At 69.4% G+C, this 57671-nt stretch carries 46 protein-coding genes and 4 pseudogenes (2 of these 50 only partly in view); 29 read left to right on the top strand and 21 right to left on the bottom strand.

Translation table 11 applies throughout. The features are described from left to right. From ACYUED_RS24540 to ACYUED_RS24530, 3 genes and pseudogenes are all read left to right on the top strand, one after another. Window positions 1-392, top strand: the end of a protein-coding gene (locus ACYUED_RS24540) for a GmrSD restriction endonuclease domain-containing protein (protein ID WP_491285041.1). The gene continues 1447 nt to the left of window position 1, outside the view; only the last 392 of its 1839 coding nucleotides appear in the window; its start codon lies off the left edge, out of view; its stop codon occupies window positions 390-392. A gap of 476 nt (window positions 393-868) precedes the next feature. Then, window positions 869-1549, top strand: coding sequence for a DUF488 family protein, N3 subclade (locus tag ACYUED_RS24535; RefSeq protein ID WP_491285039.1), 681 nt, complete (start codon window positions 869-871; stop codon window positions 1547-1549). Window positions 1550-1667: 118 nt separating this feature from the next. Continuing rightward, window positions 1668-1823 (top strand): annotated as a pseudogene (locus ACYUED_RS24530) (DUF8758 domain-containing protein); the annotation flags it as partial. 157 nt (window positions 1824-1980) lie between these two features. Here the strand turns inward: ACYUED_RS24530 and ACYUED_RS24525 are convergent. Continuing rightward, window positions 1981-5151 carry a DUF1349 domain-containing protein gene (locus ACYUED_RS24525; RefSeq protein ID WP_491285037.1) on the bottom strand — a complete coding sequence of 1057 codons (3171 nt, stop codon included), beginning with the start codon at window positions 5149-5151 and terminating at the stop codon, window positions 1981-1983. A gap of 169 nt (window positions 5152-5320) precedes the next feature. Between ACYUED_RS24525 and ACYUED_RS24520 the strand changes: the two genes are divergently transcribed. Beyond that, window positions 5321-6094: a FadR/GntR family transcriptional regulator gene (locus ACYUED_RS24520; protein ID WP_491285035.1), complete on the top strand. Its 774-nt coding sequence runs from the start codon at window positions 5321-5323 to the stop codon at window positions 6092-6094. A gap of 528 nt (window positions 6095-6622) precedes the next feature. Here the strand turns inward: ACYUED_RS24520 and ACYUED_RS24515 are convergent. Continuing rightward, window positions 6623-7381 (bottom strand): FadR/GntR family transcriptional regulator, encoded by a 759-nt coding sequence (locus tag ACYUED_RS24515; RefSeq protein ID WP_491285033.1) that lies wholly within the window; start codon window positions 7379-7381, stop codon window positions 6623-6625. Between the two features lie 308 nt (window positions 7382-7689). On the opposite strand from ACYUED_RS24515, the gene ACYUED_RS24510 reads away from it, so the two are divergent. The 10 genes and pseudogenes from ACYUED_RS24510 to ACYUED_RS24465 all read left to right on the top strand — a co-directional run bounded on the left by ACYUED_RS24510 (window position 7690) and on the right by ACYUED_RS24465 (window position 17464). Further along, window positions 7690-9057, top strand: a complete 1368-nt coding sequence (locus ACYUED_RS24510; RefSeq protein ID WP_491285031.1) for an ABC transporter substrate-binding protein — start codon at window positions 7690-7692, stop codon at window positions 9055-9057. Continuing rightward, on the top strand, window positions 9054-9968 hold the full coding sequence (locus tag ACYUED_RS24505; protein WP_491285029.1) for a carbohydrate ABC transporter permease: 915 nt from the start codon (window positions 9054-9056) through the stop codon (window positions 9966-9968). Before ACYUED_RS24510 ends, ACYUED_RS24505 begins: the two co-directional genes overlap by 4 nt. A 55-nt stretch (window positions 9969-10023) precedes the next feature. Further along, window positions 10024-10932 (top strand): carbohydrate ABC transporter permease, encoded by a 909-nt coding sequence (locus ACYUED_RS24500; protein WP_491285027.1) that lies wholly within the window; start codon window positions 10024-10026, stop codon window positions 10930-10932. An 8-nt stretch (window positions 10933-10940) separates the two neighbouring features. Further along, window positions 10941-12968, top strand: a complete 2028-nt coding sequence (locus ACYUED_RS24495) for a DUF8034 domain-containing protein (protein ID WP_491285025.1) — start codon at window positions 10941-10943, stop codon at window positions 12966-12968. Further along, entirely contained in the window at window positions 12965-13312 is a 348-nt protein-coding gene (locus ACYUED_RS24490; protein ID WP_491285023.1) for an L-rhamnose mutarotase, read from the top strand. The genes ACYUED_RS24495 and ACYUED_RS24490 overlap by 4 nt, the downstream gene beginning before the upstream one ends. A gap of 33 nt (window positions 13313-13345) precedes the next feature. Further along, a pseudogene (locus ACYUED_RS24485) lies at window positions 13346-13971 on the top strand (amidohydrolase family protein); the annotation flags it as partial. A gap of 26 nt (window positions 13972-13997) precedes the next feature. Then, a complete protein-coding gene (locus tag ACYUED_RS24480; RefSeq protein ID WP_491285021.1) occupies window positions 13998-14276 on the top strand; it encodes a beta/alpha barrel domain-containing protein in 279 nt (92 codons plus the stop codon). Then, a pseudogene (locus ACYUED_RS24475) lies at window positions 14273-15311 on the top strand (sugar kinase). The gene ACYUED_RS24480 and the pseudogene ACYUED_RS24475 overlap by 4 nt, the downstream one beginning before the upstream one ends. 48 nt (window positions 15312-15359) lie before the next feature. After that, window positions 15360-15710, top strand: a pseudogene (locus tag ACYUED_RS24470) (aldo/keto reductase); the annotation flags it as partial. Between the two features lie 332 nt (window positions 15711-16042). Beyond that, window positions 16043-17464, top strand: coding sequence for a non-reducing end alpha-L-arabinofuranosidase family hydrolase (locus ACYUED_RS24465; RefSeq protein ID WP_491285019.1), 1422 nt, complete (start codon window positions 16043-16045; stop codon window positions 17462-17464). A 387-nt stretch (window positions 17465-17851) separates the two neighbouring features. Here ACYUED_RS24465 and ACYUED_RS24460 read toward each other — a convergent pair whose 3' ends face one another. Further along, the gene (locus ACYUED_RS24460) at window positions 17852-19276 is read right to left on the bottom strand and encodes a family 43 glycosylhydrolase (protein ID WP_491294410.1); all 1425 of its coding nucleotides are present in this window, start codon (window positions 19274-19276) and stop codon (window positions 17852-17854) included. An 803-nt stretch (window positions 19277-20079) separates the two neighbouring features. Between ACYUED_RS24460 and ACYUED_RS24455 the strand changes: the two genes are divergently transcribed. The 5 genes from ACYUED_RS24455 (at window position 20080) to ACYUED_RS24435 (ending at window position 26744) form a co-directional block, all read left to right on the top strand. After that, window positions 20080-21510 carry a glycoside hydrolase family 43 protein gene (locus tag ACYUED_RS24455; protein ID WP_491285017.1) on the top strand — a complete coding sequence of 477 codons (1431 nt, stop codon included), beginning with the start codon at window positions 20080-20082 and terminating at the stop codon, window positions 21508-21510. A gap of 397 nt (window positions 21511-21907) precedes the next feature. After that, entirely contained in the window at window positions 21908-23284 is a 1377-nt protein-coding gene (locus ACYUED_RS24450; protein ID WP_491285016.1) for a glycoside hydrolase family 43 protein, read from the top strand. A 326-nt stretch (window positions 23285-23610) separates the two neighbouring features. After that, window positions 23611-25179: an alpha-L-arabinofuranosidase B gene (locus ACYUED_RS24445; protein WP_491285014.1), complete on the top strand. Its 1569-nt coding sequence runs from the start codon at window positions 23611-23613 to the stop codon at window positions 25177-25179. 281 nt (window positions 25180-25460) lie between these two features. Further along, window positions 25461-25631 (top strand): hypothetical protein, encoded by a 171-nt coding sequence (locus ACYUED_RS24440; protein WP_491285012.1) that lies wholly within the window; start codon window positions 25461-25463, stop codon window positions 25629-25631. A gap of 306 nt (window positions 25632-25937) precedes the next feature. Continuing rightward, a complete protein-coding gene (locus ACYUED_RS24435; protein WP_491285010.1) occupies window positions 25938-26744 on the top strand; it encodes a DUF2637 domain-containing protein in 807 nt (268 codons plus the stop codon). A gap of 167 nt (window positions 26745-26911) precedes the next feature. Here the strand turns inward: ACYUED_RS24435 and ACYUED_RS24430 are convergent, their stop codons facing one another. Then, on the bottom strand, window positions 26912-27457 hold the full coding sequence (locus tag ACYUED_RS24430) for a hypothetical protein (protein ID WP_491285009.1): 546 nt from the start codon (window positions 27455-27457) through the stop codon (window positions 26912-26914). 29 nt (window positions 27458-27486) lie between these two features. Then, a complete protein-coding gene (locus tag ACYUED_RS24425) occupies window positions 27487-29388 on the bottom strand; it encodes a trypsin-like serine peptidase (RefSeq protein ID WP_491285008.1) in 1902 nt (633 codons plus the stop codon). Between the two features lie 1029 nt (window positions 29389-30417). Between ACYUED_RS24425 and ACYUED_RS24420 the strand changes: the two genes are divergently transcribed. Continuing rightward, entirely contained in the window at window positions 30418-34482 is a 4065-nt protein-coding gene (locus tag ACYUED_RS24420) for an nSTAND1 domain-containing NTPase (protein WP_491285006.1), read from the top strand. Between the two features lie 229 nt (window positions 34483-34711). Here the strand turns inward: ACYUED_RS24420 and ACYUED_RS24415 are convergent, their stop codons facing one another. Beyond that, window positions 34712-35536 (bottom strand): glycosyltransferase family 2 protein, encoded by an 825-nt coding sequence (locus ACYUED_RS24415; RefSeq protein ID WP_491285004.1) that lies wholly within the window; start codon window positions 35534-35536, stop codon window positions 34712-34714. Between the two features lie 64 nt (window positions 35537-35600). Further along, entirely contained in the window at window positions 35601-36080 is a 480-nt protein-coding gene (locus ACYUED_RS24410; RefSeq protein WP_491285002.1) for a hypothetical protein, read from the bottom strand. Window positions 36081-36158: 78 nt separating this feature from the next. Here ACYUED_RS24410 and ACYUED_RS24405 point away from each other — a divergent pair, with 78 nt between their 5' ends. Then, window positions 36159-36680 (top strand): hypothetical protein, encoded by a 522-nt coding sequence (locus ACYUED_RS24405; RefSeq protein ID WP_491285000.1) that lies wholly within the window; start codon window positions 36159-36161, stop codon window positions 36678-36680. On the opposite strand, the gene ACYUED_RS24400 is transcribed toward ACYUED_RS24405, so the two are convergent. Continuing rightward, window positions 36619-37353: a TIGR03943 family putative permease subunit gene (locus tag ACYUED_RS24400; RefSeq protein WP_491284998.1), complete on the bottom strand. Its 735-nt coding sequence runs from the start codon at window positions 37351-37353 to the stop codon at window positions 36619-36621. The genes ACYUED_RS24405 and ACYUED_RS24400 overlap by 62 nt on opposite strands. Next, entirely contained in the window at window positions 37350-38273 is a 924-nt protein-coding gene (locus ACYUED_RS24395) for a permease (RefSeq protein WP_491294408.1), read from the bottom strand. Before ACYUED_RS24395 ends, ACYUED_RS24400 begins: the two co-directional genes overlap by 4 nt. Before the next feature lie 411 nt (window positions 38274-38684). Between ACYUED_RS24395 and ACYUED_RS24390 the strand changes: the two genes are divergently transcribed. Further along, window positions 38685-40562, top strand: coding sequence for an NAD-binding protein (locus ACYUED_RS24390; RefSeq protein WP_491294407.1), 1878 nt, complete (start codon window positions 38685-38687; stop codon window positions 40560-40562). Between the two features lie 888 nt (window positions 40563-41450). Here ACYUED_RS24390 and ACYUED_RS24385 read toward each other — a convergent pair. After that, window positions 41451-43283, bottom strand: a complete 1833-nt coding sequence (locus tag ACYUED_RS24385; RefSeq protein ID WP_491284996.1) for a S9 family peptidase — start codon at window positions 43281-43283, stop codon at window positions 41451-41453. A gap of 128 nt (window positions 43284-43411) precedes the next feature. On the opposite strand from ACYUED_RS24385, the gene ACYUED_RS24380 reads away from it, so the two are divergent. Together ACYUED_RS24380 and ACYUED_RS24375 are read left to right on the top strand one after the other, a co-directional pair. Continuing rightward, the gene (locus tag ACYUED_RS24380) at window positions 43412-43780 is read left to right on the top strand and encodes a nuclear transport factor 2 family protein (RefSeq protein ID WP_491284994.1); all 369 of its coding nucleotides are present in this window, start codon (window positions 43412-43414) and stop codon (window positions 43778-43780) included. A gap of 44 nt (window positions 43781-43824) precedes the next feature. Then, entirely contained in the window at window positions 43825-44604 is a 780-nt protein-coding gene (locus ACYUED_RS24375; RefSeq protein WP_491284992.1) for an SURF1 family protein, read from the top strand. Window positions 44605-44690: 86 nt separating this feature from the next. Here ACYUED_RS24375 and ACYUED_RS24370 read toward each other — a convergent pair whose 3' ends face one another. The 4 genes from ACYUED_RS24370 to ACYUED_RS24355 all read right to left on the bottom strand — a co-directional run bounded on the left by ACYUED_RS24370 (window position 44691) and on the right by ACYUED_RS24355 (window position 49319). Beyond that, the gene (locus ACYUED_RS24370) at window positions 44691-45731 is read right to left on the bottom strand and encodes a hypothetical protein (RefSeq protein ID WP_491284990.1); all 1041 of its coding nucleotides are present in this window, start codon (window positions 45729-45731) and stop codon (window positions 44691-44693) included. A 113-nt stretch (window positions 45732-45844) separates the two neighbouring features. Next, window positions 45845-46531 carry a SigE family RNA polymerase sigma factor gene (locus tag ACYUED_RS24365; protein WP_491284988.1) on the bottom strand — a complete coding sequence of 229 codons (687 nt, stop codon included), beginning with the start codon at window positions 46529-46531 and terminating at the stop codon, window positions 45845-45847. Between the two features lie 437 nt (window positions 46532-46968). Next, window positions 46969-48042 (bottom strand): aspartate-semialdehyde dehydrogenase, encoded by a 1074-nt coding sequence (locus ACYUED_RS24360; RefSeq protein ID WP_491284986.1) that lies wholly within the window; start codon window positions 48040-48042, stop codon window positions 46969-46971. Next, window positions 48042-49319 carry an aspartate kinase gene (locus ACYUED_RS24355; protein WP_266682726.1) on the bottom strand — a complete coding sequence of 426 codons (1278 nt, stop codon included), beginning with the start codon at window positions 49317-49319 and terminating at the stop codon, window positions 48042-48044. The genes ACYUED_RS24360 and ACYUED_RS24355 overlap by 1 nt, the downstream gene beginning before the upstream one ends. A 280-nt stretch (window positions 49320-49599) precedes the next feature. Here ACYUED_RS24355 and ACYUED_RS24350 point away from each other — a divergent pair, with 280 nt between their 5' ends. From ACYUED_RS24350 to ACYUED_RS24340, 3 genes are read left to right on the top strand one after another with little or no spacing between them, the layout of a single operon-like run. Beyond that, on the top strand, window positions 49600-50058 hold the full coding sequence (locus tag ACYUED_RS24350; protein WP_491294404.1) for a cytochrome P450: 459 nt from the start codon (window positions 49600-49602) through the stop codon (window positions 50056-50058). Window positions 50059-50116: 58 nt separating this feature from the next. Continuing rightward, a complete protein-coding gene (locus tag ACYUED_RS24345; RefSeq protein ID WP_491284983.1) occupies window positions 50117-50806 on the top strand; it encodes a response regulator transcription factor in 690 nt (229 codons plus the stop codon). Further along, window positions 50803-52173, top strand: a complete 1371-nt coding sequence (locus ACYUED_RS24340; protein ID WP_491284981.1) for a sensor histidine kinase — start codon at window positions 50803-50805, stop codon at window positions 52171-52173. The genes ACYUED_RS24345 and ACYUED_RS24340 overlap by 4 nt, the downstream gene beginning before the upstream one ends. A 2-nt stretch (window positions 52174-52175) precedes the next feature. Here ACYUED_RS24340 and ACYUED_RS24335 read toward each other — a convergent pair whose 3' ends face one another. Next, window positions 52176-52688, bottom strand: coding sequence for an SgcJ/EcaC family oxidoreductase (locus tag ACYUED_RS24335; protein ID WP_491284979.1), 513 nt, complete (start codon window positions 52686-52688; stop codon window positions 52176-52178). Window positions 52689-52836: 148 nt separating this feature from the next. On the opposite strand from ACYUED_RS24335, the gene ACYUED_RS24330 reads away from it, so the two are divergent. Then, window positions 52837-53556: a TSUP family transporter gene (locus tag ACYUED_RS24330; protein ID WP_491294403.1), complete on the top strand. Its 720-nt coding sequence runs from the start codon at window positions 52837-52839 to the stop codon at window positions 53554-53556. A gap of 26 nt (window positions 53557-53582) precedes the next feature. Here ACYUED_RS24330 and ACYUED_RS24325 read toward each other — a convergent pair whose 3' ends face one another. The 6 genes from ACYUED_RS24325 to ACYUED_RS24300 all read right to left on the bottom strand — a co-directional run bounded on the left by ACYUED_RS24325 (window position 53583) and on the right by ACYUED_RS24300 (window position 57351). Continuing rightward, a complete protein-coding gene (locus ACYUED_RS24325; RefSeq protein WP_491284977.1) occupies window positions 53583-54131 on the bottom strand; it encodes a Uma2 family endonuclease in 549 nt (182 codons plus the stop codon). A gap of 62 nt (window positions 54132-54193) precedes the next feature. Next, on the bottom strand, window positions 54194-54583 hold the full coding sequence (locus ACYUED_RS24320) for a PIN domain-containing protein (protein ID WP_491284975.1): 390 nt from the start codon (window positions 54581-54583) through the stop codon (window positions 54194-54196). Continuing rightward, window positions 54580-54855, bottom strand: coding sequence for a hypothetical protein (locus tag ACYUED_RS24315; protein ID WP_491284973.1), 276 nt, complete (start codon window positions 54853-54855; stop codon window positions 54580-54582). Before ACYUED_RS24315 ends, ACYUED_RS24320 begins: the two co-directional genes overlap by 4 nt. 78 nt (window positions 54856-54933) lie before the next feature. Next, window positions 54934-56001: a hypothetical protein gene (locus ACYUED_RS24310; protein ID WP_491284971.1), complete on the bottom strand. Its 1068-nt coding sequence runs from the start codon at window positions 55999-56001 to the stop codon at window positions 54934-54936. 292 nt (window positions 56002-56293) lie between these two features. Beyond that, window positions 56294-56536, bottom strand: coding sequence for a DUF397 domain-containing protein (locus ACYUED_RS24305; RefSeq protein WP_491284969.1), 243 nt, complete (start codon window positions 56534-56536; stop codon window positions 56294-56296). Then, window positions 56533-57351 (bottom strand): helix-turn-helix domain-containing protein, encoded by an 819-nt coding sequence (locus ACYUED_RS24300; RefSeq protein WP_491284967.1) that lies wholly within the window; start codon window positions 57349-57351, stop codon window positions 56533-56535. Before ACYUED_RS24300 ends, ACYUED_RS24305 begins: the two co-directional genes overlap by 4 nt. Window positions 57352-57638: 287 nt before the next feature. On the opposite strand from ACYUED_RS24300, the gene ACYUED_RS24295 reads away from it, so the two are divergent. After that, a protein-coding gene (locus tag ACYUED_RS24295; protein WP_491284965.1) for an RNA-guided endonuclease InsQ/TnpB family protein crosses the window boundary here: on the top strand, window positions 57639-57671 show its 5' portion. It continues 1035 nt past the right edge of the window; 33 of the gene's 1068 nt are visible here — the first part of the coding sequence; it begins with the start codon at window positions 57639-57641; its stop codon lies beyond the right edge, outside the window.

Here is a 57671-nt window from a genome sequence, read left to right as displayed (position 1 = left end):
ATGAGTCCATCGACATCCACCACATCTTCCCCAAGATCTGGTGCGACAAGGCCGGATACGACCCCACGATCTACAACTCGATCATCAACAAGACCCCGTTGACGGCCCGGACCAACCGAATCATCGGAGGTGCGGCCCCCTCCGAATACCTGGGGCGACTGGTAAGGACCGCGGAGACCGCTCACGAGGGCGTCGCCGAGCGCATCCGTTCCCACCTCGCCAACCCGGAACTCATGTCCGTCGACGACTTCGATGGGTTCTTCGCCGCCCGCAAGGCCGCGCTACTCGGAAGTATCTCGGTCGCGATGGGCAAGGTCATTCTGGACGACGAATCGGCCGCAGATGATCCAGGGATCAGCCTCGACGTATCGGATGACACCGACGATCTGTGATCACTACAGCTGAGTCATTCCCTAGGTCCGTGATGAGCGATCAACGGCCGTGGTTTCGATGATGCCGTGACTGTCTGGGAGCCGTCTGGGAGCCGATCCGCTCCCCAAGCCCCCTCGACACCGCCCCAGACTCGCCCATGCCAAGGCTCTGACCAGCGTAAACGCCAACCATCCAGCTAGCAACCTTGATCGAACCTCATTCGGGACGAAGAGGTCGTGGGTTCAAATCCCGCCACCCCGACAGTGAAACACCAGGTCAGGGGCCTGATCCACCAAGTGGATCAGGCCCCTGACGGGTTTCTGGAGATCGTTTGGGAGAAATCTGGGAGAAGACCTTGGTCGGGTTCTCCCAGGGGGTGGCCGCGGGGGCTGGCGTGGCGGCCGAGGGCACTCGACCTGCGCGTTCGCGAATCGGGCGACGTAGCGACCAGGAACACCCTGCTCGACCACCTCAACGACCATTAGGATCACGGCACATGGCAGGCCAACACTCAGCGCGTCCCCACGACCACGCCCGAGAACTCGCCCGGCGTGTGCGGGCGCTGCGGGAAGGTCGCGAGTGGACGCGTGAACGGCTCGCCAAGGAAGCCGGCATCGGCGTAGGCACGCTGGCCCGCTTGGAGAGCGAGGGAGCGACCCAGCCAGGTTTCTTCACCGTTGGAGCAGTTGCCGAGGCTCTTGAGGTCTCCCTCGACGAGCTCTTCCGGGAGACCAAGGCCACTCCCGGGTTGTGGTCAGCCGGGTACGAAGGCCGGGGCATCGACTCCTTCGTCGCCTCGCTCCTCGACAGCCGTATCGATGTCGTGGCGGACGTGCGACTCACACCGATCAGCCGCAAGAAGGGCTTCAGCAAGACCCGCCTCGGGGAGGCACTTGCGGAAGCGGGCATCGAGTACACCCACCTGCGTGGCCTGGGCAATCCCAAGGACAACCGGGAACCGTCCTGGGACGGCCGCCTCGACGTGGGCAGGGCACGCTTCCGTGGGGTGCTGCGCTCCGAGGAGGCGCAGTCCGACCTCGATCGTCTCGCCGAGCACGCTCGGCGGTCCCGGGTCGCGGTGCTGTGCTTCGAGAAGGACGAGAGCCGCTGCCATCGGCAGGTCGTCCTGGAGACGGTCCGTAAGCGAGCTGCTGTCCCCGTAATTCCCCTGGCCTGACTTCGCCCTTCGCCCCTGCATGCGCTCTTGCCGGAGGCGCATACCTCTCCTCCCATCGGATCGGGAGATCAGTGGAGGGGCAACCATGGGATCGAGGAATCGGCAGCGCGCCACGATCATGATCACGGTCAAGACGTATCCGGAGCTGTCCAACAAATACCGCGAGACGAGCTGCGTGGCAGACATACGTCTCGATGAAGGCGCACCGCGACACGTGCGCTTGTTCCCTGTCCCCTTCCGGCTCCTCAAGGAAGAGGACCAGTTCCCCAAGTACATAGACCAGTTCGGAGTCGGTCAGCACGGGTGGTCTGCCCATCGCGGCCCTCCCACAGCTCGTCGTCGATCTTCACGTACAGCACGGTCGAGAGGGTGTTCAGATCGTGCGTCACCGCATGATCTGAACACCCTCTGCTCATCTGATGGGGAACTGGCTACGGGGTGATGCTCAGGCCGCTGAAGCTGGCCGTGCCCGCGAGTTTGTTGTCATGGGAGGTGTGGAAGACGCCCGCGTCCTCGGTCGCGTTGGCCCCGGACAGGTTCACGGCCGAGCCGACCTGGGTGAAGGTGGTCCCGTTGGTGGAGTAGTACCCGCTGACCTGGCTGCCCGTACGGGTGAGCCGCAGCCAGACCGGTGCCTTGATGCCCGTGGTCTTCGCCTCGGAGTCGAGGTATCCGTCGCCGTTGGAGTCGTATTCGAGCAGGACTCCGTTGCTCGGCGTCACAGCCAGGACCGCGTACCCCGCTGAACTGCCCGGGGCCGTCATGTCGTTGCGGACCATGATCCCGGTCTTCGCCCAGGGGTTGGTGTTGTCCAATTGGTCCACCTTGACGGTCGCGGTGGTGCCGCTGCTGAACGACTGGCTCTGGTAGACGGCCCCGTACTCGTCGTCGTGCTGCGGCGTACCACCCCAGACGTCGGCCCCGGTGCCGGTGATCGCGATCTGGCTCTGGTGCTGGTCGAGGATGGCCGGGATGTTCGCGTATCCGGCGAACGGGGGCGTGGTGATGCTCAGGCTGCCGAAGGTGGCCGTGCCCGGGACGTTGACGTTGTGGGAGGTGTGGAAGACGCCCGCGTCCTCGGTCGCGTTGGCCCCGGTCAGGTTCACGGCCGAGCCGACCTGGGTGAAGGTGGTCCCGTTGGTGGAGTAGTACCCGCTGACCTGGGTGCCCGTGCGGGTGAGCCGCAGCCAGACGGGGGCCTTGATGCCCGTGGTCTTCTTCTCGGAGTCGAGGTATCCGTCGCCGTTGGAGTCGTATTCGAGAACGACTCCGTTGCTGGGCGTCACGGCCATGACCGCGTACCCCGCTGAGGTGCCGGCACCGTCGATGCTGTTGCGCACCATGATGCCCGCTTTTGCCCAGGGGTTGGTGTTGTCCAACTGGCTCACCTTGGTGGTCACGGTGGTGCCGTTGGTGAACGCTTGGCTCTGGTAGACGGCCCCGTACTGGTCGTCGTGCTGTCCGCCGGCACCCCAGACGTCGGTCCCGGCTTCGGTGATCACGAACTGGCCGTTCGCCTGGCTGAAGGAGGCCGGCGAGTTCACCGCGAAGGTGGAGTAGGGAGCGGTCACCGGGGACTTGAGGTACTGGTACGCGGGTTCCAGACCGGCCGCGTTCATGACCGTCTGCGCACCCGACGGCCAGACACCGTTGGTGACGACCACCGTGCCGCTGACCACGCTGCCACGGTTGCCGTCAGTGACGTCACCGTCCCGCGTGGTCCAGTTGTTGGTCAGGGTGAAATTGCCGGTGTTGTTATTACTGGCGGCGTTCTGGTGGGCGTACGTTCCGACGTTGAAGACATTGCTGGTGGCGGAGATGTACCGCGATCCCTCGTCGAAGTACATGCCGAGGCGGCCGGGGGCGTTGGTGCAGTAGTTCTGGTCGATCACACTGGAGGGGTTCGCCGACAGCGTGTAGAAGCAACCGCCGTCGTTCATCGACTGCATGAAGTCGTGAACGTAGTTGCCCACGACCGAGTTCCCCGTGGCTGTCGTCGGGGTGCTGTAGACCGGCTGGTAGTTGTACAGACCCCGGTTGAGGTAGTCCTGGCTGCCGCCCGGGTCGTTGACTCCCCATCCGTAGCCGAGGCTGATGCCGGAGTAGGGGAGGTTGTACGTCTCGTTGTGGCTGATCACGGAGTTGGTGGTGTACGTGGCGAGAATCGCGACGTTGTCACGGTAGTCGAGCGCGACGTCGTGGATGAGGTTGTCCTTGATGGTGATGTTCTTGTTCGTCATCCGGGCGTCACTGGGGTGGTGCGCGTCTGCTCGGAGGCCGCCGACGACGATGCCGCCCGCTGCGATCTGGTTGAAGTGCGAGCCGATGACGGTGATGTCGCTGGCTCCCAGGCCGACGCCTGAGTCGTTCGCGTTGGCGTCCTCGCCGATGCCGAGGCCGTTCTGGCCGAGGCCGATGAACTTGTCGGCGCTGAACGTCACGTGGTTCGCGGCGGACACCTGTACCGCCCCGGGCATCTGCAGCCAGCTCGGCCGGGTCGACTCGAACAGGCTGCAGCCGTGAGAGCAGGAGGTGAAGGCATTTGTCGGCCTGGTGGTCCAGTTGCCCTGGATGTACCCGCCGGTCTGCTGGTCGGCCCAGCCCTCGTTGGTGCTCGGGTGCAGCCAGCTCGTGTGGGAGAACTGCACACCGGTGAAGGACAGGTCGTGGGCCGGCGCATCGTAGGTGCCGCCGACGCTGATGAGCGTCTCCAGCCGCGGCAGTTCGACGTCAGCGGTGCTGAGGTCCTGTCCCGTCAGCGGCTTGTAGTAGAGGAAGCCGGTGGCGGTGTTCAGGTACCACTCCCCTGCGGTATCGAGGAATTCGTAGGCGTTCTCCAGGTACAACGGTCCGTTGCGGTCTGGTCTCTGGACGGTGTCCCAGCCCCAGGTGTTGTTGTCCCAGGCGGGCTGCTGCATGGTGAGCGTGTTGTTGCTGATGCTCTGCACCGGGTTGTAGCGGTCGGTCCAGCTGTTGAGCGTCTCGACCTCCACCCGGCTCTGGTTGGCCAGCGTGTTCAGGTAGCTCAGTGCGGAATTGGTGAAGGTGAACCCCGTCGGGGTGGCGGTCAGGTCGGACCGGGGGGTGACCTGGGTGCGCGCCCGGGTGGCGAGGAGGCCGTCGACGTAGAGCTGGCGGGTGTCGAAGCCGGTACCGACGTTGGCGCGCCAGATGTTCTTGGTCGCGTCGAACTGCGACCAGCCGGTTATCTTCTGTGCGCCCGAGATGATCGGGTTCGCGCCCGGGGCGGCCTTCCACACCACCGTGTGGCCGTTGTTGCCCGAGTCGGCGGAGGTGAAGGAGAGCGGGGCGGAGAGGCGGTAGGTACCGTCCGCCAACTGCACGGCGATGTCGCCGGTCATTCCGGCGTTGACCGCACGCACCGAGGTCTTCGCCTGGGTGATCGAACACGGCTGGGTGGAGGAGCAAGCGGTGCCGGTACCCGAGGGCGCCGCGTAGAGCGTCGTCATGGTCGCCGCCTGCGCCGTTCCGGCGGACGTGACTGCGGAGAGCAGGGCGCCGACGAGCGCCGTCGCCGCGGCCGCGGCGCGTATCCGCGGCCGGGGGCCGCGTGATGGGATCGTTCTTCGGAGTGAAAGCACGAGGGCTCCTTCGGTGATGCGCACCGTGCCTGGTCCCATCTCGGTCGCGATCCGGTGGACTTCGGCCGTGTTTCACCGGCGTTTCGCCGGGGCGGACGAACTTCATCATATGAATGACATAATCCGCAAGATGTATGCTGTGGCATTTACTGACCACAAGGAGCCGCACGTGCCCCGTACCCCGGCCAGTCGTCAACGACTGGCGCCTGAGCCCTCGGAGGGGTCGCTGGGAGCCGTTCCCCGACGGCAGACCGGCCGGCTCAGCGACACCGTGGTGACCTATCTCGTCGACCGGATCGTGGGCGGGGCCTATCCGCCGGAGTCCGCGCTGCCCATCGAGGCGGTGCTGTGCGAGGAGTTCGGCGTCAGTCGGACCGTCGTGCGCGAGTCGGTGAAGGTACTCGAAGAAAAAGGGCTGGTCAGGGCCGCGCCCGGGCGCGGCACACGGGTGCGCGAGCCGCAGGAGTGGAATCTTCTGGACCCTGTCGTCCTGGAGGCCCAGGTCCGTCACGACCGGACGCTGACGATCCTCGACCAGCTGGTCTCCGTGCGGATCGCCCTGGAGGCCGAGATGGCCGCCGACGCGGCCGGCCGCATCACCGACCTCGAACTCGCCGGACTCGAGGAGCAGGTCACCGCGCTGCGGGAGGCACTGGACGACCCGGTGCGCTACGCCGAGGAAGACGCCGCCTTCCACGAGATCATCATGAGGGCTTCCGGGAACCTCCTGGGTCAGGCGATCATCCGCAGCGTCCACGGCAAGGCCCGCCTGTCACGCCTCTACAACGGTCACTCGACCCGCGACGGCCTGACCATGTCACTGGGCGAGCACGTGGCCATACTCGAACTGCTCCGCCATCGTGACGCCGACGGAGCCGCCCGCGCGATGCGCGAGCACATCGCCCGGGCATGGGCGAGCCGCCGACCGACCCCGCAGCCCTGACGGCACCGACGGGCCCCACGCCCGCCCGCACCGACACGTTGGATACATCCGGTCATGCCGCCGACCGACCCCTACACGGCGGCGTCAGCCCGCGCGAGTACCGCAAAGACCACTGCACTCCTCCACAGGCCCGCCTCGTAGACCTCACGGTGGCTGGTGCAGACGGGAGGACGGCGTGCCGATTTCTCGTCGTCCTCAAGGTTTCGTCCCCGCAGGGCCCGAATCGTCGCAGGTGGGCCGCCGAAGCCCCCTCTTCGAGAGGATGCGTCGCGGCCCGCAGGCCCTCCAGTGTCCTGAGCCGGGATCGCGCCGTACCACCCCCCACTCTCACTTTGTACGACGGCAGCAGCGGGCACTGACTCAAGGTCGCCCCTCGGCTCGACCCGCTCGCTGACCACTGCTGGATGCCGGCAACGCCTCGACCGCCGAAGCGCCATGCTCATCGAGTGGCCGGTCGCCGGTGGCGCAGATCAGGACCGGCAACTCGTCACCCTGTGACAGCCTCTCCGGCAAGTGCCGGCACAACGGTCAGCCGAACAGGCGTCGCTGGATCTCCCGTCGGTAGTCTTCCAGCGTCCGGTCGAGGTGTACGGCCGTGGCCGCGGCGGCCTCGTCGGGTCGGCCGTCGCGAATGGCGCGGTAGATCGTCTCGTGCTCCTCGACCGCGGCCGCGGTGCCCTCGCCGATGGTGTCGTGGACGATCGCGCTGGACTGGCGCTGCAACTGGCGGGCCTCACGCACCGCGCTGCCGAGGAACGGGTTGTGCGAAGCCGCGGCCACGGCGGCGTGGAAGTCGTCGTCCGCCTGGTTGAAGACGTCGACCTCACCATGGACGTACCCGTGCCGGCACTGCTGCATGGCGACCTCGATGGTGCGCAGTTCGGCGGGCGTGGCCCGGGTGGCCGCGAGCTTGGCGGCAACCGTTTCCTGGACCCTGCGGAACTCGAACAGCATGAGCACGTGATCGAGGTCCACGGGCCGGAAGAAGCCGGCCCAGCGGCTGGTGATCAGCATGCCGTCCTCGTCCGCGACGAACAGTCCGCGCCCCTTGTGCACCCGGACTCGGCCGAGCGCCGAGAGGATCTTCACGGCATCTCGGACAACCCCCCGGCTGGTGCCCAGCTGCTGGGCCAGGTCCTTCTCCGTGGGGATCCGGTCGCCGGGAAGCAGGCGCGACTCGGCGATGAACTCGAGGATCCGCTCCGCCACGACCTCGTAACCGGGCCGGTAGTCGCGCCGCTCGTCCGCGCCGTTCACCTCTGCCGCCACGACGGGCGTGTCCTTCATGTGTCCTGCCTCCAGGTGACTGCGACAACGGTGACTGATCAACCTTAAACCGCGTTCATCATACCCCAAGCATTCTAATAAGTCGGACTCATCTGGCGCTCTTGAGCACCAAACTGCATGCAAATTGTGGTCTTTAGTGCCGTTTTAGCTGCGTATATGACTCGCAGTAGTCACCTTGACATACACGTCGAATCTCAAGAAAAGACCTACTCACCCCTTGACTCGCCCGTCGATATCGCGGCTAATTTCTTTCCTCGGCGGTACGACAGAGCCGTCAGCAGCCTCATGCAAACCCAGTGGAGTCGCTCATGTCCGTCTACAAGCCTTCGGCCGCCCAGGAGACAGGGACCAGCAGGAGACGTATCCCGCTGCTGGCCGGCTGTGCCGCCACCGTGCTGCTCACCGTGGCCGCCTGCGGCAGCGGTGGCGGCGCTGCCGGCACGACCGCCAAGGACGGATTCGCCCAAGCCGCGCAGAACGACGGGACGTTGACCGTCTGGGTGGACGCGACCCGCATGGACGCCGCGAAGCAGTACCAGGCGTCGCACCCGGGCGTGAAGATGAACATCGTCAGCTACGACGGCGACGCCAACGGCTCGAACTACCTCCAGACGAAGGTTCAGCTGTTCAACCGCACCGGCAAGGGCTGGCCGGACGTCGTCTTCAGCTCCCAGAACAACGAGGTGACCTGGGCGGTCGACGCCGGCTTCGCCGCGCCGCTGAACAAGGGCCTGATCCCCACCGCGACCCTCGGCGGGTTCGCCAAGGGTGCCAACGACGTCTGCACGGTGGGCGGCACCCTCTACTGCCTGCGCAACGACCTCTCCCAGGCCGTGCTCTGGTACAACGCGCCGCTGCTGAAGAAGTTCGGCTACTCGGTGCCGACGACCTGGGAGGAGTACCAGAAGCTCGGCGAGAAGGCGGCCAAGGAGCACCCCGGCTACCTCGTGGGCGACGCCGGCGACTCCTTCACCCCCGAGATCTACCTGTGGGCGAGCAAGTGCGGCGCCAACCACATCACCGGCCCCAAGGCGGTGTCGGTCAACACCACCAGCGAGGCCTGCACCAAGATGGCCAAGCTGCTGGACGTGCTGATCAAGAACAAGTCCATGTCCATCAGCGGGGTCTTCAGCACCGACTTCGCCAAGAACGAGGCCGACAAGGTCCTGCTCATGCCCGGCCCGGCGTGGTACGGCGGCGCGTTGTTCGAGGGCACCTTCAAGACGCCGGCCAAGCACATCGCGGTGGCGCCCATGCCGCAGTGGCAGGGGGAGACCTCGCCGTCCACCGGCAACGTCGGCGGCGGCACCTGGCTGCTGTCCAAGCACTCCGCCCACCTCAAGGCCGCCACCGACTTCCTGAAGTGGGTCACCACCGACAACGCCTACCAGGGCGAGAAGGCCCCGGGCTTCCCGGCGTACGCGCCCGCCGCCGAGAACTGGCTGAAGGCGCAGGCCGCCTCCGGGTACTACGCCGGCGACCTCACCGCCCTCAAGGCCGCCTCCTCGCAGGTGTGGTCCGGCTGGGGCTCGGGCCAGTTCAGCCAGGAGGCGATCTGGGCCGCCACCGTCAAGCCCGCCCTGACGCAGGGCAAGACCATCGAATCGCTGCTGCCCGCCTGGCAGGACTCGATCGTCAAGTACGCCAAGGCCGACGGATACAAGGTCTCCCAGTGACCGACACGCACTCCTCGGCCGGCTCTGTCCGGGGGCGCCCTCGCGGCACCTCCCGGCAGAGCCGGGCCGGCGTGGCCTTCGTCGCCGGCTACGTACTGCTGCTGGTCGCCTTCGGCGTCCTTCCCACCGCGTACGCGGTCTACTTCGCGTTCACCGACGCCGGAGGCGCCTTCACCGGCATATCCAACTTCGTCACCACGGCACAGGACTTCCGCTTCGTCGACTCCCTGAGCCACGTGGCCCTTTACCTGGTCTTCTGGCTGGTCTCACTCGTGGTGTTCGTGGTGGTCCTGGCGCTGCTCCTGCACAAGCTGTCCTTGGGGCCGGTCAGTCAGGCACTGCGCTTCCTCTACTACATCCCCGGCGCCCTCGCCGGCGCCGCGAGCGTCCTGGTGTGGCTGTTCATGCTCGACCCGACGGTCAGCCCGGTCAGCTCCCTGCTGGAGACGCTGGGTTTCCACACCTTCGGCGAGGTCATCGCCCCGGGAAACCTGGCGCTGCTGTTCACCATCATCGCGTTCTGGACCGGCGCGGGCGGCTGGATCGTCGTCATGTACGGCGCGCTCAACAACATCCCCAAGGACGTCATGGAGGCCGCGCGCATCGACGGCGCGAACGGCTGGCAGACCGCCTGGCGGGTGCAGATCCCCATGCTCCGCAAGTGGATCGTCTACATGGTGATCCTGGCCTTCGCGGGCGGCGCGCAGCTCTTCGTGGAACCGCAGCTGCTCTCCCTGGCCAGCACGGGCGTGGCCGGCCGCGACTACTCGCTCAACCAGCTCACCTACGACTTCGCCTTCCAGATGAACAACATCAACGGCGCCGCCGCGGTCTCGGTGGAGCTCCTGGTCGTCAGCGTGTCGGTCGCCGGCGTCTTCGTCGCACGATCGGGGTTCTTCGATGCCGACTGAGACCCGGCCCACTCCCCTTGCCACCGTCCCACGCACGGAACGGGACACGAACGCCATGAGCCGAACCCGGCACGGGGAACCGCGGCGGCGCCGCCGGTCCCCACAGCACGTGGCCTCCCGGCTGCTGGCGGGCTCGGTGCTCACCGTCTTCGTGGTGTTCTTCGTCCTGCCGGTGCTGTGGCTGCTGCTCGCGTCGACCAAGACCGACCAGCAACTCGTCCACGACAACCCCCTGGCCTTCGGTTCCTGGCACGCCTTCAAGGCCAACTGGCACGCACTCACCGCCTTCCAGGACGACGCCATCCTGGTGTGGCTGCGCAATTCCGCCGTCTACGCCGTGATCTCACTGGTCATCACGCTCTGCCTGGCCATTCCTGCCGGGTACGCGCTGGCGATGACCGAGTTCCGCGGCCGTCGCACGCTGCTGATCGCGACCCTGGTCGTGATGCTCATGCCGAACGCCACCCTGGTGGTGCCGCTGTTCCTGGAGCTCAACGCGGTGCACCTGATCGGCACGATGTGGTCGATCATCCTGCCGTACTCGTTCTATCCGTTCGGCGTGTACCTGACGTACATCTACTTCACCACCGCCGTGCCCAAGGACCTCCTGGCCGCGGCGCGGATGGACGGCTGTTCCGAGTTCGGGGTCTTCCGTCATGTGGCCCTGCCGCTGGCCACGCCCGTCATCGCGCTGGTCGGGTTCTTCAGCTTCGTCGCCAACTGGACCAACTACTTCCTGCCGTACGTCATGCTCCCCGACAGCGACCAGATGCCCATCCAGGTGGGCGTCGGAAGTCTTCTCAGCAATGTGCCGTCGTTCAACCCGACCGTCGGCAGCCTCGCAATCCAACGCCCGCAACTGGCACTGGCCACGCTGGTCGCCATCACACCGGTGCTCGTCGTGTTCCTGTTCGCCCAGCGCTTCCTGGTCAGCGGAATGCTCGCCGGCGCCACCAAGGAGTGACAGCTCTCATGCCCTACAGCCCCGACCCCCACATCTCCGGCGACCCCGGCGACGACATCCCGGCCGCCGACCGGTCCACCCCCGCTTTCGACGTCCAGGCTGCGGTGCCGCTGCTCGAACCCCCCGGCTGGGCCGTCGCCCAGCGCGCGCTGTTCGACCTGCTCGACCACGCCTGGCGCCGCTTCGCCCGCGACTTCACCGGCTCGGACGGACGCCTGAACTACACCGGGCCGCTGACCACCCGCGACGGCGTGGACGACTTCTACGAGGTGTTCTTCAACTGGCCCCAGCTCTACCTCCTCGGCGGCGCCGACGACATCCTGCCCGCCAGCGAGAAGCACTGGGAGGGCGTCACCAAGCAGCTGACCGAACTGAACATGCTGCGCGACGAGTTCGAGCGCGGCTACGACTGGTTCCACCAGGGCGAGAGCCTGCTCCTGCTCTACTTCCTGTGCATGGCCGCACCCGACCGCTGGCGTGAGCGCGCCCTGCGCTTCGCCGAGCTGTACGTCGCCCCCGCCAAGGGCAACTACGACCCCGAACACCGCATCATCACCCGCCCCCACAACGGCAGCGACCCCGACCGCACCGGCCTGTTCGACGGCGACGTCTACCCCTGGCTGCTCAAGGAAGCCGAGACATACGGCTTCCCCCTCGACTGGCTCCCCGAGGCCGCGCACGGCCCCTTCCCCCTGTCGGCGGACCCACGGCTGGGCGACCAGATGCGCGACCGGATGGGCGTCGGCGACACCGCGGTCAACCTCGCCGCGGCCGGACTGGTCCTCAACGCCTTCATCGTGTCCGGCGAGGACCGCTACCGCGACTGGATCGTCGAGTACGTGGGCGCCTGGCGCGAGCGCACCCGCGAACAGGGCGGCCTGATCCCGGACAACGTCGGCCCGGACGGCGTCGTCGGCAGCCTGCTGGAGGGCCGCTGGTACGGCGGCCACTACGGCTGGTCCTGGCCGCACGGCTGGCACAGCCTCGGTCACGCGGCCTGCGTGGCGGCGCTCGCGGCGGCCACGGTCACCGGCGACGACGACTACCTCTCCATGGTCGCGACCTCGCTGGACACCCTCATAGGCCACGCCAAGGTCATGCCCCACACGGAGGCCGACTCCAGCCTGCCCTCCAAATGGGCGGTGGAACTCGGTCCGGACCGTCACACGCCCACACCGCACCTGCCGTTCCGCCACAACGACTCCGGCTGGTTCGACTACAACCCGGCCACGCCCCCCGTTCCGGTGGCGCTGTGGCACCACACCTCCTCCCAGGCCGACCGGGCCCGCCTCGAGCGGCTGCGCGAGGCCGACGGCATCGACTGGCGCACCGTCCGGCCGTTCCGGTCCAAGGAGGACTCCGGGCACGAGAAGGCGTGGTTCGCCTTCCTCGCCGGCGACGACCCCGGCTACCCGGAGCGGATCCTCGCGGCCGCCCAGGCCCAGATCCGGCACCGGCTGCGGCGCATCGACCGCTACCGCGACCTGGACGTGCCCGAGGCCGACATCCATGTGTGGCAGCTGTCAAACCCGGTGGTCACCGAGGCCCTCGTACAGTTGACCTGGGGCGGCCCGCAGGTGCTGTATCAGGGCGGTCTGCAGCAGGCGAGGCTGCGCTACCACGACGGCGACGCCCGCCGCGCCGGCCTGCCTGCCGACGTCGCCGCCCTGGTCACCTCCATCGCCCCCGAGGCGACCACCGTCGAGCTGGTCAACCTGGCCCCCGAAACCGACCGCACGGTGATCGTCCAGGCGGGCGCCTTCGCCGAGCACACCATCACCGCCGTCCGCTACACGACCTGCCAGGACGACGGCTGGATCGGCGACATGTACGACTACGGGCACACCGAGCCGGTGGTCTCCGAGGCCGAGGTCCCGTGCGACGGCCCGTACCTGACGGTCCGTCTGCCCGCCTCCACGCGCATCCGGCTCACCCTGCGGCTGGGGCTGCGCACCCGTACTCCCAGTTACCGCACGCCGTTCGACACCGCGGCCGAGCAGGCCAACTCCACCGAGACGACAGGGGAATCGGCGTGAAGCGCATCGCCCAGACCATCAGGCTCCGTCCCGAGCACCGCGGAGAGTACCTGCGGCTCCACTCCGCTGTGTGGCCCGGCGTAGAAGCCGCCCTGCTCCGGGCGAACATCCGCAACTACAGCATCTACCTCCACGGTGACGTGCTTTTCGCCTACATGGAGTACCACGGCGAGGACTTCGAGGCGGACATGGCATCCATCGAGGCCGACCCCGAGACCCAGCGCTGGTGGAAGCTCACCGACCCGTGCCAGGAACCCTTCCCCGACCGGGGCGAGGGCCGCCAGTGGACCGAGCTCCCCGAGATCTGGCACCTGAGCCCGCCCGGCGACGACGCCACCGCCTGACCCGGCCCGCACCGACCCGACTTGGATCAGCCCGTGAATGCACCCGTGCTCGTCGACGCCCACCACCACCTGTGGGACCTCTCCCACCGTCCGCAACCCTGGCTCGACGACCCCGACGTGGATCCATCCGCCGCACCTTCACACCCGACGACCTGCGCTCCACCGCCACCCACCCCATCGCGGGCCGGCGGCTGCACAGCACAGTGGTCGTCCAGTGCATCGCGGAGGTCGCCGAGACCGAGGACCTGCTCGCGCTCGCCGAACGGGAACCGCTGATCCAGGCCGTGGTCGGCTGGGCCGACCTCACGTCACCGGCCATCGGTGACGTACTCGACCAGCTGCAAGCCGGACCGGGTGGTGGGTACCTGCGCTCGCTGCGGCACCTGGTCCAGGGCGAGACCGACCCCAACTGGCTGCAACGCCCGGACGTGGAACGCGGGTTGGGGGCGGCCAGGGATCGCGGACTGCGCTACGACGTGCTGGTGCGCGACCACCAGCTCGATCAGGCGATTCGCCTCGCGGAACGCTTCCCCGAGCTGCCGCAGGTGCTCAACCACGCGGGCAAACCGGACCTCGCCCGACAGGACATCGAGGGCTGGGAACGCGGGATCCGACGGCTGGCCGCACACCCGCACGTGGTCTGCAAGGTCTCCGGGCTCCGGGCATCGCCACCGCCACCGAGCTGATGCGCGCCCTGAAGTCGGGCCTGACCACCGTCAAGCTCTTCCCCGCCGAGCCGCTCGGCGGCCTGCGCACGCTGCGAGCGCTGGCGGCCCCCTTCCCGGGGACACGGTTCGTGCCGACCGGCGGCATCGACGCCTCCCGCATGACCGCCTACCTCGCCGAACCGGCGGTCCTCGCCGTCGGCGGCAGCTGGATGGCCACCGCCGACCACCTGGAGCGCGGCGACTACGAGGAGATCCGCCGGCTGACCGCCGACGCCGTGGAAAGGCGCAGGAGGTGACCGACGTGCTGGCCCTCGGCGAGGTCATGCTGCGCTTCGACCCGGGCGAGGGACGCATCCGCACCGCCCGCACCTTCCAGGTGTGGGAGGGCGGCGGCGAGTACAACGTCGTCCGCGGACTGCGCCGCTGCTTCGGCCTGCGCACCGCGGTGGTGACCGCGCTCGCCGACAACGCGGTGGGCCGGCTCGTGGAGGACCTGATCCTCCAGGGCGGTGTCGACACCTCGATGATCCGCTGGGTGCCGGACGACGGCATCGGCCGCACCGCCCGCAACGGCCTCAACTTCGTCGAGCGCGGCTACGGCATCCGCGGCGCGCTGGGTGTCAGCGACCGCGCGCACACCGCCGTCTCGCAGCTGCGCAGGGGGGACGTCGACTGGGATTCGGTGTTCTCGGCCGGGGTGCGCTGGTTCCACACCGGCGGCATCTTCGCGGGCTTGTCCGACACCACGGTGGACGTCGCGGACGAGGCCATGGCGGCGGCCCGCCGCCACGGGGTCACCGTCTCCTACGACCCCAACCACCGCCCCAGCCTCTGGGCCGGCCGGGGTGGCGCCGAACGGGCACGCGAGGTCGACCTGCGGCTCGCCCGGCAGGCCGACGTCGTGGTGGGCGCCCTCGGCCTGGCCGGCACCCACCCGGGACACAAGCGCCTCGGGGCCGACGAGGTGGCCGACGCCCTCGCGGAGGTGGCCGGCCTGCTGCCCGCGGCGAGCGTGCTGGCGACGACGCTGCGCGAGGTTCCCTCGGCCGGCGTCAACGACTGGTCCTCGGCCGCCTGGCCCCCCGAAACGGGCTTCGTCACCGGCCCGCGGATGCCCGGCCTGCACGTCCTGGACCGCATCGGCTCCGGCGACGCCTTCGCCGCCGGCCTGATCCACGGACTGCTCACCGGCACCGGCCTGGAACGGGCCCTGGCCTACGGCACCGCCCACGGTGCGCTCACCATGACCACCCCCGGCGATGTCTCCATGGCCTCTTTTCGCCGAGGTCGAGGCGCTCGTCGCGGGCGGCTCGGCCCACGTCAGACGCTGACCCGCACCCCGCCACCCGTCACTCCAGGAGCACGTCTTGCACCAGCGGATGATCCAGAACACGTCCGTCGCCCTCACCGATCTCGGCTTCGGGGCCTCCGTGATCGGCAACCTGTACCGCGTCACCCCGGTTGAGGAGGCGACAGCCGCCGTCGACGCGGCCTGGGAGGCAGGCATACGGTACTTCGACACCGCACCGCACTACGGCCTCGGCCTCTCCGAGCGCCGCCTGGGCGCAGCCCTGCGAGGCCGCCCGCGCGACGAGTACGTCATCTCCTCCAAGGTGGGCCGACTGCTCGTGCCCAACGAGGAACCGGGCGGCGTCGACACCGAGGGCTTCGTCGTACGGGACGACCTGCGCCGGCAGTGGGACTTCAGCCGCGACGGCGTCCTGCCCTCAGCAGCCGGCCAACCATGGATCGGGGAACGCAGAGTCTGCGGTCCCGGCTTCAAAGGCACGGCAGGACCAGGGACGATGCACTGCTACCTGCCTCTCACGCCAACACCCGTCACCTCCACGGGACTTAGCCGCCTGGTTCGTGTCTGCGAATGTTTCGGCTCGCGAATTACGCAAGAAGCATTGACGCCGTTCATCGGTTCTTTCATCATCCATTTTGCTCGACACTTCGACCTTGGTTCGATATAGCGAACGCGCCACTGCACCTCACGCCACTCCGCAAAGCCCCCGACGGTTCCAACCGGAACCGCTTGCTCAAGGATGACGAGGTCCCCATGCGCAGAAGAAGATTCAGCCGCAGGCGTCTGTCTGTGGTGCTCGCCGCCGCGGTTGCGGCCCTGGTCTCGTTGGCGGCGCTGCTCGTCGCCAGTCCGGCTCAGGCGGCCACCAGCGGCGCCTTACGCGGTACCGGCTCCGGTCGGTGTCTCGATGTGCCGAACGCCGGCCAGGCCGACGGCACGCTCCTGCAGATCTGGGACTGCACGGGCGGGAACAACCAGCAGTGGACACTGACGGACAGCAACCAGCTGACGGTGTACGGCAACAAGTGCCTGGACGTGCCGGGCCATGCCACCACGGCCGGTACCCGGGTGGAGATCTGGTCCTGTCACGGCGGTACCAACCAGCAGTGGCGGGTGAACGCCGACGGCACGGTCGTCGGTGTGGAGTCCGGGCTGTGCCTGGATGTCTCGGGCGGCGCCACGGCCAACGGCACGGCGGTGCAGCTCTGGAACTGCAACGGCGCCAACAACCAGAAGTGGACCGGCCTGTCCGGGACGTCCAACTCGTGTGCTCTTCCGTCGACGTACCGGTGGAGCTCGACGGGTGCGCTGGCGCAGCCGTCGAACGGGTGGAACTCGCTGAAGGACTTCACCAACGTGGTGTACAACGGCAAGCACCTGGTCTACGGCTCGAACGTGTCGGGTGGGACGTCGTACGGCTCGATGGCGTTCAGTCCCTTCACGAACTGGTCGGACATGGCGTCGGCCGGCCAGACCGGGATGAGCCAGTCCGCGGTGGCGCCCACGCTGTTCTACTTCGCGCCCAAGAACATCTGGGTGCTGGCCTCCCAGTGGGGCGCCTCGCCCTTCGTCTACCGCACGTCCAGCGACCCCACCAACCCCAACGGCTGGTCCGCGCAGCAGGCGCTGTTCACCGGCAGCCTCCCCAGCGGCGGCCCGCTCGACCAGACCCTGATCGCCGACGGCCAGACCATGTACATGTTCTTCGCCGGCGACAACGGCAACATCTACCAGGCGAGCATGCCGATCGGGAACTTCCCGGGCAGCTTCGGCTCGTCGTACAAGACGGTCATGAGTGACACCGTGAACAACCTGTTCGAGGCACCGGAGGTCTACAAGGTCCAGGGCCAGAACCAGTACCTGATGATCGTCGAGGCGCAGGGCTCGAACGGGCGCTACTTCCGCTCGTTCACCGCCTCCAGCCTGAACGGTCCGTGGACCCCGCAGGCCGCCACCGAGTCCAACCCCTTCGCGGGCAAGGCCAACAGCGGCGCCACCTGGACCAACGACATCAGCCACGGCGACCTGGTCCGCAACAACCCCGACCAGACCAAGACCATCGACCCCTGCAACCTGCAGTTCCTCTACCAGGGCCTGGACCCCGCCGCAGTCACCCCGGGCATGCCCTACAACGAGCTGCCCTGGCGGCCGGGCGTGCTGACCCTGCAGCGCTGACCCGCCCGGTCCACGGTGATCGCGATGCGGTGCGGTCCGCCGACGCGTGGACGAGCGGTTCACGGCGTGGGCAGCTTCACCTGCTGACCGATACTCACCATCTTGAGGAGCCCCAGCCGACGCGGCGGCTGGGGCTCCTCTCTTTCGTGGACTTTCATCGTGGGCACGGACCGAAGCCCTATGACGCCACCGGGGATCCGCTTGCCGACCGTGGTGTGCCGTGAACTTCCGCCGGGTCACCGGTCCGTGTCGCCCTCGCCGCTGCCCTCGCCCTCCTCGACCCCGCGTCTTCCTGAACCGCTCCGAGTCTGATGAAGGGTCCGGCTGCCCCGGCTACGGCCGACGGGTCCGTCGGAGCTGCCCGAGGGGTAGGGCCGCCGTTGTGGCTCATTGGGTGTAGAAGGTGGCGTCGGCCCGGTCGGTCGCCGTGCTGAGAGCCTGGACGTACAGCAGGTAGTTGTAGTGGCGGATGTAGCGGCCCGGGAGGTTGAACGACTCGTACGAGACTCCGGCGGAGTCCGCGAGCCCGGCCCGGGCGGTGAAGGAGGCGTCGCCGGCGAACAGTGACGTCCCGTCGTTCTTCTCCACCCACACCTCGCCGTTCTTGTGGCGCAGGAAGTAGCCGGGGAAGTTCGCCGACTCCAGGGAGACGGTGCCGGTGCCGGTGAGACCGGTGACGACACGGAACTGCGAGTCGGCCAGGGGCGAGACGTTCGCCTCGATCTTGGCGCGGAAGTCCCAGTGCCGGATGAACCGGTCGGGGAAGTTGTACGAGGAGAGCCGGATCGGGGTGAGACCGTCGGCGACCGGGATGCCGAAGTCGGGGGTTCCGTCGGCCTTCCAGTAGATCTTCTGGACGCGGGTGCGGCGGTTGGGGTCGTTGAGCGGGGAACCGCTGATGTCCTTGTAGCTGCGGTCGTGGTAGACGAGGATGTCCGACCTGCCGTCCTCGGAGACCGTGAACTGGTTGTGGCCTGGGCCGTACTGGCTGGTGGCGTCGTTGGTGGCGAAGACCGGGTTCGCGTTCTTGGCCCACGACGAGGCGTCCAGCAGGTTGGCGGAGGCGGACGCGGTCAGCATGCCCATGCAGTAGACGGCGCTGGTGGCGGCGGCGGAGAAGGTCATGAAGACCTTGCCGTTCCGCTGGAGCACGGCCGGGCCCTCGTTGACCGTCGCGCCTCCGGCGGTCTCCCACGCGGCGGTCGGCCGGCTGATCATGACCGGGGTACCGGTGATGGTCCACGGGCTGGACATCTGCGCGATGTAGAGGTTGGTGCCGGAGCCGACGGCCGGGTCGTTCTGCGCCCAGGCGAGGTAGCGGGTGCCGTTCACGGCGAAGGTCGTCGCGTCCAGGGAGAAGGTGTCCAGCGGCAGGGCGATGCGCCCCTTCTCCGTCCAGGTCCCCGTGATCGGGTTCGCGTCCGCACACTCCAGGACGTAGGGACGGATGTGCCAGACGTTGTTGGCGTCACCGGCGGCGAAGTAGATGTACCACTTGCCGTCGATGAAGTGGATCTCCGGGGCCCAGATGTAGCCGCCCATCGTCCCGGTGGCGTGCTTGGTCCAGATGGTCGTCTCTGCGGCCGAGGACAGCCCCTGGATCGTGGTCGCGCGGCGCAGCACGATGCGGTCGTACTCCGGCACGGTGGCGGTGAAGTAGTAGAAACCGTCGGTGTGCTTGTAGATGTGCGGGTCGGCCCGCTTCTCGGCGATGGTGTTCGTGTACGTCACACCGGGTGACGTGGGCACAGCGGCGTGAGCGCTGCCGGCCGAGAAACCGGTGGCGGTGGCGGCGGCCGAGCCGGCGATCATGCCGAGGACCGTTCTACGGGTGAGCCCAGGTCTCATGGAGGATTCCCTTTGGTGCTGGTGGGTGCGGAGCGACCACCTGTTCTCAATGTCCGGCATTTCGAACATCGTTCGTAATTTCAGCCAGAACATAGGTTCCGCATCCGCCTCAGTCAATGCTTCCGCCCAGAAAGCATTGCCGACGTCGCCCTAACCCCTCGAGGAACCATGCATGTCGGATGTATTGACTCTCCCCGTTTTCCCCTCCTATTGTCTGCCCGATCTTACGAACACCGTTCGATATATCGCACTATCCAGCTGGTCGGAAGCACGTTGGTTACGGAGGCTTCTCCCGGCCGACCACTGGGCTGGAACGCTGCCAGGCGCTCCAGCAGTCAGCTCCAGGCCGCTGCCGGGCCGGCCCGGAGAGAACAGGAGCCCACTGAGAACAGGACGCCGAAGCGGGGCGCAATCAACGTGCTTCGGTGGGCGCCGAAAAAGCCACAGGGCATCTCACCACGCCGCATCCACGTGCTCCGATCGCCAGCCATCCGTCCGGCCCGTACCACGGCCGCCCCACCCGGACGACAGCCGTGACTTCGCCGCACAAGCCGTCACACCGGCCACACACCGGCCCGCGTGCCGGTCCCGCCGTCACCCCGACGACCCGCACCGCACACGGGAGACCCACCGTTGCCCGGATCCGCCCCCTTCCTGATCGTGCGGTAGCCGGGCCCTGTCCCGCCCGCACCCAGACCGAGCTTCCCCCCGCCACCTCGCTCTCCCCCTTCGAGCTGCTGGCACCTGCACAACGACAGGAGATCCGCATGTCCGCGCTCCGCGCCCGGCTGACGGTCATATTGCTCGCCGTCTGCCTGCTCTTCACAGGCCAGGCCCTGACCACACCGCAGCTAGCCGCCGCCGCGGATCCCGGCTATCTGATGGTGCACTTCACCGGCGATTCCGCGACCGGCCAGATGCTGTACCTCGCGCACAGCACCGACGGTCTGCACTGGAACGACCTCAACGGCGGAGCGCCGGTCCTGAACTCCACGATCGGTACGAAGGGGGTGCGCGACCCCGCACTGGTGCGCTCTCCCGACGGGAGCAAGTACTGGATCATCGCGACCGACCTGTGCATCCGCTGCGGATCGACCTACACCAACGGCAGTCCCAACTTCGTGGTGTGGGAGTCGACCGACCTGGTGACCTGGTCGAAGCCGTGGCTGCTCGGCGCCGCCGGACTGATCCCCGGCGGAAAGAACGCGTGGGCGCCGGAGGCGATCTGGAACCCCGAGACCAACGACTACGTCCTGTACTGGGCGACTAACGCCACGGTGAACGGCATCTTCAAGTACCGCATCTACTCCGCCCGCACCAAGGACTTCCGCACCATCACCACCCCGCAGATCTGGATCGACCCCCCCGGCAGCACGCCGGTCGTCGACACGCAGATGACGGAGGTGCCCGCCGGTACCGGCCCCTACCGCTACCTGCGGGTCTCCGGCGACGGCCAGAACAACGTCGAGGGCACCAACTCGATCCTGGGGACGTGGACCAACCTCGGCAACCTCTCCAGCATCGGCCTCACCGGAAACGTGGTCGAAGGCCCGGTCTGGATGAAGTTCAGGGACCGCAATGAGTGGGCCCTCTACATCGACTACAACAACCCGCAGGGCGTACGTGAATACAGGCCGATCCTGACGACCAACCCGTTCGACGTCAGCACCTACCGGCTTCAGGACGCGACCAGCTACGACATGGGCGGCACCGCGAAGCGCCACGGCGCGATCATGACCCTCACGGCCGCCGAGGAGAGCCGCGTGCTCTCCCGCTGGCCCAACACCCCGGCCCAGCGCCTGCAGTCGTTCAACTTCCAGGACCGGTACGTGCGGCACACCGCCGACATGGACGTGCGCATCGACCCCACCGTCAGCCCCGCCGACGACGCCCAGTTCCGGATACGGCCCGGCCTGGCGGGCACCGGCACCGTCTCCTTCGAGTCGGTGAACATGCCCGGGTACTTCCTGCGCCACGCCAACTACGACTTCCAGCTGGTCCACAACGACGGGACCGCCCAGTTCGCCGCGGACGCCACCTTCCGCAAGGTCGCCGGCCTCGCCGACTCCACCTGGTCCTCGTTCCAGTCGTACAACTTCCCCGACCGCTACATCCGCCACTACGCCTACGAGCTGCGCCTCGACCCGATCACCACGACGACAGCCCGCGGCGACGCCACCTTCCGTGTGACGAGCTGACCCGACACCGACAGGGATGCCGGCGCCTCCGGGAGGGCGTCGGCATCACCTGGCATCGGCTTCGTACCGTCGCCGAACACATCGCCGAACACACCCCGACCGCAGCCCACGTTTGCCACACACCTGGCAGCCACGAACCCAGGACCGGGCCGCGACCCACCTGACCACGATCCTCGCGGGCCCGGCCGACCGAGCCGCCGACGGCATGCTCGCGCGGGCCGCCCAGGAACCCTTCCCCCGTCCTCGCCGGGATGCCATCGGCGCTGACGTCACCCTCGACGCCGCGCGTTCCTCTTCCAGCGCACGGCCGCTCCACTGCACAGCGTTCGGCACATCGGCCAGATGGTCTTTCGCTGCAACCACTTCCCCGGCTTTCCACTCACCTTGGAGGCGCCAGATGAGCCCAACCCCCCTCCCGTCGCGCCGGCTGTTCCTCGGCATGGCCGCGGCCGTGCCCCTGTCCATGACCGGCGCGCTGACCCTCGGCAGCCAGTCCGCGAGCGCCGCGACGGCCTCCCCGTTCGTCATGGCCTACTTCACCCAGTCACCGGCAAACCTCGGTACGGACTACGGCCTGCACCTCGCCGTCAGCACCGACGCGCTGCAGTGGATGCCGCTGAATCAGAACAACCCCGTCGTGACCCCGACCGCGGGCGACGGCGGTCTGCGCGACCCCGTCATCGTGCCCAAGCAGGACGGCACCTACGTCGTCATGGCGACCAACCTGAAGGGCACCGACTGGACCAAGAAGAGCCCGTACATCCACGTCTGGGACTCCGCCGACCTGCGCTCCTTCGACAACTACCGCCTGCTGAAACTGCACGACATGGCCACCCACACCTGGGCGCCCGACGCCTTCTGGGACGCCTCCCGCGGCCAGTACGCCATCATCTACTCGGCCGTGAACAGCAGCGGCCACAACGTGATCATGGTGAACTACACCACGGACTTCCAGACCGTGACGTCGCCGCAGGTCTTCTTCGACCCCGGCTACGACGTCATCGACGGCACCCTGGCCAAGGGCGTGAACGGCGTCAACTACCTGTACTACAAGGGCCACAACAGCCTCACGGGTGCGAAGTCCACCTCGCTCAATCCCGGCAGCTTCACCCAGTTCACCTCGGGCCTGGCGCCCCAGGGAGGCATCGAGGGCCCGATCCTCGCCCAGGCCGCCGGCACCTGGTACCTGTGGGGCGACGCCAACGCGCTGTTCTACACCTGGCAGACCAGCGACCTCTCCACCGGCACCTGGACCGCCACCGACCGGCGCCTCTACACCCAGCCGCTGAACTCCAAGCACGCCGACATCAAGCCGATTCCCCAGACGGTGTACGACAACATGGTCGCCAAGTGGGGCAAGCCCGCCTGGAACCGGCTGAAGTCCTACAACTTCCCGGACAGATACTGGCGGCAGGTCGACTCCATCGGCCGCATCGACCCATACCCGTTCGACCCGTACACCGACTCGGAGTGGAAGTTGGTGCCGGGGCTGGCCGACTCCTCCGGCGTCTCCTTCCAGTCCGTCACCGATCCGACCCGCTACCTGCGGCACTCCTACTTCCAGCTGCGACTGGACGCCAACGACGGCACCGCGACATTCGCCCAGGACGCCACCTTCCACAAGACGGCCGGGCTTGCCGACCCGTCCTGGTCGTCGTTCCGCTCCCACAACTACCCGGACCGCTACATCCGGCACTTCGACTACGCGCTGCGCATCGACCCGATCTCCACCGCGACCGGCAGAGCCGACGCCACGTTCTCCGTCTGGTACTGAGGCACACAACGGGGCCCGCTCAGCGGACGAGCGCCGGCGTTCCCGGAGCACGCCCGCGGCGGCCGGGTCGACGGAGCCCCCCGCTGATGCCCGTGCACGGAGCGATCCGATGCCCGCCATGCGCCTGAGACCACCCGACGTCGTGGGCCCAGGACACCAACCGGCTCGTCGCTTCCTCTGGTGCCGACGAGCAACCAGTCCCGGGGCCGGTGCCGAAGAGAGCCGACCGGCACCGGACTCGGAGCGTCGAGACAACCCGCGCCGTCCGGACCGCCGGACACCGGGGATTGGTCGACGCTCGCTCTCCCCCTGAGAAGGAGTTCTTCATGATCGAGTCACCGTGGATACGCAGAGCCAGACGTGCGCTTCTCGCGGCGGGTGCCACCGCCGCGCTCGCCGCCGGCCTGCTCACCGCCACAGCCACCACCTCGCAGGCCGCCACCCAGGGGCCGTGCGACATCTACGCCGCGGGCAACACCCCCTGCGTCGCCGCACACAGCACCACCCGCGCCCTGTACGGGGCGTACAACGGCCCGCTCTACCAGGTCAAGCGCGCCTCCGACAACACCACCTTGAACATCGGCCCGCTGACCGCCGGAGGTGTCGCCAACGCAGCCGCGCAGGACTCCTTCTGCGCCAACACCAGCTGCGTCATCACCGTCATCTACGACCAGTCCCCCAAGGGCAACAACCTCACCCAGGCGCTCAAGGGCCACTGGCCCGGGCCGGCGGCGGGCGGGAACGACAACCTGGCCAACGCCTTCGAGGCCCCGGTCACCGTCGGCGGACACAAGGCGTACGGCGTCTACGTCGCCCCGGGCACCGGCTACCGCAACAACAACACCAACGGCATCGCCACCGGCGACCAGCCCGAGGGCATGTACGCCATCTTCGACGGCACACACTTCAACGGCGGCTGCTGCTTCGACTACGGCAACGCCGAGACGACCGGCAATGACGACGGCAACGGCACCATGGAGGCCATCTACTTCGGCAACAGCACGGGCTGGGGCCACGGCAGCGGCAACGGCCCCTGGGTCATGGCCGACCTGGAGAACGGCCTGTTCTCCGGGGTCAACCGCGGCCTCAACGCGGGCGACCCCACCGTCAACAACCGGTTCCTGACCGCCATCGTCAAGGGTGGCCCGAACCAGTGGGCCATCCGCGGCGGCGACGCCCAGGCGGGCGGCCTGTCCACCTTCTACAACGGCATACGCCCCACCGTCGGCGGCTATAACCCGATGAAGAAGCAGGGCGCGATCATCCTCGGCATCGGCGGCGACAACAGCAACACCGGCCAAGGCACCTTCTACGAAGGCGTCATGACCTCCGGCTACCCCTCGGACGCCACCGAGAACGCCGTACAGGCCAACATCACCGCCGCCGGCTACAACAGCGGCTCCACCAGCACCGGCTCGCTGACCCCCGGCTCCCGGATCTCCCTGCAGGCCACCACCGCGCCCTGCTGCACCTCGCACTACCTCCGCCACAACGACGCCGACTCCAAGGTCGTCATCTCCAGCATCAACTCGGCCAGCTCGGCCACCGACAAGGCAGACGCCACCTGGATCGTCCGCGCCGGCCTGGCCAAGACCTCCTGCCTCTCCTTCGAGTCCGCCAACAACCCCGGCCAGTACCTGCACCACTCCAACTACCAGCTCAACCTGAACTTCGACAACGGCGGCAGCTCCTTCGCGCAGGACGCCACCTTCTGCCCCACCACAGGCAACAGCGGCGTCGGCACCTCCTTCCAGTCCGTCAACTTCCCGACCAAGTACATCCGCCACTACAACTTCACGGCCTACATCGCCAGCAACGGCGGCACCAACACCTGGGACAACACGAAGTCGTGGGCCCAGGACACCAGCTGGCTCACCGCCTCCCCCTGGGGCTGACAAGCAACCGGCGTCTCTGAGCGCCTCCAGCATCTGAGCGCCACCCCGACGCTGGTCAGAGGGCCAATCGCATGATCGCGATTGGCCCTCTGTCGTGCTCGGGGGCCAAACAGAGGACCGACCGAAGCCACTCGCCGTGGCGCCGGGGTCCGTGCGCTGCACGATCCCGGAAGGATCCTTCTCGATGTGGCGCTCGCGGTCGCCGACCGTGATCGACTGAGCGACGCCGCGACGCCGCGACGACCGAGCCCGAAGTCACCTGATGCCGCCGGACCCCATCCGTGAGCGGCAAGCTGTTCTTCCTTTCCGAAAAAAGTTCAAAGGACAACCCGCTCGACGCTTTACCTATTGAACGCCGCCCGGTTGGCTCTAATTATGAATGCCTCTCTAAAAATTTCGCCAAATTGCCTCACTCGTTTGCCGCACATCTGGAGAAGCGCGGCATGCGTTAGCGGACTATGACGAAAGCAAGGCTCTTTCCCTCGCCCCACTCCGGAGCGACGGCGGAGAATCTTCCCGCGACCCGTGCTGTGGTGGTAGGGCGATACATCTTCACGCCCGCCGCGGCGTACTCATCGCCCGATGCCAGCGGCACCCTGCACGTAGACGGCGCGAAGGTCGAACTGCGGGTCACTGAGCCGCTGCTCAGCGACCTCCTGACCCTGCTGGATACGGCCCAGGAGGAACTCAGCCGGCGATGGAACAGCCAGGGGCGTTCCGATTGTCACGCATCCCGCGCGTGACGGGGGGTGGATTTCGTGAATCACGATTATCCGGATCATTGGTTCGCTCCGCAAAGTCGGTATCCCGGCCCGTACGCCGACGAACAGTCGACCGATTGGCACAGGGGCGCTTCCGACACGCTGCGTTCGATGGCGGCCCCGCAAGAGAACTGGGACCCGGTCGAGGAACTCACCCACCTTTTGCAGGATGTCGCGACGGCAGAGCAGGGGGCTGCCGCCCGGCCCCCTCGTAGCCAGCCGTCCTCCGGCGCCGACGCCGACGACGCGATGGACAACCTCGTACAGCTCACTGCTGAGTTGCCACCCATCCGGCGCTTCTCTGCCGGGCATCGGAAGGTGCGTGCTCGCAAGCTGCGCTTCACGTGGCTGCAGACTCTCAGCTTCGTGATCGCCGCGTTGGCGGCCGCCATCGTGTCGATGGTGAGCGTCTTCGGTGGCATGGTGGCCTACTCACCTCTGCAGCACGTCGCGCCGGGTGCACGAGGCGCCACGGCCTACGCGTGGCCTCTTCTGATCTACGGCCCCTGGATGGTGGCCTCGCTGTCCATCCTGCGGACTGCCCTGCACCAACGACGTGCCGTGCACTCCTGGTTCGTCGTTCTGCTGTTTTCCTCCCTCGCGATGATCCTCTGCATGGCCGAGGCCGAGAGGACGTTCACGAGTGTCGCCGCAGCCGCCCTGCCGGCTGTCGCTTCCCTGGCCTGCTTCCAACAACTGGTCCGTCAGATCACGCTGACCCGCCCACCGCGCCAGCGGACCTCCCGTCGTCGACAGCGCCCCGCCAGGAGACCTCCGGAGTCCCAGAAAGCCAAGAGCGGTTAGCCTCGCGCTTTCGCCGGCTCACCGGCACTTCCCGTCGATGACTGGCTTGTTCCCGGCCGGCGGGAGCTGATCCGCGGCATCGATTCCGCCCCGCCGCCCGGCAAGTTCCCCAGGTGCGAACGGAACACCCGGCCTCCCTCGTCGTCCGCCTGTCCTGTGGAAGGGGCTCAGGACTGTGTCTTGCTGCGTCGGTGCCGGGCGACGGCGAATGCTCCGACCGCCAGGACGGCGACGCCGCCGCCGACGGCCGCGAGGGTGGTGGGGCTCTTCGCGGACGATCCGGATGCCTGATCGCAGTACGAGCCGCCCGCGGCGATGGTGATGGTCGTATGCGTCTGCTTCGCGGTGAGCCCGGATCCTTCGTGGTGTCCGGCGATGTCGACGGGATAGCTGCCCGGCTTGATGCCGCAACGGATCGCGCCTTCGCCCTGGCCGTAGCTGTTCTTCTGCATGGTCACCTTGACGGGGTGCGCGAACGCCGCAGAGGTCACGGTGAAGCTGCCGTTGTCACCAACGGCCAGGGACGTCAGGTCAACGCCTGAGGTGACCTCGACCGGCGCGCCCGGCCGGAGGAGCCCGTCGGGGGTGCTGTCGCTGTCTGCGGAGGCGATGCTGACGGCGAGACCCGGATCATCGGCGGCGTGGGCGCCGGGGGCAGTTGCCAGACCTAGGGCGGTTGCGGTGAGGACGATGCCGGCTACGCGCAGGTACATCGGTGCTGCCTCGCCTTCCTGGACGGTGATCAGCTGGCCTTCGGCGGGACGAGTACGTGTTCGCGGCCGAGGGTCGTCGTGGTGTCGGTGTAGAGGGTGGTCTCGCCGTCGGACCAGCGCACGAGCAGGTCGTTGGGGTCCCCCGGTGTGTAGGCGCCGGCGGTCATGACGGTGGCGTGGGTCCACAGCTTGTTAGAGGACCTCAGCTTGATCTCCGTTCCCACGCCGGAGGCGGAGGAGTCACGGTAGAGGGTGAGTTCGCCGTCGGACCAGCGGACGATGACGTCCCAGTTGGCGCCTCCGGTGAAGTTTCCCGCGGCGAGGATGGTGGCGTGGCGCCAGGTGTCGTTAGGGGGCTCCAGCTTGTTCTCGTGGAGGAATCCGCGGCTGTCGACATCGGTGTAGAGGGTGGTTTCACCGTCGCCCCAGCGGACCATCAGGTCGTCGGTCCACTGGTTGGGGCTGTAGCGGCCGGCGGTGATCTGGATGGCGTCCTTCCAGGTGCCCCCGGGCTTGGCCATCTGGGTTTCGTTGGCGAAGCCGCCGTTGCCGTCTCCGGTGTAGAGGGTGACTTCGCCGTCCGACCAGACCACCATGAGGTCGGAGGCGTTGCTGCCGTTGAAGTCTCCGCCGGCGATGGTCCTGGCGTGGGTCCAGGTCGAGGACTTCGCGATCCGGCGTTCGCCGGAGAAGCCGCCGTTGCCGTCTCCGGTGTAGAGGGTGACTTCGCCGTCCGACCAGATGGCGATCATGTCGGTCCTGCCGTCGCCGGTGTAGTCACCGGAGGCGGTCTTCATGGCGTGCTGCCACACGCCTCCGCCGGTGGGGTACATGCTGTAGCCGCGCGGGTACTGACGGGGAGTGGTGTTCCTCTTCGCGGCGTCGTAGATCTCGAAGGCCCGCTGGTCGTAGGTGGCGGCGAACGAGATGCGGTCGCTGTTGTTCTCCAGGCCGCCGCCGTAGTAGCCGCCGAGGTCGCCGATGACGGTTCCGCTGCCGGTCCTCTCGTTCAGGCCGGTGATCCAGGGGCTTCCGGAGGTGCCCCCGTAGAAGCCGCCGCAGTCCATGCGCATCTGGTGGTAGCCGGGCAACTGGCGGGTGCCGACACCGGCGCAGACGAAGGGCCGGTTCTTCGGGTTGTGGCTTCCGGGGTAGCCGATGACGGTGACGTTCTGCTTGTACCGGCCGTTCACGCTGCCGAGCTTGAGCGCTGCACCGACGGCCTTCTGCACACTCTGCCGTCGCTTGTTGCCGGCGACCCGGGCGAACGCGTAGTCGAAGTCGGAGTAGGCATCGCGGGTGGGATGGCCGTCGGCCTGGTACCAGCGTGCGTCCCGGATCCACCGCTGCACCGCGAACCGGCCGTAGGGGGCGGGGTTCGTCGCGGCGCCGTCGTAGCGGGGCACGAACATGCCCTTGGAGCCGCCTGAGCAGTGCGCGGCGGTCAGGATGACGTTGCCCTGCGGGCTGTCAACGACGCTCGCGGAGCAGAAACGTCCCATGAGCTTGTCGGTGGCCGGGTCTGTCACGTAGTGGAAGAACGTTCCCACCGTGGGGACACCTGCGAAGTAGTGGCCGTTCCTCGCCGCAGCCGCCCCGTTCACGGTGGAGGCGGGTTTCCAGCCGGCCGGGGCCCCGCCGCGGGGGCTGTCCGGGGTGGCCCGGGCCATCCGCTGGGGGGTCCAGAACTTCTCGGCCGCCGCACTCGTCCATGCTTCCCCCGGGCCCGCGTCGTGCGCGGTGGTGGTGGGGGCGGTTGTGGTGGGGGCGGGGGACGCGCTGACGGGGCTGGACACGGTCGGCACCGTACGGGCGTCGGTGTGGGAACGCGGGGTGTGCGCGGAGGCGGGAGACGCCGCCGCGAGGACGAGCGTGGAGGCCGCTATCGCGGCACATATACGGAACGTGTCACCACGGGTGGGTAGTTGCACGGCTTCCTCATCTGTGAACACGTCTGCGGTCTGGGGGCGGCGGGAAGCGCCGGCCGGGTGCGGCCGGCACCTTCTCCCGTGACGGGGACACGGGCGGGTGGGCGGGCACCGGACCCGTCCCCGCGCGCGCACCGCGACGAGGCCGGAAGCCTGACCAAGGCTGGATGGGGAATCTATCTTCCGGGTGACCGCCCGGCTCATGCGGGGGTGCGGCCTGGCGCGCGGGCCCCACCACCGGCTGTCACAGATGCGGGCCGTGCCCTGTCATCTCTGCGGGGTGAGTTGCGGAGTGAGTTGCAGAGGAGTTGGGGGAGTTGGAGGAGCGGGCGCATCTGCGTGCCCCCGTCCCGAGGACGGCTGACCCGACGGCGACTCGGGCAGAACGTTTCGAGTGGCAAACACAGCCGAACACACGGGGCGGGGACCCGGGCGCGCCCGGCGGGAGGAGGACCCTCGTCGTGGGCGGCTCCGGCAGACAGCGGCCAGGCTCGGACCCCGAACCCGTATCGGGAAGTCCTGTGAAGATCGCGCCGGCACCGGGCAGGTGCGCCCGAGCCGGACGAGAAGGTTCCCCGAAGACGACCGGCTCCCGGGCGGGCACCGGCGCCTGATCCTGCCCCGTCCTCCTGCCCAGGGCCCCCGCCCCCGCACCCCCGCCGGTTCCCGTCCCGTGCCCCGCATGGTTCGGCTCCGGTCCCTCCCCTCGTGGGGACCGGTGCCGAACGTTGCGGGCGGGCTGTCGGGCTCAGGCGATGAGACCGGCACCGCCGTCTCATGGATCCTGTGGAAGCTGACCGAGAACGTTCGTCGTCATGGACTGTTTCCACGGGCGCTGAGCTGACGGCCTGCGCTGACGGCCCGCACTGACGGTGCGCGGCGGTTCGCCCTGCATCGTGATCCTGCCAGCCGTGGCTGCCGGTGAGGAGATTCCGGGTCCGGTCCGGAGACTTAATTCCCAGGTCAGCCGTATAAAGTGAGTTTTCCGGTCCGGATGTCCATCCGGAGGTCCAAGCGCGGGGGAAGTAAGGGGTGGGGGCCTTGAGTTCCCCTTCAGGGGCGCGTACCGCCTTCGCGGAGCGGCTCGCGCTGCTGTACAAGGAAGCCGGCAACCCTCCCCTCGCGCGCGTGGCCGAGGCGGTCGTGCAGCTTCAGCGGGTGGACGAGCGGGGGCGGCCCGTACGGGTGTCCGCCCAGCGGATCAGTGATTGGCGGCGGGCCAAGAACGTGCCCGCGCAGTTCGCCGCGCTCGCCTCGGTGCTGCACGTGCTGATACCCCAGGCCCGGCGTTCGCGGCCGACGCCGGTGTCCGCCGGGCTGTACGACATGGGCCAGTGGCAGCGGCTGTGGGAGCGCGCCGTGGCCGACCCCGCCGGTGACCGTCCGGCGGCGGCCGCGGACGTGGAGGAGCGATCCTCGGACGAGGCACCGACCGCCCCCGGCGTGTGCCCGTACCGGGGGCTGGCCTCCTATCGGCAGGAGGACTCCCGCTGGTTCTTCGGCCGGGAGCGCAGCACGGGCGCCCTCGTCGACCAGCTCCGGGCGGCGGAGAGGACGGGCGGGCTGGTCATGCTCGTCGGCGCCTCGGGGGCGGGCAAGTCCTCCCTGCTGAACGCGGGTCTGGTGACCGCCGTGCACACCGGCGCGCTCAGCGACGACGACAGCCGGCCGAGGGGCGTGGTGCAGCTCGTGCCGGGCGTCGATCCCGTCGGGGAGCTGACGCGGCGGATCCCCGAACTCGTCCCCCTCGTCCGTGTCGTGCCCACGGCCGGGGACATGGCGACGGAGGACTCGGGAGCAAAGCACGCGGGAGCAAAGCACGCAGGGGAAGGAGCGCCTGGTACTCCACAGTTCGCGCGCGCCGTCCGGGGTGCCGTCGCCACGTGGGCCCGGCGCGAGACGCCCTCCGCGGAGCGGCCCGTCGTCATCGTGGACCAGTTCGAGGAGGCCTTCACCCTCTGTGCCGACGAGGCGAGCCGGCGTGCGTTCGTGCAGATCCTGCACGCCGCGTGCTCGCCCGCGGGACCGGACGAGCCGGCGCCCGTGCTCGTGGTCCTCGGCATCCGCGCCGACTTCTACGAGCAGTGCCTGAGGTATCCCGAGCTGGCCGACGCGCTGCAGCACCGGCACATGGTGCTCGGGCCGTTGAGCACGGCGGAGCTGCGCGACGCGGTGACCGGGCCGGCGAAGGCCGTGGGGCTGGAGCTCGAACCGGGCCTCGCGGAGCTGATCGTCCGGGAGGTCAGCACCGACGGGCCCCGCGGTACGCACGACGCCGGTGTGCTGCCGCTGCTCTCCCACGCGCTCCTCGCCACCTGGCAGCGGCGGAAGGCCGGGCGGCTGACGCTGGCCGGCTACCGGGCCGCCGGCGGGATCCAGGGTGCGGTGGCCGCGACCGCCGAGCGGGCCTGGTCGAGTCTCGATGCGCCGGCCCGTACGGCCGCCAGGCTGCTGCTGCTGCGGCTGGTCCGGCTGGGCGAGGACACCCAGGCCACCCGTCGGCGAGGCACACGGCGACAGCTGGCGGAGGAGTCGACGGATCCCGGCAAGACGGAGGAGTCGCTGGAGGCGCTGGTCCGCGCCCGGCTGGTGACGCTCGACGCGGAGACCGTGGAGATCACTCACGAGGCCCTGCTGCATGCCTGGCCGCGGCTGCGCGACTGGATCGACGAGGACCGCAACGACCATCTGCTGCGCCAGCAGTTGGAGGAGGACGGCCGGGCCTGGGAGGGCTCGGACCGTGACTCGTCGCTGCTGTACCGGGGTTCCCGTCTGGAGCAGGCCCGCAGCTGGGCGAAGTCGGCCGGTGACACCTTCCTGACCCGCAGCGCGGTGGAGTTCCTGGCCGCTGCGGTACGGCTGCGAAGGCGGACGCTCGTGATGCGGCGCGGCGCGGTGTCCGCGCTGGTGGTGCTGTCGATGCTGGCCGTCGGCGCGGCGGTGCTCGCGTGGCAGCAGCGCAACGACGCGGTGTTCGAGCAGGTGGTCGCGGAGGCCGACCGCGTCCAGTACACCGACCCCTCGCTCTCCGCCCAACTCGACCTGGTGGCCCATGACCTGCGACCGGATGACGCGGCCACCGACAACCGGCTGATCTCGATCGTGAACGCGCCGCTGGCCACACCGCTGCTCGGCCACACCGGCGCCGTCTACCTCACCTCGTTCAGTCCGAACGGCAAGGTCCTGGCCACCGCCAGCTACGACCGGACGGTCCGCCTGTGGGACGTCAGCGACCGCTCGCACCCGAAACCGCTGGGCAAGCCGCTCACCGGCCACACGAGCTGGGTGAGCACGGCCGTCTTCAGCCCGGACGGCAGCACCCTCGCCAGCACCGGCGACGACGGCACCATCCGGCTGTGGGACGTACGGGATCCCGGGCACCCCAAGTCACTCGGTACGCCCCTGACCGGCCACACCGGCACGATCTACCTGCTCGCCTTCAGCCCGGACGGACGGACCCTGGCCTCCGCCGGCGAGGACCACACCGTACGTCTGTGGGACATGAGCACGAGCCGTCCCACGTCGCTCGGCGCCCTCACCGGTCACACGGCCGCCGTGCGCTCGGTGGCGTTCAGCCCCGACGGGCACCTGCTGGCGGCCGGGAGCGACGACGACACGATCCGGCTGTGGAACACGGCCGATCCACACCGTACGAAGCCGATCGACACCGTGCTGAAGGGCCACACGGACACGGTGCACTCGCTGGCCTTCAGCCCGGACGGGCACACCCTCGCCAGTGGCAGCGCGGACGACACCATCCGGCTCTGGGACGTCACCGATCCGCGGCGCGCAGGGCGGCTCGGCGCGCCGCTCACCGGCCACACCGGTCCCGTGTGGTCCGTGGCCTTCAGCCCCGACGGGGGCATGCTCGCCGCGGGCAGCGCGGACAGCACGGCGAGTCTGTGGAACGTCAGCGATCCGGCCTATCCCTCGCAGGTCGGCGAGCCGCTCGCGGGAAGCAGCGGCGAGATGTACGCGGTCGGCTTCAGCCCCGACGGCCGCACCCTGGCCACCGGCAGCGGCGACAGCAAGGTCCGTCTGTGGTCGGTGCCGACGGCCGACATGGTCGGCCGCAGCGGAGCTTTCCGCCCGGACGGGCGGGTGCTCGCCACGACCGCGAGCGACGGGCGGGTCCGGCTGTGGGACGTACGGCATCCCGGCCGGCCCAGGGCGCTGAACAAGCCGTTCAAGCCCGGGAGCGGTAGTGACGGGGCGCTGACGTTCTCCCCCGACGGCCACACCCTCGCCGTGCTGACGGCGAGCCGCGCGGTGTATCTGTGGAATGTCAGCGACCCGGCGAATCCGGTCCCCTACGGCCCGCCCATCGTTCTGCAGACCCGGTTCATGGGGCCGGACGCGCTGGCGTTCAGCCAGGACGGGCTGACGCTCGCGACCGCGTACACCGACCGCGCGCTCCGGCTGTGGAACGTCAGCGACCCGTCGCACGTCGTGCCGTACGGCGCGCCGCTCGCCGGCCACAAGGGCTATATCAACGCCCTCGCGTTCAGCCCGGACGGGCACACGTTCGCGAGCGGCAGCGCGGACGGCACCATCCGGCTCTGGGACATCACCGACCCACGCCGCACCACTCCCGTCGGCACACCTCTCACGGGTCACGCGGGCCCGGTCAACTCGCTCGCCTACAGCCGGGACGGCCACACGCTGGCCAGCGGCAGCGACGACGACACGGTCCGCCTGTGGAACGTCGCCGACCCCGTCAGGGCGACCGGTCTGAGCAGGCCACTGACCGGCCACACCGAAGCGGTCGCGTCGCTCACCTTCAGCCAGGACGGCCACACCCTGGCCAGCGGCGGCAACGACAACACGGTCCGCCTGTGGAACGTCGCCGACCCCTCCGCGGCCGCCCCGATCGGTCAGTCGATGAGCCCCAACGCCAAGACCGGCAACTTCCTGTCGTTCAGTCCCACGAGCCACATGCTCGGAGTCTCCAGCGGCTCCGACACGGTCCGGCTGTGGAAGCTGGACCCCGACGACGCCATCCGGCACATCTGCTCGACCACGCGGGGCGTCCTGACGCCGGAGAAGTGGCACGAATATCTGCCGCGGCTCTCGTACAAACCTCCGTGCGGCCGGTAGAACGCACCGTGTTCGAGGATGGCCGGAATCACCAACTGCGGTGCGCCACCTGCGAGTTGACCGATGCAGACCACATGATCTCAGCCACAACCGCGGGCCGCGGCCGGGCCTTCGGCTCCCGCGGCGGCTGCGGCCTTGTTAGGCTGGGCCACAGCCCGATCGCTGGTGCATCCCCCGTCGCCAGCGGTCGGGCCTTCGCATGTCCCGCAGCGCCCGTGTCTCCGGTGGATCACCGGCCGCCGCGGAGTTCGCGGAGGGCGGTGACGAGCGCCTCGGCCTCCGGCTCGACCGCGAGGCCGGCCCAGGCGTGCAGGGCCTTGGCGTGCTCCTGGATCAACGACATCCGGGCTTCCCATTCCGCCCCGGCCCGGTGGTTCGGGTGCGTGGTGATCTGCCCCGGGTGCTTGCGGTACATGAGGCCGGTGTCGCCGGTGAACCATCCGTCCGCCAGAGCGTCGAGTCCGAGCAGAAGTCCCGTGTCACCGGAGGCCGGCAGGGCCATCCACCCGCCGAGCAGCGCCAGCAGAGGGCGCCGCACACACAGCGTGGCGGGGTGGATCCCGGGCCGGCGATGCTCGGCCCAGAACGCGTACGCGCTCCCTCTCGGGAGCCGGCCGGGTTCCGGATCGCCGTCGAAGGAGACGGTGCTGCCGTCATCGAGGAGGTCGAGCACCCGGGACGTGGTCCAGCCCACCGCTGGGTGCTCCTCCAACACGGCGATGTCGCGCGCGAGAGCTCCGGCGGTGAGCTGGTCGTCGGCGTCCAGGTTCCGCACGTAGACCCCCGTCGACCGGGCGAACGCCAAGGTCCGCGCCACGTGCGGGCCGCCACGCCGGGATGCCGAGATCCGGATGCGCGGATCGTCCGCCGGAAGATGCGCGGAGCTCTGCACGTCGTCTCCGTCCTCCTGCACACACCACTCCCATGACCAGCCGTCAGGAAGGTCCTGGGAGCGAAGGGAGGCGTATGCCTCCGGGAGGAACCTCACGCCCTCTCCGTGCACCGGCGTGACAACCGAGACGATCTTGTTCTTGCGGGCCTCTCCGGGACTCATGGCGAAAGCTTACGAAGTGATCGCGAACAGGTTCCGGCAGGGCCGGGCGGGCGGCCCGCGGATGCTAGCGGCTGCCGCCGGCGGCGGCGGCGAGCCAGTGAGCGATCCTGCGTACCGTGGTCTCGTCGAGGTGGTCGACGATCTCCTGTACGGCGGTCAGGTCGTCCGGCGCGAGGTCGTAGACACCTGCCTTGCTCAGCCCGGCCAGGAGCACCTGCTGCCGGCGACTGTTCATGCGTTCCGTGAGTCCGCTCGGTTCCCCAGGAGCGACGGACGGCGCCTGCGGTGCCGTATCGGCGGGGGCCGCGGTCGACACGTCGTAGCGCTGCCACGCACCGCCCTTCGGGCCCCACAGACCGACCGCGAGGTCGCCGCCGCGTGCCCGCACGGTGTGGGCCATCTCGCCGAGCGCGTACTGCACGGGGGCGCGGTGGGGCGACTCGGCGCACACCTGCCAGGACGCCGAGGAGGTCTGGTAGAACTGCGCGACCCAGCGTGGCGTCCCGGTCGGCTGCGGACTTCGGGGACGTGTCGTCGTCTCCACTGCGTTCACCCCTTCATGACCCTTCCGGAAGCTGCGCGGCAGGGGGACGATAACTGACGACCAGTCAGATATCCAGGGATGCATGGATGCAAGGAGCTGGAGACGAGCCACGCCGCTCGCGCGCGGAGTGCGCACGACCGAGCCGTGGCCGCGTGCGGACACGCCGGGGTGGACAAGTCCACCGCCGAACTCGTGCCGAGGACTCCCACCGGGCGGGCCGCGGGCGCCCCGCGCCTGTCCGCCCGGTCCCTCGACGCGCTCTCCGCGAGCCCACCCGACGCCGCACCCGACCCCGCGGCCGACGCCCACTGTGCGCGGAACGCCGCCGCCGCGGCCGCACTTGCCGCACAGGTGGCCCACTCGGTCGACGGCAGCGAGGCCGCACTCCGGGCGTTGCGAGCCGCCCTCACCGCCTCTCAGGCCGCCGCGGTCGCGGCCGGCGGATCGGCGCCGGGCAGGGACCCGTCCCTGAACTCCGCCCCCGACGACGCCGAGGAGCTTGCTGTCGCCGCGGCGCGCGAGGCCGGGTGGACGGTCGTCAGTTGTTCCACGACTCGTCGTACGGATCCTTCGGCGTCGCCACCGGTATCGCCGCCGTGACCTGGAGATAGGGGATCGGGCCGTTGTTGACGGGGTCCTTGGTCCGCCTGGCGGTGTACGTCCCGGTCACTTCCAGCCACTTGTCCGGTTGCAGCACCGGGGGGATCGTGCCGGTCAGGGCGATCTTCACCGGCTGGGCGTCCGCCGCACAGCAGTTGAGGGCCATGCGGACCAGGTAGGGGTGGCCGGCCTTGTCCAAGGCGACGAAGCCCGTGATCTCGATCGGGCGGCCCGCTATCGAGCGGCCGTGGTCGTAGACCGCGCGGGTCGCGTAGTCGACCACGTTGAGGTGGAGCGGGCCGGTGGCGGGCAGCTTGTCGTAGCCGTACGGCTGCTGCAGCGCCGTACCGGTGCGCATCGCGCTGTACGAGCCGAGGGCCGGCGGGGCGACCAGGATGAGGGCGAGGAGGGGGAGGACGAGGAGCCAGGAGACACGGGGTTCACGGTGGACGTGACCGTGCCCGTCCTCCGGGTCGGCGCCTCCCGTGTCCTTCCGCTCCCGCCACTCGTACCAGACCGTCGCCAGCGCCGCCGCGATCAGCACCCCGCCCGACAGCAGCAACAGCGGCTGCAGGCCCGCCTTGACGTAGCGCAGGTACAGGTTGGTGAAGCCCGCGTGCAGCAGGGCCGCACCGATGAGGAACAGGACCGCGGCCTGTGCCTGGCGGTTCACAGGAGCACCGATCCGGTCAGGACGGCACCCGCGATCGCGAGGGCGAAGGTGGCGGGGGCGAAGCGCAGGGCGAAGCCGCGGCCGAACGTGCCCGCCTGCATCGCGAACAGCTTCAGGTCGATCATCGGGCCGACGACCAGGAACGCCAGCTTGGCCGTGAGCGAGAACTCGGTGAGCGACGCCGCCACGAACGCGTCCGCCTCCGAACAGATGGACAGGAGTACGGCGAGGACGGCCAATGCCAGGATCGCCACCAGCGGGTTGTCCGCCGCCGTGCGCAGCCAGCTCGCCGGGGCGACGGCCTTGAGCGTCGCGGCGGCCATCGCGCCGATGACCAGGAAGCCGCCCGCGTGCATCACGTCGTGCCGGACCGAGCCCCAGAAGGCGGCGCCCTTGCTCCGGCCCTCGTAGTGCGGGCGCTCCGGCGGGCGCAGCCAGTCGGTGCGGCCGAGGCGTTGCCACAGCCAGCCCATCACGCACGCCACCAGCAGGCTGCCGACGAACCGGGCGAGGACCATCTCCGGGTTGCGCGGGAACGCGACCGCGGTCGCCGTCAGCACGATCGGGTTGATCGCCGGGGCGGAGAGGAGGAAGGCGAGGGCGGCGGCCGGGGTGACGCCCCGGCGCACGAGCGCGCCCGCCACCGGCACCGACGCGCACTCGCAGCCCGGCAGCACCGCGCCCGCCAGCCCGGCGACCGGAACCGCCAGCGCGGGCCGCTTCGGCAGCGCGCGGGCGAAGAACGACGCCGGGACGAACACGGCGATCGCCGCCGAGAGCAGCACACCGAGGACGAGAAAGGGCAACGCCTGTACGAGCACGGCCACGAACACCGTCATCCAGCTCTGCATGACGGGTGCGGACAGCGCGCTGCGGATCGGGCCCTGCAGCAGCACCAGCACGAGCAGCAGCATGGTCAGGACGAGCGGCGACTTCGATTCGCGCCCCCCGTCGGCCGCCTGCGCCTCCGGCTTCCCTGCCTTCTCGGGCTCCCCCGCTGGCTCGGGATACCCCGCTGTCTCGGGCTTTTCGAGCTTCGCGGGCTTTTCTGCCGTGTTCTTCTGCCCCGGCTTCCCGGGCTCCGGTGCGTGGCCCAACGGCTCATGGCCGTCCGCCCCCGTAGGGGCTGCTTTGGTGATGGCCACGGGCGAGGTACCTCCGGTGGTGCGGCGGGGCGCTGGCTCCCTCCCCCTCAATACGGTGGAGAAGGGGCGATCGTTCAGTGACTCCCTTCGGTTGTTGGTGGAACCTATCCTCCCGGTGAGGCAGTCTTCTCCTTCGTGGCGAGCGTTCCGAATCAAAGTCAGCCGGGCGGTGACGGGTCCGCGCACATGGTGGTGTGCGGCGACGACGGACTGGCGCATCGATTGGCCGCCGAACTCCGGGGTGTGTACGGCGAACAGGTCACGCTCGTCGTACCGCCCGCCGACCGCGGTGTACGGCCCCCGGTGGTCGGACGCGCGCGGGCGACGACGGCGGCGCTGCTCGACCGCGTGGTGAACGCGACCGTCAACCGGGCGAACGGCGCCGCCGCCGAACCCGTGGGAAGCGCCCAGGTGCTGGAGGCCGCCGAGGCGACCGAGGAGGCGCTCGGCGCGGCGGGAGTGGCGCGGGCCACCGCACTGGCGCTCGTGTACGACGACGACGAGACCAACATCCGCGCCGCCCTCACCGCCCGTCGGCTCAACCCCCGGCTGCGGCTGGTCCTGCGGCTGTACAACCGGCGGCTCGGCCAGCACATCGAGGAACTCCTCGACCAGGCGGCCGCGTTGGCGACCGGAGACGGCGAGTCCTCCGGCGGCGACGCCTCCACCACCGTGCTGTCCGACGCCGACACGGCCGCGCCCGCGCTGGCCGCCACCGCCGTCGCCGGCACCAGCAAGGTCGTCCAGACCGACGGGCTGCTGCTGCGGGCGGTGGAACGGACGCCGCGGGCCGGGCAGGTGGCCGAACCCGGCCTGGCCACGCTGGCGCTGCTGTCCGCGGAAGGCGCCGAGCACAGCGAGGAGCAGGGCCCGGAGCTGCTGCCCGACGCGGCGGCGGTCCGCGCCGCGACCGGCCGCGGGACCGTCGTACTGGAGCAGGTGTCCTACGCCGGACCCCAACTTCCCCCGGCCCGCGGGGCCGTGGCGTTCTCCTCGCTGTTCTCGCGGCGGCTGCGGTGGTCGCTGGCGGGCATGGTGGGGTGCGTGGTCGCGCTCGCGGTGGCGTTGTGGCTGGTGACGGGGATGCATCCGCTGAGCGCCTTCTATCTGACGCTGCTCGATCTCTTCGCCATCGACGATCCCGCCATCGGCGCGTCCGTCGGGCGGCAGATCCTGCAACTCCTCTCCGGACTCACCGGATTGCTGCTGCTGCCGGTGCTGCTGGCCGCGGTGCTGGAGGCGCTCGGCACCTTCCGGACCGCGTCCGCGCTGCGGAAGCCGCCGCGGGGGCTGGGCGGTCATGTGGTCCTCCTCGGGCTCGGCAAGATCGGTACGCGGGTGCTGACCCGGCTGCGGGAGCTGAACATCCCCGTGGTGTGCGTCGAGTCCGACCCCGACGCGCGGGGACTGGCCACGGCGCGGCGGCTGCGGGTGCCCGTGGTGCTCGGGGACGTCACCCAGGAGGGCGTCCTGGAGGCCGCCAAGATCCACCGCGCGCACGCGCTGCTCGCGGTGACCAGCGCGGACACCACCAACCTGGAGGCCGCGCTGTACGCACGGTCCGTGCGGCCGGATCTACGGGTCGTGCTGCGGCTGTACGACGACGACTTCGCGACCGCCGTCTACCGGACGCTGCGGGCCGCCCATCCACGGGCGTCCACCCGGAGCCGCAGCGTGTCCCACCTGGCGGCACCCGCCTTCGCCGGGGCGATGATGGGGCGGCAGATCCTGGGAGCGATTCCGGTGGAGCGGCGGGTGCTGCTGTTCGCCGCCGTGGACGTGGGTGGGCATCCGCCGCTGGAGGGCAAGACGGTCGCGGAGGCGTTCCGGGCGGGGGCGTGGCGGGTGCTCGCCCTCGACACGGGGGTCTCCGGCGGCCGCCGGGAGGAACCGGCGGCCGAGGAGGCGTACGAGGATGTGCGGTCGGCCGGGGGTTCCGGGTTGGTGTGGGACCTCCCCGACTCGTATGTCCTGCGGAGCTCGGACCGGGTGGTGCTGGCCGCTACCCGGCGGGGGCTGGCGGAGTTGCTGGGCAGGCGCCCCCGGGAGCGGACCGGGGCATGAGCGGTGCCCGGTGCCGGGGCGGGCCCAGTGCCGGGTTGGTATTGCCGCCTTCTCCGGGGGCGCCTCGTCCCGAACCGCCTCGCCCCGGTGCCGGTGCCGAAGCGTGAGCGGTGCCCGGTGCCGAAGCGTGAGCGATGCCCGGTGCCGAAGCGTGAGCGATGCCCGGTGCCGGAGCGTGAGCGATGCCCGAACCGCCTCGTCCCGGGCCCGGTGCCGAAGCGTGAGCGATGCCCGGTGCCGAAGCGTGAGCGATGCCCGGTGCCGAAGCGTGAGCGATGCCCGGTGCCGAAGCGTGAGCGATGCCCGGTGCCGAAGCGTGAGCGATGCCCGGTGCCGAAGCGTGAGCGATGCCCGGTGCCGAAGCGTGAGCGATGCCCGGTGCCGAAGCGTGAGCGATGCCCGGTGCCGGAGCGTGAGCGATGCCCGGTGCCGGAGCGTGAGCGATGCCCGGTGCCGGAGCGTGAGCGATGCCCGGTGCCGGAGCGTGAGCGATGCCCGGTGCCGGAGCGTGAGCGATGCCCGGTGCCGGAGCGTGAGCGATGCCCGGTGCCAGGCGTGAGCGGTGCCCGGTGCCGGGCGTGAGCGGTGCCCGGTACCAGGGCGGCCCGGTGCCGGAGCGTGAGCAGGCGTTGCTGTCTTCTCCAGGCGGGCGCGTCGGCCCGAACCGCCTCGTCCCGGTGCCGGGGCGGGCCTGCCCGGTGCCGGAGCGTGAGCGATGCCCGGTGCCAGGGCGGGCGTTGCCGGCTTGGCCGGGCCCGGGCGCGTCGGCCCGAACCGCGTCGTCCGCGGTCGACCCGAACCGCCTCGTCCACGATCGCCGGACAGGCGGGGAACGCCGCCCCGCGCCGAGAAACACCCCAGCACCGCCCCCTGTCCCGCTTCCGCCCCCTATCCCGCGACCGCCCCACCGCCCAAGTACCGCTCCGCGAAGTCCAGTTCCAGCCGCACCTGCTTGATCCGCTCGTCCACCACCAGCGAACCGTGTCCCGCGTCGTACCGGTACACCTCGTGGGCCGCGTCGCGTGCCTGGAGGCGTTCGACGTAGTTCTCGATCTGGCGGATGGGGCAGCGGGGGTCGTTGACTCCGGCCGAGATGTAGACCGGCACCTTCACCTGGTCGACGTAAGTGAGGGGGGACGAGGCCTCGAAGCGCTCCGGGACCTCCTCAGGGGTGCCGCCGAGCAGCGTGCGGTCCATGGCCTTCAGGGCCTCCATCTCGTCGTGGTACGCCGTGACGTAGTCGGCGACCGGGACCACCGCGATGCCCAGGGTCCACGCGTCCGGCTGGACGCCGAGGCCGAGGAGGGTGAGGTAGCCGCCCCAGGAACCGCCGGTCAGGACGAGCCGCTCGGGATCCGCCAGGCCGGAGCTCACCGCCCACTCACGGACCGCCGCGATGTCCTCCAGCTCGATCAGGCCCACCCGGTGCTTCAGGGCGTCGGTCCAGGCGCGGCCGTAGCCCGTGGAGCCGCGGTAGTTGACGCGGACCACCGCGTACCCGTGGTCGACCCAGGCCGCCGGGCCCGCCGCGAACGCGTCGCTGTCGTGCCAGGTGGGGCCGCCGTGGATGTCGAAGACCGTCGGCAACGGGCCCGTCGCGTCGGCGGGCTTGTGGATCAGGGCGTGGATGCGGCCGCCGGGGCCGTCCACCCACACGTCCTGAACCGGCACCGAGCCCGGGGACTTCAAGCCGGGCGGGTCGAGGACGACCTCGCCCGTCGTCGAGCGGACCGCCGGCGGCTCGGCGGCCGAGGACCAGAGGTACTCCACGCTGCCGTCGGGGCGGGGCGTGGCGCCGGAGACCGAGCCGGGCGGGGTGGGGATCCGGTCCAGGGTGCGGCTCGCCAGGTCGTACCGGAACAGCTCGCTGCGGGCCTCGAAGCCGTGCGCGATGAGCAGGCCCGTGCCGTCCGGGTACCACTCGGCACTCACGTCACCGGGCAGGTCGAGGGCCAGGTCGGTCTCCTCGCCCGTGGCCACGTCCCACACCAGGGGCTCCCAGCGGCCGCGGCGCTGGTGGCCGATGAGCAGGCGGGTGTCGCCGTCGACGGGGGCGAAGCCCAGGACCTCCAGGCCCAGTTCCTCCTTGCCTCCCTCGGTGTCGTCCAGCTCGGCGACCGCCGTGCCGTCGGCCCGCAGGACGCGCAGCGCGGAGTGCATCGCGTCGCCGTGCTCCGTGTGCTCGATCGCGATCAGCGAACCGTCGTGCGAGAGGTCACCGACGCCCGCCGACTCGCGGTGGCGGTAGATCTCCACCGGGTCCTCGCCGGCGCGGGCGAGGTGGATCGTTGTGCCCTCCTCGTCCGTGGAACGGCCGACGATCGCCGTACGGCCGTCCCTGCCGAGGGCCAGGCCCGACGGGTAGGAGGCTTCCAGGCCGGGCACCGCCGGCTCGTCCCGGCCGCCGTCAAAGGGCTGTCTGCGCCAGACGCCGAACTCGTCGCCGTCCTTGTCGTCGAACCACCAGATCCACGCGCCGTCCGGGGTGAGCACGCCGTCCGTCGTCCCGTTGGGCCGGTCGGTCACCTGGCGCTGGCCGCCCGTCGCCCGGTCCCAGGCGTACAGCTCGTACGTCCCGGTCGCGTTCGACACGAACAGGGAGCGCTCGGGCGCGTCCTCCGCCCAGTCCGGCAGCGACACCCGTGGCGCACGGAAGCGCTTCTCCCAGTCCGGCATCTGCTCGTTCCGCTCCGGCGCAGCGGACCCGTTGCTCTCAGTCATGGCCCCATAGTGCCTGCTCGCGGTGACAATGCGCCGACGGGATCCTCAGCCTGTGGATAACTTCTACCGGCCCCTTACCCGTCCCGGTCCCAGGCCGGTTGTCAGTGGCGGGGTGCAGACTTCCCCGCATGACCGATCTGCGCAGGACAGTCGAGAGGTACTGGGCGGCCGCCGAGTCCCGGGACTGGACCGCGTTCGCCGACACCCTGGCCGAGGACGTCGTCCACACCCTGCCGCAGACACGCGAGAAGATCACCGGCAGGCAGAGGTACGTGCAGTTCAACCGGGAGTATCCGGGCGACTGGCATCTGCGGGTCGAACGCATCGTCGCCGAGCCCGGACAGGTGGTCACCTGGGTGCACTTCACGGTCGGACTGGAGGAGACGTACGGAATCTCGTCCTTCTCCGGGGACCGGCGGATCACGTCCATAACCGACTTCCGGCCCGAGCCCTACGAGCCTCCGGCCGGCCGTGACCACCTCACCGAGCGGTTCTGACCCCGCGGCCAGGCCCTGCCCGGCTGCCCCGTACCTTGGTTGGCGTGTACCGGTTTCTGCTGACGCGCCGCTGGTGGGGGATCAACGTCTTCGTGCTGCTCGCCATCCCCTTCTGCATCTTCATGGGGTCGTGGCAGCTGAGCCGGTTCGAGGACCGGGTGCAGGACCACCGTGACGCGACCGAGCAGGTCACGACCGACCGGCACGGGACGGCCCGTCCGCTCGGGGAACTGCTGCCTGTGGACAAGGCGACGTCCGGCAGGCAGGTCACCGCCACCGGACGCTACGGCAAGCAGCTGCTCGTCCCGGGCCGCGAACTCGACGACAGGCGCGGCTACTACGTCCTGACGCTGCTGCGCACCGACGGCGGCAAGGCGCTGCCCGTGGTGCGGGGCTGGCTGCCGGGTTCCGCCGACACCGCCGACGCGCCCGCCGCACCGACCGGTGAGGTCACCGTCACCGGTGCGCTGCAGGCGTCCGAGACACCGGGGGACAACGGGGTGAGTGCCCAGGGCGGGCTGCCGGCCGGTCAGACCGCGGCGATCAGCTCGGCGTCCCTGGTGAACCTCGTGCCGTACGACGTGTACGACGCGTGGGTCACGCTGGACAAGGCCGATGCCGGGATGACGGCCGTGCCGGCGACGGCGCCCGCGGACTCCGGCCTCGACCTGAAGGCCTTCCAGAACCTCGGCTACACCGGCGAGTGGTTCGTCTTCGCCGGGTTCGTGGTGTTCATGTGGTTCCGGTTGCTGCGCCGCGAGGTCGAGTTCGCACGGGACGCGGAGATGGGGCTGGTGACGGAGGAGGAACGGGTCACCGTCTGACGCCGGTCGGCATCACAACGAGTCTCACCTCTGACGCCGCTCGGCATCATCAGGCACCTCCGGAGTGGCCCCTCCGACCGGGAAGGTCACGTCCCCGCCAGCACCCCGGTGTAGTACACCGTCCCCGCGCACGCGTTGGGCACCGTCGCCGACACCGTGGGCGAACCGGCCTCGCTCGTGTGGGACACGGTCACGCTGCCGTCCGCCGTGCCGTCCGCCGTCAGCATCTGGGTGGTCACACCGCTGTCGGTACCGGTGGTGCCGGACGTGGTGCCGGTCTCCTCGGTCGGGCTCGGGCTCGCGCTGGGCCCGCCGTCGCCGCCGCCGTCACCGCTGCCCGTGGTGGGACAGGTCGCCGAGGGCACCCAGGCGAACTTCACCTCGTACGCCGCGCCCGGCTGCAGCTGCAGTCCCGTGACCTCGGTGGAGGGGTCGGGCAGACCTGCCGCGGCGTCTCCGGACACATGGCGCTGCGTGCTGATCTTGGTGGCGTCCGCGGCGCCCTGCGCCAGGGTGCTCACCGACCCGGGGCCGCCCACGGCACAGGCGGTGGTGGAGATGTTGACGACGCGGAAGGTGCCGTAGACCGTGTTCGCGGAGTCGGGGGCGTCGACGGACTGGGTGGGCGAGCCGAGCTGTTCGGCCGTGCACACGGGGACGCCCGCCGCGCTGGTGGCGGCGGGGCCGGTGCCCGCGCTGCTGCCCGGGCCGGTACCGGCGCCCTTGCCCTTGCCGTCGCCCTTCGGGCTGCCCCTGCCGTGGTCCTCGGCCTTGCCGGAGTCGCCCCCGGCGGTGCTCTCACTGCCGTCCGCGTCTTTTCCCTGCCCTGCGCCGCCCTGCACCTGTGAGGCCTGGCCGGCGACGGACGGGTTGACGTCGGAGCCGGTGGCGTTCGAGACGTGCAGCAGGGCCGGGACGGCGGTGCCGATGAACAGGGCGGCGGCCGCCATGCCGACGACGGCCTGCCGCTTGCGGGCGCGTCGTGCGGGTACGGCCCGCCGCAGGTGGTCGAGCGTGCCGTCGCGCGGCTCCACCGTCTGCACCGCCTGGTGCAGCATCCTGCGCAGAGCCAGCTCGTCCGAGTCGAGCCCGTCGGCGGGGCTCTGGTCGTCGGGGCCGTGGTTCACAGTTCCGTTCCCAGCGTGCGTTGTCCTGTGGTCCTGCTCGTGCCGTCGCGTCGGTTCATGCCATGCGAAGGGCTCATGACGCTCGTGGGAGTCACGTCCCGCGCCGTCCTTGTTCATGCCGATGCCTCCATCGCGAGACGGAGGGCCGCGATGCCGCGGGAGCCGTACGCCTTCACCGAGCCCAGCGATATCCCGAGCGTCTCGGCGACCTGCGCCTCGGTCATGTCCGCGAAGTACCGCAGGACCAGGACCTCGCGCTGGCGGCGCTGCAGTCCCTTCATCGCGTTGATCAGGGAGTCGCGCTCCAGCAGGTCGTACGCGCCCTCCTCGGCGCTCGCCATGTCGGGCATCGGCTTGGAGAGGAGCTTGAGGCCGAGGATGCGGCGGCGCAAGGCGGAGCGGGAAAGATTGACGACGGTCTGACGCAGGTACGCGAGCGTCTTCTCCGGGTCGCGGACGCGTTTGCGTGCCGAGTGCACGCGGATGAAGGCCTCCTGGACGACGTCCTCGCAGGAGGCGGTGTCGTCGAGCAGGAGGGCCGCGAGACCCAGCAGGGAGCGGTAGTGCGCCCGATAGGTCTCGGTGAGGTGGTCGACGGTGGTGCCGGCCGCCGCGGAGTCATCGGCGCACTCGGCGCCGTCGCGCTGATTGGGTATGCGGGTCGGCCGCGCTGCAGGCATGGGCGCGATCACCGGCATGCCGCCGCCGGGCGCGCCGGACAAGCGGGGTCGGAGGGACGCCCGGGGAGGCCGTAGGGCCGTACCGCGGGTCGCCGCACTGAAGTCGAGAACCTCTGCCACGCCAGTTGGACACGCTTCCCCCCGTCAGGGTTGTACGTGCCGAGCGTCACTTTTGCGTCATGTGCCGCAGTCGGCCGTCTGGTGTCAGGCAGCACAACCGACCGTGCGTCGAACGCCCTCATGCTTACCCGCTCTTCCCCTGTGTCCCGAATGTCCGAGGCGTCCCCACGCCTCGCAGCGCATCCCCACACCCCGAAGGGCGTTCGCAAAGACGCTCCCCGCCCTCCGCGCGGTTGCGGAGGGCGGGGAGGAAAATCTTCGGATGCCGAGGGGGTCCAGGGCAAGTGGTACGGACCATTACCCGGACCACGCGCAGTCCACAGATCCTATAAACCAAACCGGGCACAGCCAGGGCTTTTCCGGCGGTAACCGCTTGCCCGTGGACATGTTGCGCTCGACACGGCACGTCATGGGAGCGCAAACATCGTCACACTCCGTCACACGGGCCGGCGGAATTCCGCCGCCACCAGCTCCGCGATCTGTGCGGTGTTCAGGGCCGCGCCCTTGCGCAGGTTGTCGCCGCAGACGAAGAGTTCGAGGGCCGTCGGGTCGTCCAGCGCCCGCCGCACCCGGCCCACCCAGGTCGGGTCGGTGCCCACGACGTCGGCGGGCGTGGGGAACTCTCCGGCGCCCGGGTCGTCGAAGAGGACTACGCCCGGGGCGGTGGCGAGGATCTCGCGGGCCCCGTCGACGGTGACCTCGCCCTGGAAGCGGGCGTGGACGGTGAGGGAGTGCGTGGTGACCACCGGCACCCGTACGCAGGTCACGGCCACGGGCAGGGTGGGAAGGCCGAGGATCTTGCGGGTCTCGTCCCGCACCTTCATCTCCTCCGAGGACCAGCCGTCCTCGCGCAGCGACCCGGCCCACGGCACGACGTTCAGCGCGACCGGCTCGGGGAACGGGCCGGTGTTGTCGCCCACGGCCCGCCGCACGTCACCGGGACTGGTTCCCAGTTCCGTGCCGGCGACGAGCGCCAGCTGCTGACGCAGCGTGTCGACACCGGCGCGTCCCGCCCCGCTCACGGCCTGGTACGAGGAGACGACCAGCTCGCGCAGCCCGAACTCGGCGTGCAGCGCACCCAGGGCGACGATCATGGACAGCGTCGTGCAGTTCGGGTTGGCGATGATCCCGCGGGGCCGCACGCGCGCCTTGTGCGGGTTGACCTCGGGCACCACGAGGGGCACCTCGGGATCCATCCGGAAGGCGCCCGAGTTGTCCACCACGACCGCGCCCTTGGCCGCGGCGATCGGCGCCCAGTGCTCGGCCACCTCGTCGGGTACGTCGAACATGGCGACGTCGACCCCGTCGAAGGCCTCCTCCGTCAGGGCCACCACCTCGACCTGCTGGCCGCGCACGGCCAGCTTGCGGCCGGCCGAGCGCGGCGAGGCGATCAGCCGGATCTCGCCCCAGATGTCCGCGTGCTGGGACAGGATCTGGAGCATGACCGTGCCGACGGCACCGGTCGCACCCACGACCGCGAGCGTCGGCCGGACCGACCCTGTCCCGGCCATCAGCGGCCTGTGCCCCCGTAGACGACCGCTTCGGCGGTGTCGGAGTCGAGGCCGAAGGCGGAGTGGACGGCGCGCACGGCCTCCGGCACGTCGTCGGCGCGGGTGACGACCGAGATACGGATCTCGGAGGTCGAGATCAGCTCGATGTTGACCCCGGCGTCGCTGAGCGCCTCGAAGAAGGAGGCCGTGACACCCGGGTTGGTCTTCATGCCGGCGCCGACGAGCGAGATCTTGCCGATCTGGTCGTCGTAGCGCAGCGAGTCGAAGCCGATGGCCGTCTTCGCCCGCTCCAGCGCGTCGATGGCCTTGCGGCCCTCGGTCTTGGGGAGGGTGAAGGAGATGTCCGTCAGCCCGGTGGAGGCGGCGGACACGTTCTGCACGACCATGTCGATGTTGATCTCGGCGTCCGCGATGGCGCGGAAGATCGACGCGGCCTCGCCCGGCTTGTCGGGGACACCGACGACCGTGACCTTGGCCTCGGAGGTGTCGTGCGCGACACCCGAGATGATGGCCTGCTCCACCTTCTTGTCCCCTTGCTCGATCGGCTCACTGCTGACCCACGTGCCCTGCAGCCCACTGAAGGACGAGCGGACGTGGATCGGGATGTTGTAGCGGCGGGCGTACTCCACACAGCGGTGGAGCAGCACCTTGGAGCCGGACGCGGCCAGCTCCAGCATGTCCTCGAAGGCGATCCAGTCGATCTTCTGCGCCTTCTTCACCACACGCGGGTCGGCGGTGAACACGCCGTCGACGTCGGTGTAGATCTCGCACACCTCGGCGTCGAGGGCGGCGGCCAGCGCGACGGCGGTCGTGTCGGAACCACCGCGACCGAGGGTCGTGATGTCCTTCTTGTCCTGGCTGACGCCCTGGAAGCCGGCGACGATGGCGATGTTGCCCTCGTCCACCGAGTCACGGATCCGGCCGGGCGTGACGTCGATGATCCGGGCTTTGTTGTGGACCGAGTCGGTGATGACGCCTGCCTGACTGCCGGTGAAGCTCTGGGCCTCGTGACCCAGGTTTTTGATCGCCATGGCCAGCAGTGCCATGGAGATACGCTCTCCGGCGGTCAGCAGCATGTCGAACTCACGCCCGGCCGGCATCGGGGATACCTGCTCGGCGAGATCGATCAGCTCGTCCGTCGTGTCGCCCATCGCGGAAACGACGACGACCACCTGGTGGCCGTTCTTCTTCGCTTCCACGATTCGCTTGGCGACGCGCTTGATGCCTTCGGCATCGGCTACGGAGGAGCCTCCGTACTTCTGCACGACAAGGCCCACGTGCGCTCCTCGCTCGTCCGTCTCTTACCGCAGATACACATGCACTGCGGTCGGCTCAGTCTATCGAGCGCCCGAAATCGACCTTCGTGAAACCACATGGTGAGATCCGGCGCTCCAGCACGGTCCCTGCCCGCCTGGCACGTGAACACTCCGCAAAGTGGGCCAGGTCACCCGTTGACGCTTCAGTAGCCGGCCGCTGACTTCGCGCCGTCTTCGCCACACCAGGAGCACACGGCTCCATCGGGACCAGCGACGCGCGAAGGATTCTCCTTCCTTGCCCATGGCGCTGGTGTCACTGATCCAGCATCCGCAGCTGCAGGAGGAACTGGTCGCGGACCCCGGGAAGATCCCCGCGGCCGTCGACGAGCTGCTGCGCGTCAACCTCTCCATCGGCGACGGGCTGCCGCGCCTCGGCACCGAGGACGTACGCCTCGGCGAGGTGGACGTCCGTAAGGGCCAGCTGGTCCTCGTCCTGGTCGAGGGCGACTTCGACCCGTCCGCCTTCCCCGACCCGCTCGCGATCGACCTCGCCCGCGCCAACAGCACGGCCCACCTCTCCTTCGGCGGCGGCCGCCACTACTGCCCCGCCACCGCACTCGGCCGCAAGCACGCCGAAGTCGCCCTGGAGACGCTGCTGGAGCGGATGCCGCGGCTCCGGCCGGCGGTGCCGATCGAGCAACTGGTCTGGCGGACGGGGTACATGAAGCGGATTCCGGAGCGGCTGCCCGCCATGTGGTAGCCGCACCCCCCGGCTCGGCGGCCGGTCGTCCTTACATTTCAAGCATTAGTGTTCGCCTGTGCGCGTACTTCTGGTGGAAGACGATGAGCCGGTCGCCGAGTCCCTTCGCCGCGGGCTCGTCCGATACGGCTTCGAGGTGGAGTGGGTCACCACGGGCGGCGCGGCGCTGAGCCATCAGGGCCCGTACGACGTCGTACTCCTCGATCTCGGTCTGCCCGACACCGACGGACTGGACGTGTGCAAGGCGCTGCGCGAGCGCAGTGATGTGCCGATCATCGTGATCAGCGCGCGCAGCGACGAGACGGACCGGGTGGTCGGGCTGGAACTCGGCGCGGACGACTACGTGTCCAAGCCGTTCGGCGTGCGGGAGGTCATCGCCCGGATAAGGGCGGTGCTGCGACGCGTGCAGGCCCGTACGTCGGAGGAGGCCGCGGGCGGTCCGGACCGGTACGGGTCCCGGCTGACGATCGACCGCAAGGCGGCCCGGGTGCACGTGACCGGCGAGGAGGTCTCCCTCGCACCCAAGGAGTACGACCTGCTGGCCTTCCTCACCGAGGAACCGGGCGCGCTGATGTCCCGGGAGCAGATCATGGAAGCGGTCTGGGACGCGAACTGGTTCGGGCCGACCAAGACGCTCGATGTCCATGTGGCGGCGCTGCGGCGGAAGTTCACGGGGATCATCACCATCGAGGCGGTGCGTGGGGTCGGCTTCCGGCTGGAGATCGTCAAGGACGCCGAGCCGTCATGAACCGGCAGCTCATCCGCAGTTACATCCTGCTCGTCGCCGTCGCCATCCTGCTGTTCACCGTGCCGGTGGCGTTCACGCTCACCAAGCAGTTGCGGGACGACACCGAGGCGTCCGTCAAGCGCGAGGCGACCACCATGGCGCTGCTGCTGGGCAACGGTGACGAGGCGTCGTGCCGGGCCCTGACGACGATGGCCAGGGCGTACGCGGAGGAGACCCATGACGAGGTCCAGGTCACGGCCACCGCCCGGTGCGCGGCGGCCGTCTCGCGTCCCGCGGGGGACGCGGCCCTGACCAGAGCCCTGGAGAAGGGGCAGTCGAGCACCGACTGGGGCTCTGACTTCATCTGGGGCCGCAACCTGGTGATCACGGTGCCCGCGAGGGACGGCAGCCGGGTCGTCGGCGCCGTACGGATCGTGTACTCGACGTCCGGTCTCACCCACAGGCTGTGGACGATCTGGGGCTTCCGGGCGGGGCTCGCGGTGGCGGTGCTCGGGGTGGCGGCGCTGATCGGCGCGGTCGCGGCCCGCCGGATCACCGCCCCGCTGCGCGAACTCAATGACATGGCCAGCAAGTTCAGCGACGGCGACCTCACCGCCCGCTCCCCGGTGACGGGCCCGCCGGAGACCCAGACCCTGGCCCGCACCCTGAACCAGGGCGCCGAACGCCTGGACACACTGGTCGCCTCACAGCGGATCTTCGTGGCGGACGCCTCGCACCAGCTCCGTACGCCCCTCACGGCCCTGCGCCTGTCGCTGGACAACATCGCGGACGGCGTGGACGACGAGTTCGTACGGGAGGACGTGGAGCAGGCGACCGCCGAGGTGGTCCGGATGAGCCGGCTGGTCAACGGCCTGCTGGTGCTGGCGAGGGCGGAGGCGAAGGTGACCGCGGCCGAACCCCTGCCCCTGACGGACATCGTGGAGGAACGGCTGTCGGTGTGGAGACCGGCCGCCGACGAGCGCGGAGTCACCATCGCGCTCAGGGGGAGTGGTGCCGACGGCCGGCCGTCTGTGCTGGCCAGCCCCGGTCATCTGGACCAGGTGCTGGACAACGTGCTCTCGAATGCGCTGGAGGTCTCGCCGGACGGCTCCACGATCACCGTCCGGGTCGAAGCGAAGGGCGCGGGAGTGGTGCTCTCCGTCCTCGACCAGGGGCCCGGCATGACCGACGCGGAGAAGTCCCGCGCCTTCGACCGCTTCTGGCGCGGCCAGGGCCTGACCGGGCGCTCCGGTTCGGGCCTCGGCCTCGCCGTCGTCAAGCAGCTGGTGACCGACGACGGCGGGACCGTGGCCCTGCGGGACGCGCCCGGGGGCGGGCTGTGCGTGGAGATCCGCCTACGGGCAGCCGCACAGCGGACCGGCGGCTGAGATCACTTCTTCTCGGGCATCCCCGAGGAGTGGTGGTTGACGATCTTCCACTTGCCGTCGATCTTCTCGTACATGTACGTGTACCGGGCCTCGACGACGCGCTTCTTGCCGGTGTCGTGGTCGGTGAGGGTGAATTCGTAGACGCCGGTGTCGATCGCGGAGCTGTCGTCCAGGACGTTGACGATCGTCTTGACCTTCTTGCCGACCGGCTTGTTCTCCAGGAAGTGGTCGAAGTAGTCGACGATCCCGGCGTGGGTGGTGCGGACCTCGTTGGACACGGTGGGCAGGAGCACCGCGTCCTTCGCGTAGAGGCTCGCGACCTTCTTCGAGTCACCGGTCTGCAGCGTCTTGTTCCAGGTGTCGAACAGGCCGGCGATCTGTGCCTTGGCCGGCTCGGCGTGCTTGGCGGTGGTCTTGTGCCCGGCGGTGGCAGCGACGGTACCGATCGTGCCGAGGGCGACGACGGCCGTGGCGGTGACGATGGCTGCGCGCTTGGTCATGGAACGACGGGTCATCGCTGGCTCCAGTTTCGGTGCGGTTCCGGCTCATTCACCTCCCTGCTGGGGAAGTGACTCCAGACTCGCTTCTCACTGGTTAGGGCCCGTGCAGCGGTCGTACAGCGCAGATCCAGGACCCATCCAACTCACGTGGAGTGACCACTTGATCACGACCAACGTACTGCTGGCGGGCATCGTGTTGCTCGGGTCCTCCGTGCAGTGGCTGACCGGTATGGGGTTCGCGCTGGTCGCCGTGCCCGCGCTGGTGCTGCTGCTCGGGCCGGCCGAGGGTGTCGTGCTCGCCAACTGCGCGGCGGGGGCCATCAGCGTCGTGGGCCTGGCCGGCGGCTGGCGCCGCGTGCGGCCGGGCGCGATGCTCCCGCTGTGCGCGGCGGCGGCCTGCACGGTGCCGGCCGGGTCCTGCCTGACCCGTCAACTCCCCGAGCCCGCACTTCTGTTGGTGATGGGCGGCCTGGTGACCGTCGCCGTTCTGCTGGTCATGCGCGGCGCCCGGGTGCCCGCCCTGCGCGGCACGAAGGGAGCCGTCGCGGCGGGCGCGGTGGGCGGGTTCATGAACTCGGCGGCGGGCGTGGGCGGCCCGCCCGTCTCCCTGTACGCCGTCAACGCGGGCTGGACGGTACGGGAGTTCGTGCCGAACGCCCAGTTCTACGGCGTGATCGTGAACGCGTTCTCGGTAGCGGCGAACGGGGTGCCGGAGCTGACCGGGGCCCGCTGGGGGTGGGTTGTTGCCGCGATGGCGGTGGGAGCGCTGATCGGCCGGGGGCTCGCCTCGCGGATACCCGAGAGGCGAGCCCGCCTGCTGGTGTTGCTGCTTGCCCTGGCGGGCGGGGCCACGGCGGTGACGAAAGGGGTCTGGGGGCTGTGAGGCGTGACTTCACAGCCCCTGGTCGCTCAGTCCACGAACTCCTTGAGGGGCTCGGTGTCGAGGGTGAGGTTCACCGGTTCCGGAAGCTTGACGGTCGCGCCGAACGGCAGTCTCTCCTCGTGCCGGTAACGGCCGTCCTCCGGGTGGTTGAACACGACGACCGAGCAGTCGTCGCGGTCGATGAGGAGGTGGACGGGGATACCGGCGGCGGCGTATCCGTCGGGCTTCTCCACCCGCGTGTACCAGTCCGTGTCCGGATCACCCGTCGTGACCTCGACCGCCATGAGCACCCCGGCGGGATCACTCCAGTCACCGTGTCCGGCGAAATGCCGCGCGGGCGCGAGCACGCCGTCAGCGCGAACGCGGCCCGTACCGTCGGCTTCCGTACACAGACCCCGATAGCCGTAGAGCCATGGGCCACGCGCCGGCCCCGCCCACAGCCTCTGCAACCAGGCGACGATCTCGCTCCGGTTGCCGTCCGGCCCGCGCTTCACCGCCAGCCGTCCTCCGATGAACTCCAGCCACACCGTTTCCGGGGCCCGGCGAGCGAGTTCCTCGAAGTCCTCGACCGGCATCTGGGGGCGGCGGCGCCCGGTTGGAGTCTCTGGGCGCGCGCAGGTCACCGCCACCACCTCACTCACGGCCGCTCGACGCGGATGCGCCTGCGGTTCGCGCACTCGACCAGGGCGCGGATGTCGCCCAGGTCGTCCGTGAGGATCGGTGCTTCGCCGTAGGCGATGGACGCGAGAACGACACTGGCGTCGATGACGTCGGCCGTCTTGTTCTCCTGGCAGAGCATCGCGGCCGCCTTCGCCAGGGTCTCGGTGAACGGCAGCACCTCGCAACCACGGAGCACACGATGCAGCCTGGTCGCCTGTGGGCGCGCGTCCCAGCCCTGCGCGAGAACTCCCGCCGGGACGATCGGGACCCTTCCCCTGTCGACCATCCCGAAGTGCCGACGCAGGAACCGCTGGTCGTTCTTGACGGCAGCGATCAGGGCCCCGGTGTCATAGACGACGTGGCTCATGCGCTTCGGCGCTCCCCTCGCGTCTCACCGAAGAGGTCGTCGATCCACGCATCGACTTCCTCCATTTCCTCACGCGTCGGCCACCCGTGCTCGTCGAAGTGCTCCTCCATCGCCCGTCGCCCTTCACGAAGGATGCGGCGCTTGTCGAGGTACTGCTCCAGTGCCCGGCTGACCACCGCCGAGATCTGCTCGTCCTCGGCCTCCGCGTACTGCCGCAGTGCCTCGCCGAGGTCGGCGTTGAGACTCACGCTGAACTTCACCTTCTCTGCCATATTACGAATGTAATCCGCGAACTCCTGCGGGGCCACCGGCACGCGGAGGTGCGCGTGCCTGCACATACGTCGTCGCCGTCACCAGTTCCATCGCCTCGGCGGCAGCCCGTTCGCGATGCGGTCTCGGTTGTCCCGGTAGTGGTAGAAGACGAGGTCCTCGATCGGTACCGGGCGGAACGTGTCCGGCACCGGGCCACCCGTCTTGCGCTCCAGCTTCTCCTTGAGGAGACGGGCGGTCGTGACACCGGCGTAGGCAACCTCCTCGATCTCCTCGGTGAGGCTCTTCGCCGGCTTCTCGTCGCTCACCGCCTCCTCCGCGAACCCTTTGCGGCAGTCCTCGCAGATCCCCCGGTCGATCTTCACCGTGCGCTCGTCCTGGTCACAGGTGGCGCAGGCCATGATCACGCGGGTGACGCGGCCACGCAGGGGACGGGCCGGTGTGGTGTCGGTACGTGAATCGGTCTTCTGCGGGGGCATCTTCGCCTCCAGTCGTTTGCGGGCGAATCCGCCCGGGTTGGTGACAGCGGACGGGAGCCCTTCAGTGAGGGCTCGGGTGATGTCGTTCGGAGTCGCACCGCGGGCCAGCCATTCCGCGGCGAGGGATTCGAGAGAACGGCGGTCGGCCTCGGAGAGATACATGCGGGTGTCGGCCGCGCGGAGTCCGGTGAGGGTGCGGTACGCGACGCTGGGTTGCGGCGGCTCCGGCACGTCCACCGCGGTTTCCTGGCTCGGCTCTACGGCGGCTCGCGCCTCGCCCTCGACGCGGGCCAGGCCCAGGCGGAAGTCCGTCACGTCCTTGCCGCCACGCTGCCGCGCGAAGTCCGCCCACCACTCCGGTGACCTGGGCGTACGCGACCAGTACGTCCGCGTGACCCACCGCATCGAGTTGTCCTCGACGGTGATGTGCTCCTTGATCCAGCGCAGATGGCCGGCCTCGGTGAGGCGGTTCAGGGACGTGCGCGTGGCCTGCTGGCCGTAGCGGGGATGTTCCGCGGCGATCGCCTTGTGGCCCATCGCGTGGCCGTCGTCGAGGTGGTCGATGAAGACGGCGAACTCGCGGTCACGGGGGCTCAGATGTGCGAAGTCCGCGTCGGCGTGCGGGTCTTCGTCACCTACGGCGCGTTTTCCGTAGCCCGTTTTGGCCATGGGGTGGGACGGGGACGGCAGGGCAGGACTAGGCTGGGCGTAAGCCACGATCGACCGCTTTCGATCCGTAGGTCAGGCCCCGGAGCCGGTGTTGGCGCACCGACCGGGGCCGAACTATTTGCTTGTTTGCCGCGAACCTAGGGCGCCTTCACGTTCCGAAGCAAGCCGATCACGCAACGTCACCCGTTCGAGGTACGACGCCTCAACTCACGTACAGACATGGTTGGTTGGGTTGGATTTTCAACCAGACCAGAAGCCCAAGAACCCATGGGGAGAGCTCGAAGCCCGAGGCTCAAGCTCCGGGCTGAACTGCGGAAACGAAGGCCGCCCAGGCGGAGGCGCTGAGGTGGAGTTCGCGGCTAGCAGGGAGCTTGGAGTCACGAACGTGGATGGCGGTGGCGAACGCGACTTCGACGCACGCGCCGCCCTCGCTGTCGCTGTACGTCGACTTGAACCAGGCGAGCGCGACCTCGACGCAGTTGCCGCCTTCGCTGTCGCTGTAGCTCGACTTGAACCACTTCAGCTGGTCGCTCACGGCTGATCCACCATCCGTTCGATGAAGCGGGCCGACTCTTCGGGGTCGAGAGCCTGCGTGCGGATCATGCTAAGCCGCTCGGTCACACGGCTGACAACCCCCGGATCCGCCGAAAGCTCGCTGGCGAACGACCCCTCCGTGAAGGCGCATCGCTCGTGGTCCCGGGTCTCCAGTAGCACCATCGGCCCCATGAGGGCCGCAGGAATGGCACGTTCGAAGGGAAGCACCTGCACAACGACATTCCGGGGGCGGGACACCTCCAGGAGACGGCGCAGCTGCTCGTCGTCCACCTGAGGGCTGCGCAGAACCGCCTCGTAGAGAACGAAGCTCAGCCCCACCGGCGGCTTCCGGTCCGTGAGGATGGCCTGTCGCTCCATCCGCGCCGCGACCCGCTCCTCCACCGTCTCGTCGTCCAGCGGCGGAACGTGGTTGTCGATGAGTGCGCGCGCGTACCCCTTCGTCTGCAACAGGCCTGGGATGTAGGTGACTTCGTACGACCAGATACTGGTCGCCTCCTTCTCCCGCTCCATGAAGTCCTGCGCCCGCGCAGGGAAGCGCTCCCGGTTCAGGAACTCCTTCGCGCCGCTCAACATCCCCTTCGCGTCACAGAGTTCGTCCGCGACGTCCAGAACACGGGAAGTCGGCCTGCGTACCCCGCGCTCCATCGACACGATGGTGTCCGGGGAGTAGTTGGCGGCGGAGGCGAGTTGCTCGCGGCTGACGTCCGCCTTCATGCGCCAGCGCTTCAGCTGGTCGCCGGCGTATCGCCAGGCCACGGACGGCTGGGAGTTGGAGCTGATGGACTGGCCCGCCACGGCACGCACCTCCGACCGTGGGCCCGGGTGGGTGTCACCCGGGCCCCTACCGAGCGTAGCTGCGAGAACGTCACCACGTGACCGGGTCGCGCTACCGGGATTCATTCGCAGTGCACCGGCGTTCACGCCGGTGGTGAAGCGAATCTGTCCTCGCGACGCGGAGCGTCACGGCGTCGTGCCCGCGAAGCGGGCGGGGGCAGGCTGGGCGCGGAGCATCCAGGGGGACTGCTCGGGCTTCGTCTCGGAGGGCTGGGGGAAACGGACCGGCGAGCACTTCCTCTCAGAACATGGTCACGAAGACCGCGAACATGTGCGACGGG

It is taken from the genome of Streptomyces sp. DF42, from assembly GCF_058267695.1.
This window is presented reverse-complemented; position numbering and strand designations above follow the sequence as displayed.

Excerpts from the sequence above, each read along its gene's own strand:
- ACYUED_RS24495 (WP_491285025.1), top strand. The coding sequence starts at position 10,941 with ATGCCCTACAGCCCCGACCCCCACATCTCCGGCGACCCCGGCGACGAC.
- ACYUED_RS24445 (WP_491285014.1), top strand. The coding sequence starts at position 23,611 with ATGATCGAGTCACCGTGGATACGCAGAGCCAGACGTGCGCTTCTCGCG.
- ACYUED_RS24510 (WP_491285031.1), top strand. The coding sequence starts at position 7,690 with ATGTCCGTCTACAAGCCTTCGGCCGCCCAGGAGACAGGGACCAGCAGG.
- ACYUED_RS24450 (WP_491285016.1), top strand. The coding sequence starts at position 21,908 with ATGAGCCCAACCCCCCTCCCGTCGCGCCGGCTGTTCCTCGGCATGGCC.
- ACYUED_RS24340 (WP_491284981.1), top strand. The coding sequence starts at position 50,803 with ATGAACCGGCAGCTCATCCGCAGTTACATCCTGCTCGTCGCCGTCGCC.
- ACYUED_RS24460 (WP_491294410.1), bottom strand. The coding sequence starts at position 19,276 with ATGATCGCCGGCTCGGCCGCCGCCACCGCCACCGGTTTCTCGGCCGGC.
- ACYUED_RS24465 (WP_491285019.1), top strand. The coding sequence starts at position 16,043 with ATGCGCAGAAGAAGATTCAGCCGCAGGCGTCTGTCTGTGGTGCTCGCC.
- ACYUED_RS24455 (WP_491285017.1), top strand. The coding sequence starts at position 20,080 with ATGTCCGCGCTCCGCGCCCGGCTGACGGTCATATTGCTCGCCGTCTGC.
- ACYUED_RS24390 (WP_491294407.1), top strand. The coding sequence starts at position 38,685 with ATGGTGGTGTGCGGCGACGACGGACTGGCGCATCGATTGGCCGCCGAA.
- ACYUED_RS24480 (WP_491285021.1), top strand. The coding sequence starts at position 13,998 with ATGCGCGCCCTGAAGTCGGGCCTGACCACCGTCAAGCTCTTCCCCGCC.
- ACYUED_RS24315 (WP_491284973.1), bottom strand. The coding sequence starts at position 54,855 with ATGGCAGAGAAGGTGAAGTTCAGCGTGAGTCTCAACGCCGACCTCGGC.
- ACYUED_RS24430 (WP_491285009.1), bottom strand. The coding sequence starts at position 27,457 with ATGTACCTGCGCGTAGCCGGCATCGTCCTCACCGCAACCGCCCTAGGT.
- ACYUED_RS24310 (WP_491284971.1), bottom strand. The coding sequence starts at position 56,001 with ATGGCCAAAACGGGCTACGGAAAACGCGCCGTAGGTGACGAAGACCCG.
- ACYUED_RS24335 (WP_491284979.1), bottom strand. The coding sequence starts at position 52,688 with ATGACCCGTCGTTCCATGACCAAGCGCGCAGCCATCGTCACCGCCACG.
- ACYUED_RS24325 (WP_491284977.1), bottom strand. The coding sequence starts at position 54,131 with ATGCCGGTCGAGGACTTCGAGGAACTCGCTCGCCGGGCCCCGGAAACG.
- ACYUED_RS24360 (WP_491284986.1), bottom strand. The coding sequence starts at position 48,042 with ATGGCCGGGACAGGGTCGGTCCGGCCGACGCTCGCGGTCGTGGGTGCG.
- ACYUED_RS24380 (WP_491284994.1), top strand. The coding sequence starts at position 43,412 with ATGACCGATCTGCGCAGGACAGTCGAGAGGTACTGGGCGGCCGCCGAG.
- ACYUED_RS24320 (WP_491284975.1), bottom strand. The coding sequence starts at position 54,583 with ATGAGCCACGTCGTCTATGACACCGGGGCCCTGATCGCTGCCGTCAAG.
- ACYUED_RS24515 (WP_491285033.1), bottom strand. The coding sequence starts at position 7,381 with ATGAAGGACACGCCCGTCGTGGCGGCAGAGGTGAACGGCGCGGACGAG.
- ACYUED_RS24500 (WP_491285027.1), top strand. The coding sequence starts at position 10,024 with ATGAGCCGAACCCGGCACGGGGAACCGCGGCGGCGCCGCCGGTCCCCA.
- ACYUED_RS24385 (WP_491284996.1), bottom strand. The coding sequence starts at position 43,283 with ATGACTGAGAGCAACGGGTCCGCTGCGCCGGAGCGGAACGAGCAGATG.
- ACYUED_RS24405 (WP_491285000.1), top strand. The coding sequence starts at position 36,159 with ATGCATGGATGCAAGGAGCTGGAGACGAGCCACGCCGCTCGCGCGCGG.
- ACYUED_RS24350 (WP_491294404.1), top strand. The coding sequence starts at position 49,600 with ATGGCGCTGGTGTCACTGATCCAGCATCCGCAGCTGCAGGAGGAACTG.
- ACYUED_RS24535 (WP_491285039.1), top strand. The coding sequence starts at position 869 with ATGGCAGGCCAACACTCAGCGCGTCCCCACGACCACGCCCGAGAACTC.
- ACYUED_RS24415 (WP_491285004.1), bottom strand. The coding sequence starts at position 35,536 with ATGAGTCCCGGAGAGGCCCGCAAGAACAAGATCGTCTCGGTTGTCACG.